Below are 57,671 nucleotides of genomic sequence, written 5' to 3' on the forward strand. Positions count from 1 at the left end.
GCTTGTCGGCGGCGTCGGCGTGATCGCTGAGGGTGATTATGGTTTTGATATCAACGTTCTGGATGTCGATGCTGACATCGAAGAACATATCGCCCTTGCAGCCGGGTCGGGCCTGGCGCCGGCTGTGGACATCGTCGCAGACCGGGTCGCGGTTGACGGAGCGACCCTGCGCTACAGCGACGCCACCGCCGCCACGCTGATGAGCACGCCGGCCGCGGCGCCGGCGTTCGGGACCCTGCCGGTAGGGACCGGCGCCTTCACCGCGGTTCCCGGTTACTACGCCGGACCGGGCGTCATCGCGGGCCAAGCCTACGGGACCGAGGCCTCGGGCATTCGCAAGGCGACGGCCGGGGAGTTCACCAATGTCGACGCCTTCGTCCTGACCGACGGTTCGGGCGGCCCCCGCTACCCGGTTCAGGCCGGCACGGATGCAGGCTCGGTCGGCGCGCCGCTGACCGCCGCCGAGACGCGCGCCGTTCTGGAAGAGGCCTTCACCGTCATGAGCCGGGCGCGAGCCCAGATCCGCCGCCCGCTCGACAGCCGCGCCCAGGTGTCGATCGCGGTGGTCGACAGCCATGGCGTGACCCTGGGGCTTGTCCGGTCCCCCGACGCTCCGCTGTTCGGCATTGACGTGGCCGTGCAGAAGGCCCGGACCGCCAGCCTCCTGTCGAATTCCGCCGCCGCCGCTGACCTGTCCGGCGACCCGTCCGCGGATGTGAACGCCTTTGTGGGCCAGACCCGGACCTTCCTGTCCATGCCGACGGCCCTGACGGGGCAGGCGGCGTTCAGCGTGCGCTCCATAGGCAACCTGTCACGGCCTTATTTCCCCGACGGGGAGGTCGGACCGACCAGTGGTCCGCTGTCGCGACCGATCGCCATGTGGAGCCCCTTCTCGACCGGATTGCAGACCGCTCTGGTCCTGACCAACCTCGGCCAGCACGTCGGCTTCGTCAGTGGGCTGGGCCCTGACACCGCGACGCGTTGCACGTCCCTGCCGGACGCAACGCCGGGCCGGAACCGGCTGCAGAACGGCCTCCAGATCTTCCCGGGCGGGGTGCCGATCTATCGCGGTACGCAACTGATCGGCGCCATCGGCGTGTCGGGCGACGGCATCGACCAGGACGACATGATCTCCTTCCTGGGTCTCCAGAACGCCGGCATCCGCGTCGGCGGCATCGGTCACGCGCCCGCCGCCATCCGGTCGGACCAGATCGTCGTCACACATCCCGGCGGCTCGACGCGGCTGCGCTATGTCAGCTGTCCGTTCGCGCCCTTCCTGGATACCTCGCAACAGAATGTGTGCAGTGCGCCGTGATGAAGGTGGCATGGCCCGCCCTGATCGTTGCGAGCCTGGGGTGCCTTTCGGCATCCGAAGCCGCCGCGCAAGGTCTGCCGCTGGTCATCCAGCCCGCTGTGCCGCAGCCGTCCCGGGAAGCTGCTCCACCGCAGGCGGTTGACCCGGACGCGCCCATCCGCCGCCGTCCCGGGCGGGTCGAGACCTATCCCGAGGCCGTCATCCAGGCCAATCCCGGCGCCGTGCGCGCGCCGCCGCCCGAGGCCTTTCCGACGGATCACCTGCCGCTCCCCGATCGCTGGCGGTTGATCGAGGCCGTCGGCGTCAACGAGCGCTGGTTCGACCCCTATAACCAGAACACCATCAAGGGCGACCGGCCGTTGCCAGGCCATGAGAACCTGTTCGTGGTGGTCGCGGGCGTGTCGGACACGGTGGTCGAGCCGCGATCCCTGCCACTGCCGGTCGGGGTTCAGACGACGCAGGACCCGAACAGTCTGGACGTCTTCGGCCGCTCCAACAGCCTGATCCTGTCGCAGACCTTCGTGGCGTCGGTGTCGCTGATCGAGGGATCGACGGCGTTCAAGCCGCCCGATTTCGAGGCCCGCCTGACGCTGGCCTTCAACTACAGCGATGTCAGCGTGCCGGAGCGCCGCATTCTGTCGGTGCGGCCGTCCAAGGGCCCCGACCGCCAGGATTCCTTCCTCGGCGTGCAGGAAGCCTTCTTCGACTACCATCTGCGCAACGTCTCGGAGCGCTACGATTTCGATTCCGTCCGGGTCGGCATCCAGCCATTCACCTCGGACTTCCGGGGCTTCCTGTTCCAGGACAATCAGCTGGGCGTGCGGCTGTTCGGGAACCGCGACAACAACCGGTACCAGTACAATCTGGGTCTCTTCCTGCGGCTGGAGAAGGACACCAACTCGGGGCTGAACGATATCACCCAGTCCATCCGCGACGACCAGATCTTCGTCGCCAACCTGTATCGTCAGGATCTGCCGGTCCCGGGCATGACCTCGCAATGGACGGTGATCTACAACCGCAACCGCGAGCGGGACGACATCCATATCGACGACAACGGCTTCCCGGCCCGGCCGGCGCTGCTCGGCGACCTGCGGGGCAGGGACTATGACGTGGCCTATCTGGGCTACAACGCCGACGGTCGCATCGGACGGATCAATCTGACCGCCTCGGCCTATGCGGCGCTGGGCGAGGACCGGAACAGCATGTTCACGGGCCAGCCGGCCGACATCCGGGCGTGGTTCCTGGCGGTCGAGCCGTCGATCGACTTCGACTGGATGCGGTTCCGCGCCTCGGGCCTGTACGCCTCTGGCGATCCGGACCCCTATGACGACGTCGAGGAGGGGTTCGACTCCATCTTCGAGAACCCGCAGTTCGCGGGGGCCGACACAAGCTACTGGATTCGCCAGTCGATACCCTTCGCCGGCGGGGGCCGGGCGATTGGCGTCAACGGCCGCAACGCCGTGCTGAACTCGCTGCGCTCTTCCAAGGAGGAGGGGCAGTCCAATTTCAACAACCCCGGCACCATTCTGGTCGGGTTCGGGACCGATCTGGACCTGACGCCACAGCTGCGGGTCAGCGCCAACGCCAACCATCTGTGGTTCGCCGACACGGCGGTGGTTCAGGCCTTGCGTCAGGAAGGCTCGATTCCGAAGGAGCTGGGCTTTGACGTGTCGGTTTCGGCCATCTGGCGACCGCTGATGACGCAGAACGTCGTCCTGCGCGCCTCGGCGGCGGTGTTCGAACCCGGCGATGGCTTCGGCGACCTGTTTCAGGCGACGAATCGGGACGATCGCTTCTATTCCGTTCTATTGAACGCTGTTCTTACTTTCTGAGGGGCGAATGGGGATCCGGGGGCGCAAACGACTGGTGATCGGGGCGCTGTCCGCCCTGATGATCGTTGTCGCCGGATCCCCGGCCGCCGTGGTCGCCGACGACGACGAGGCCCCGGTCGCGCGCGTCTATGTCGCCACCCCGCCCGCGCCGCTCAACCAGACCCCCGAACAGGCCGCCGCCAAGAGCGTCGGCTGCGTCAGTTGCCACAGCCCCGTGGACGCGGCGAGCATGCACGCCTCACCCGCCGTAGTGCTCGGCTGCGTCGACTGCCACGGCGGCGACGCTTCGGCTATGGCTCCGACTGGATCTGGCAGGGAGACACCTGAATACAGCGCTGTACGCGATAGAGCTCACGTTCTGCCTCGGTATCCTGGCAGCTGGCATTTCCCTGGTTCGGCCAATCCGGAGCGGACCTACACCCTGCTGAACCGCGAAGCGCCTGAGTTCATTCGTTTCGTGAATCCCGGCGATTACCGAGTTGCTCGTCAGTCCTGCGGCAACTGTCACATGGAACTGATTGAAAGAGCCGAGCGATCCCTGATGGCGACCGGCGCCATGTTCTTCGGCGGCGCCTCGTACAACAACGGCATTCTGCCCTACAAGAACTACATCATCGGCGAGGCTTACACGCCCGAGGGCGAGGCGGCGCGGCTGCTTTCGCCTGGCAATCCGCCCGGAACGGTGACCCTGGACGAGCAGCGGCGGGGCGCCCTGCCGGTGCTTTATCCGATCCCGACCTGGCAGGTGACGCCGCCCGGCGACATCTTCCGGGTGTTCGAGCGCGGCGGGCGCAATATCGCCACCCAGTTCCCCGAAATCGGCCTGCCCAGCCCGACCGGCCAGATTCAGCGCCTGGAAGAGCCGGGCCGTCCGGACTTCCGCCAGTCGTCGCGCGGGCCGGGCACCGGCCTGCGCATCGCCGTGCCGGTGCTGAACATCCACAAGACGCGCCTGAACGACCCCTATACCTGGTTCATGGGCACCAACGACCAGCCGGGCGACTATCGCTCCTCGGGCTGCACCTCGTGCCACGTCGTCTACGCCAACGACCGTGAGCCGCGGCACAGCCTGGGCTATTCGCAGTTCGGGCGCGACGGCCAGACGGCCACCGCCGATCCGACCATTCCCCGTGAGGAATCGGGTCACCCGATCCGCCACGCCTTCACCCGAGCCATCCCGACGTCCCAGTGCATGAACTGCCACATGCACCAGCCGAACATGTTCCTGAACAGCTACCTCGGCTACACCATGTGGGACTATGAGGCCGACGCGCCGACCATGTGGCCCGAGCGCCAGCGCTATCCGACCGCCGAGGAAATCCGCGAGGTTCTGGACCGCAACCCCGAGGGCGCCGCGCCGCGCGGCAACTGGGCCGATCTCGACTTCCTGCGCGCGGTCAACGACCTGAACCCGACGCTGCGCGACACCCAGTTCGCGGACTACCACGGTCATGGCTGGAATTTCCGCGGCGTGTTCAAGCGCGACCGCGAGGGCAATCTGCTCGACGCCGAGGGCGGCATCGTCTCGCCCGATGATCCCGAGCGCTGGCGCCGCGAAGGGGAGGGGCAGTTCGTCCCGCCGGGGACTAATCCCGGCCGCACTGTTCACATGATGGATATCCACGCCGAGAAGGGCCTGCAGTGCGCCGACTGCCATTTCTCGCAGGACAGCCACGGCTCGGGCCTGATCATGGGCGAGGTGGCGGCGGCGGTGGAGATCGGCTGCAAGGATTGCCACGGTACTTCGCGCACTCTGCCGACGCTGCGCACCTCAGGCCCCGCGGCCCCGCCCGAAGGCACCGACCTGACCCTGCTCCGCAATTCCGACGGCCAGCGCCGCTTCGAATGGATCGAGCGCGACAATCGCCGGGTGCTGATCCAGCGCTCCATCGTCGATCCGACGCTGGAGTGGGAGGTCGATCTGGTGCGCGACGCCGTCGACCGCTCCAGTCCCGAGTTCAATCCGGCGGCGGCGCGGGCCAAGCTTATGTCGGTGTCGCGACCCGGACAGGCCAGCTTCTCGTGGGGCCCCGGAGTCGCGACGACGGACCTGGCCCACGATGACGAGGAGATGGCCTGCTACAGCTGCCACACCTCGTGGACGCCGTCCTGCGGCGGCTGCCACCTGCCGGTCGAGGCCAACTGGCAAGCCGAGAGCCATCGCGCCGAGGGCGGCACAACCCGCAACTACGCCACCTACAATCCGCAGGTCGCGCGCGACGACATGTTCCAGCTGGGCCGCCATCAGACCACGCGCGGCGGGGTGATCGCCCCGGCCCGGTCATCGTCGGCCCTGATCCTGTCCTCGACCAACATCAACCGCGAGCGGATCTATGTGCAGCAGCCGCCGATCTCGGCGGTCGGCTTCTCCAGCCAGGCCTTCGCCCCGCATTTCCCGCACACGGTCCGCACGACCGAGACCAAGACCTGTAGCGACTGTCACGTCTCGGAGGCCGAGGACAACAACGCCATCATGGCCCAGCTGCTGATGCTGGGGACCAACTCCGTCAACTTCGTCGGCATGCATGCCTGGGTCGGGCTGGCGACCGGCATCGAGGCGGTGCGGGTGACCGAATGGGACGAGCCCCAGGCGGTGTTCGGCTCCTATCTGCAGCGCTACGCCTATCCCGACTTCTTCGCCCGGCACGTCGAACGCAACGGGCGCGAACTGATCAACTGGACCCGCGGCGAGGCCTTCGATCTGGAAGCCGGTGGCAGCGGCGACACGCGTTCGGTCGAGGAGATCGCCAACACGCTTCAGCGGACGGGCGGGCAGGCCCGCTGTCTGCAGCTGCGCGGGGAATATATGTTCGTGGCCGAGGGCCGGGGCGGGTTCCGCGTCTATGACGTGGCCGCGATCGGCAACAAGGGCGTCTCGGACCGCATCCTGACCGCGCCGTTCTCGCCGCTGGGTCATGACACCCATGTCGCGTCCAGCAATGCGACCTGCATGGCCCTGCCGACCAATCAGCCCATCGCCCCGACGCGCAACACGGTCGAGATGCGGACCGCCAACCAGGAACAGGCCTTCCACCCGATCTACAGCTACGCCGTCGTCACCGATGCGCGCGAGGGGCTGATCCTGGTCAATGTCGACACCCTGGCCGACGGCGATCCGCGCAACAACAACCTGCGCCGCGCCGCCACCTGGAACCCCGGCGGGGTGCTGGACGGCGCGCGGCATGTAACCCTCGCCGGCCATATCGCCTATATCGCCGCCCGCGCGGGTCTGGTGGTGGTCGATCTGGATGACCCGCTGCGACCCCGCCATGTCACCACGGTCCGGCTGGACGACGTCAGGGCCTCGGCGCTGCAGTTCCGCTATCTATTCGTCACGGACGCCCAGGGAATGCGGGTGCTGGATGTGACGAAGCTGGACGCGCCGCAGGCGATCGAGGGGGCCGTGGTGCCCCTCGGGGACGCCCGCCGCCTCTATGTGGCGCGGACCTATGCCTATGTCGCGGCCAAGGGCGAGGGGATGGTCATCATTGATGTGATGAACCCGCGCCGTCCGCGTCTCCACCAGCGGGTGACGCTGGACGGACAACTGAACGACGCCGAGGACGTGGTCGTGGCCTCCACCAACGCCTCCCTGTTCGCCTATGTCGCCGACGGGCGGAACGGGTTGAAGGTGCTGCAGCTGACCAGTCCCGACAGCCAGCGGAATTTCTACGGCTTCTCGCCGGAGCCGCGCCCCGAGCTGATCGCCTGGGCGCGGACGCCGTCGCCGGCCCTGGCTCTGTCCAAGGGTCTGGATCGCGATCGGGCAGTGGATGAGACGGGATCACAGATCGCGGTGTTCGGCCGTCTGGGCTCGCGGCCGTTCAACAGGCGCGAGATGGAGCGGCTGTTCCTCGACTATCGCGGCGAGGTGTACCGGGTCAGCGACCGGCCATCGCTGGACGGCTGGCTGGCGGCCGCCGGCCCGCAGTAACCGGCCAAATCAGTGATGGTGCGGCCCGGCTGTCCCGGCGCGTTCCTGCGCGAGATGCTTTATGAAGGCCTGCATCTTGTGGGTGTAGCGGGCGAGGATCTTGTATCGGTCGACGGCGGTGAAATGGCTGACCAGGCGGCGGCCGTTCCAGCGATGAATGCCGAACGACGGTGGGGCCTCGACGATCATCGGCCGCTTGTCCGGACGATCCAGATTCATCGGCTTGAGGTCCAGCACCACCTGAGGCGCAGTGGAGGGGCAGACCGTCAGGGTCGTGCCGGCCCATGAGGTGACGATGGTGCGGTGGACGTGGCCGCACAGGGCTCCGACGACCTGACCGTGACGCGACACGACGTCGGTGAGCCGCTGGACCCAGGGCTCGGCCGGGCCGATGGTCATCCACTCGATGCCGGTGTCGATGGGCGGGTGATGCAGGACCAGCAGGGTTGGGCGGTGCGGGGCCTCGGCCAGGCGGGCCTCCAGCCAGGCCGCCCGCTTCTCGCAGAAGCCGCCGCCGTGGCGGCCTTCCTCAAGCGTATCCAGCACCACGATCCGCAACGGATGGTCATCGACCACATACTGGATGAAGCCGTCCTCCTGCGCCGTATCGGGGAAGACCTGACTGAAACCAGCCCGCGAATCGTGGTTGCCCATGCACATCAGGATTGGCAGGGAAAGCTGCTGAATTTCCTGACGAAACCACTCATAGGAGGCGACGTCGCCCTTGTCGGCGATATCGCCAGACACGATCACCAGATCGGGCTTGGGCTCGACCTTCATCACCGCTTCGAGCGTGCGGCGAAAGCGCTTCTTGTTCATCTCGAAGCGGCTTTTCTGATCGAAGCCGATATGGATGTCGGTGATCTGAACGATCAACATGACGCTGTTCCCCCGTTCAAAGTCACGTCATCCCTATTTCTCGAGCGCCTGGCTGATCCCATCCCAGTCGTCCGGCGGCGGCGCTTCGCGATAGTCTGCAATCCGTCTGGAGTAGATGGCCAGCACGCTCTCCAGTCCCGCGATTGTGTCCGGGCCCCGCAAGTGCGCCAGTTCCGCCTCCGCGCCCGCCCAGTCGCGGGAACGATAGGCCGCGAGCATGGCGGCCATCCGTGTCTGCGAAGCAATGAAGGCCGAAGTCGTAGCCATCTCCGGCGGCCCTGCAAGGGAGAAGACCCGCTCCGGCGCGTCTCGGCCGACGACCCGGATGATATCCAGTTCGACGAGGGCGAAGCTGGCGAGCTGAGCGGCGAGGTCCTCCCCCACCAGGATCGAGACACCATAGTATTTGGTCAGGCTCTCCAGCCGGGAGGCCAGGTTCACCGTGTCGCCGATCAGCGAATAGCTGAGGCGCTGACGCGACCCCATGTTTCCGACGCAGCACGGACCGGTATTGAGGCCGATGCCGATGGCCACCTGACCCGGCCAGGCCGGATCGCGGTCACTGTCTGCATTCAGACGTTTGAGCGTCTCGAGCATTTCCAGAGCCGCATATGCGGCGTTCTGTTCGTGGTCGGGATCGTCCAGCGGCGCGTTCCAGAATGCCAGCACGGCATCGCCGATGTATTTGTCGATGGTCGCCTTGCGGGCCAGGAGCACGTCCGTCATCGGCGTCAGTAGATTGATCAGAAACCCGATCAGCTCCTGCGGACCGAAGCGTTCCGAGATGCGCGAGAAGCCCCGTACGTCGCTGAACAGGACCGTCATCTGGCGAACTTCGCCACCGAGCTCCAGCTGGCCGGGATCGCGGGCGATCCGGTCGACCAGTTCGGGGGACAGATAACGGTCGAAAGCGTTGTGGATGTGACTCCGCGCCCGTTCCTCACGGTAGAAGGAGACGGCGGTGATGGCGATATAGACGGAGACAACGCCCAGCGCCGGGAAGATGGGTTCCAGCAGCAGGCCGCTGTTCCTGAAGGCGAACCAGGATCCTGCCAGCACGCCGCCGAGCGCGAGCATGGCGAGCACGCCGCCGCGCAAGGCCCCCAACGCCGGCGCGGAAAGCGCGATCAGCAGGCAGAGCACCACCATCAGTGTGCGCTCTACGCCAACCGCCCAGTCGGGCCGGGTGAGGAAACGTCCAAGGATCATCTGCTCGGCGGCCTGGGCGTGGATGACGACACCCAGCTCGACCGCGTTGATCGGGGTGCTGCGGAGGTCCCGAAGGCCTTGTGCGCCTGTGCCGATGAAGACGATCTGGCCCTGGAACAACCGCTGCATTTCCCCTTCCGACAGGTCGCCCTGAAGGATGCGCCAGGCGGGCACGATGCGTTCGGGGTGCGGCGCGGTGTAGTACATCGACAGTTCGCCGATCCCGGTGGTCGGGATCTGGAGTTCTCCGGTCTTGACCGCGACGACCTCTGGCAGCCCCCGTCTGCCACTTTCGCCGCTGCCGTCCGTGCTGCGGACCAGAATGGCGCCGGCGCCCTGCGCGACCCTGAGCGCTTCTAGCGAGAGCGAAGGAACGATGCGGCCGTCGAGGTTTGCGATCAGCGGCACGGACCGGATGATGTGGTCACGGCCGGCCTCAAGGCTGACAGAGCCGGCTCCGGACGCGCGATCGCCGATCATCGGCAGGCTGACAATAGCCCCATTGTATTCCGTAAAGACGCCCAGTGGCGAACTCCCCGAAACGGCGACGCCGGCGTGCTCCTTCGGGCGTACGTTGTTGGCTTCCCCCGTCAGAAAATAGCCGGTGACGGTAGGCCCACGCTCCATGGCCTGGCCCAGCAGTTCGTCATGGTCGGTCAAGGCGGCGATTTCGGAATAGTCGCCGCGCGCCTCCGGATTCTGCCGCAATATCTCGACGGCGCGGGCCGGTGAAGTCCGGTCCGGCTCCGAGAAAACAATATCAAAGGCGATCGCCGCCGCACCGGCGTTCGTGAGCGCGTCGGTCAGGCGAGCAGCGTCCGTGCGCGGCCACGGCCATTGGCCGAGGCGTCGGATGCTTTCGTCATCGATATCGACGACCCGCACGCCAGCGTCCTCATAGGGGCGTGGATAAGCTCGTTGGTAGGTGTCGAAAACCAGATCGCTGATACCGGCGACGAACGGAGGCTGGAGCAGTTGCAGGATCAGCAGGAGCAGGGCCGTAATCAGACCGGGTCCGGCCTTCGCGACATATCGCGTAAGCGAAAGGCTGGAGCGCGCCAGGCGCGACCCGATTACCCTCAGTCGCTCGGTTTCAGGCTCCGCCCCCATGCGTCCGCCTCACTCGAAAAAAGCACTGGTCGATTAGATCATGCGCTCCCCGCGGAACGATGTTAGCCTGATCGTTCCGCTGTTCGGGGATAGACTATCCCGGACAATCTGCAAGCGGTTGGGGGATTACATGAAGCGTCCAGCGTACCGTTCCGCCTCGATTTTTCGGGCCGGCTTGTTGATTTCCGCTGTTGTGGGGCTGTCCGCCGTCACAGTTGAAGGCGTGGCGGCCCAGGACTTTGACGCCGTACTGGCGGCTCCGGACGACACGGACCTCAATCTCGATTTCGCGCGGCGCGCAGCGGACGCGGGGGACCTGAACGGGGCGGCCGGCGCTCTGGAGCGCGTACTGATCGCCGACCCGAACCGCCACAGCGCCCGGTTGATGTACGCCGTCATCCTGTATCGGCTTGACGACCTTCAGGGCGCGCGCGACCAGCTCGACCTGCTTGAGCCGGCGACGCTGACCCCGTTGCAGCGCGCTGAGGCGACGCGATATCGCGCGCGGATAGAACGCAGCCGGTCGTCCACCCGGTTCAGCGGCAGCCTTTCGGCCGCCCTGACCTATGAGGATGACGCCGCCGGCGCCCTGACGACCCAGTTTGATTCCATTTTCGCCCCGCCGGTCAGTGAAGCGGGCGGGGCTGCCGTGTTCACCGCGCGCTTCAACGTCGCGCAGGACCTCGACGGTGCCTATGCCGCGTTCGCCTCGATCGGTGGCTATGACCGCTCGACCCTTGACGACATTGACGGCGATGTGCGGCGCGGCGACGTGGAAGCCGGCCTGTCGTATGTCAGACGGCTGAATTCTTGGAAAGTCAGCGCGGTGGCGAGGGTACTTGATCTTCTTGATGACCCCTACATGCGGGAAGTCGGGGTGAAGGCCCAGGCCCGCTGGCGGACCAGCAACGCAACGACCCTCTCCGTGTCGGGTGAAGCGGTGAGCCAGACCTTCGACGAGCCCGGCGTGGACGCCCTGGCCCTGATCATCGGTGGCGACCGCGACGGCTGGCGCTATGACTTTAACGTCGGCATGACCCACCGCCTGGATGCGCGCAGCAGCGTGGGGGTCTCGGCTGGCTGGCAGGACAAACAGGCCGACTACGAGCCCTTCGGATATTCGGGGCCGGGTGTTCAGGCGCGCTACGACACGACCACCCGTCGCGGACAGTATCTGGCGATTTCCGGCGGAATACAGTGGCTCGACTATGACGCGCCTGATCCGGTCTTCATCGGGTTCGGCGCGCCGGCGCGCGAGGACGTCCGCAGCTGGGCGCGCGTGGCGGTCGGAGCGCCGATCAGCGCCTTCACGGCGGCCGGCGCGACCGGCGACTGGCGGCAGGACGTGGGTATCGAGGGCGCGCTGACCTACGGCGCCCGGGACTCCCTCGCGCCTCTGGCGGACTACGACAGCTGGGGCGCGGAACTGCGCCTGACGTGGCGTTTCGGCGCGGCCAACTAGGAGAGATGGACATGACCCAGGTTCGAACCCTTGTCGCCGTCGCCGCCATGGTCTGCGCCGTGTCGGCCGCCACTGTCATCCAGGCCCAGGAGGCCGTGGGCGTCAACGCCGCTATCCGCAACAGCGTCCGTACCCAGCCGGCCGGAGAAAGCGCGCTTCGGCCCGCCGCGTTGAGAGGGCAGGTCCGCACGGGCGATGTCTTCGTCAGCGGCGCGCAGAGCCAGTTGCAGATCCTGCTTCGGGATCAGTCAATCTTCACGGTCGGTTCGAATGCGCGGGTGACCATTGATCGCTTCGTGATCGATACCGACCGCAGCGCCGGCGGCGCGTCGGCCTCGGTGGCGCGCGGCGCATTCCGCTTCGTGTCCGGCCGCGGCGGCGCCCGGTCCAGCGCCGTTCGCACGCCCGTGTCCTCGATCGGCGTGCGCGGCACGGTGGTGGAGGCGGTCGTCGGCCCCGACGCCCTGTTTGTGCTGGAAGGTCACCCCGGTCTGCCGCCCTACAGCGGCTCACCCGATGACGCGACCCTGATCGTCCTGCGCGGTCCCGGTCCGCGCAGCGCGGGCTTCGATACGCCCGGCGCGATCGACGTGACCAGCGGCGGCTCCACCTTCACTCTTGAACGCCCCGGCCTGGCGATGTTCGCCTGGGCGGGCGGTACGTTTGGACCGTTCGAACTGTCGGACGAGGCGTCGGCCAGACTGGGCGCACTGCTCAGGGCGTCGCCGACGTCGAATACGGATTCAAGCCCCGGGGACGTCCTGTCGGCGGGGCTCGATTCCGGCGATTCGGCCTTCTTCGGCGAACGGGGTCCCGCGGGACCCGACACGATCGAGCCGACTGTCGGGTGCGAGTCGAGAGGACCGGTGCAAAGCCCCAACAGTCCCGGCGACTCGAGCAGCAGTTGCAGCTCCGGGTCTTCGCACCCCGATTCCTGACCAGATAGAAAGAAGGGGCGATGGCAGTCTCGGATCACGTCGATCTGCCCCGGTTCATCGAGGGGGTCAAAAAGCGCAATCCCGGTCAGGACGAATTCGTTCAGGCGGTTCAGGAGGTCGCTGAGGACATCTTCGACTTCATCAAGGACAAGGAAGAGTACCACCATTATCAAATCCTGCGCCGGATTGCGGAGCCGGACCGGGTGATCAGCTTCCGGGTCTGCTGGGAGGACGACAAGGGCAATATCCGCGTCCAGCGCGGCTGGCGGGTTCAGAACAACAACGCCATCGGACCCTACAAGGGCGGCATCCGTTTCCATCCGAACGTGACCGAGAGCGTGCTGAAGTTCCTCGCGTTCGAGCAGACGTTCAAGAACAGCCTGACCGGTCTGCCGATGGGCGGCGGCAAGGGCGGCTCCAACTTCAATCCCAAGGGCAAGTCGGATCACGAGGTGATGCGGTTCTGCCAGTCGTTCATGACCGAGCTCTACCGCCATGTCGGCGCCGACATCGACGTCCCGGCCGGCGACATCGGCGTCGGCGGGCGTGAGATCGGCTATATGTTCGGCCAGTACAAGCGCATCACCAACCAGTTCACCGGCGTGCTGACCGGCAAGGGCCTGTCCTATGGCGGCAGCCTGATCCGCACCGAGGCGACCGGCTATGGCGCGGTCTATTTCCTCAAGGAAATGCTCGGACACATCGGCCAGGAAGTGGCGGGCAAGACCGCCGTGATTTCGGGCTCGGGCAATGTCGCGACCCATGCCGCCGAAAAGATCGTGCAGCTGGGCGGCAAGGTCCTGACCCTGTCGGACTCGCACGGCTTCATCCACGATCCCGACGGCATCGACCAGGCCAAGATCGACTGGGTCAAGGCGCACAAGACAAAGCGGCGCGGCCGGATCTCGGACTATGTCATGGAGTTCCGCAGCGCGACCTATCACGAGGGTCAACGGCCGTGGGCGGTGCCGTGCAACGTGGTTCTGCCCTGCGCGACCCAGAACGAATTGAATGGGGCGGACGCCCGGACGCTGGTGGCCAATGGCTGTATGGCGGTGTCGGAGGGCGCCAATATGCCGACCGATCTGGAGGGCGTGCACGTCTTCAAGGCCGCCGGCATCCTGTATGCGCCGGGCAAGGCCGCCAATGCGGGCGGCGTGGCCGTGTCCGGCCTGGAGATGAGCCAGAACTCCGGCCGCATCGCCTGGAAGGAAGCCGAGCTGCAGCAGCACCTCGTCGACATCATGCGCGGCATTCACCAGCGCTGTGTCGAATGCGGCGGCGTGGCCGGGACCCCGCGCATCGACTATGTGCGCGGCGCCAATATCGCGGGCTTCAAGAAGGTCGCCGAGGCGATGCTGGCCTACGGCGTGGTCTGAACCGCTGCTGCGAGCCGGGGCCGGGCGCTGAAGTTCGGCCGCGGCGGGCGCGGTGCGGGATGCGACGGCGCGTGGAAGCTGTGGCAGGTCTCGCAGTCCGCCGGCGCCGGCGTCGGCGAGCGGGCCGTGGTCTGGCCGTGGCATTCCACGCACTCACTGACAGACGGCAGCAGCAGATCGGTCGCTGAACCCGACGTCGCCGCGGCGTGGCACTGTACGCAGGATGGCTGGCCGAGTCGGTCGAGGCGGTGCTCGCGGACGCTGTGATCAAACGCCCCACGGCTGAGGAAGTCGCCGGGCAGACGCACCGGCGTGAACCGGATGGTCGGCGTCCGGAAGATGGTGTGGCAGTCGAAACAGGCTCCGCGCGGGCCGAAGGCGCCGCTGACGGTGGTCACCGCGCTGGCGCCTGCCGGCGAGCCGCCCATGCCGGGTCCGCCTTCCCCGGCCTCGCCCGGTCGACGTCGCCAGGTTCCGCCGCCGGCCACTGGCCTGCGACCCTGCCAAGCCAGCAGGGCCGCGACCACCTGACCGGGTTCGCCGTGCGGCAGTCGGCGCACCCCGCTCGGTGTCGCGAAGGCCAGGGAGTGGCAGCTGGCGCAGTCGCGCTCCATCTGGACGGGTCCAAAGCCCTTTTGGTCCACGTCGGGGCGGTGGCAGCTGGCGCAGGTAAGGGCCGCGCCATAGCCGCGCCCGCCCAGGGTCTGGGCCATCCGCGCGGGTCCGCCCCCGGGCGACAGGTGCAGATCGTGCGGGAAGGTCAGGCCGGACGCCTCGCGCGGGCGGTTGTTCAGCGACACCCGCGTCAGACCGTCCGGGCCGGGCAGGGTGGGTCGGAAATTCGGATGGCTGGCCCAGGACGGCGCGTCGGCCAGGTCTGTGTCCTTCAGCCGGTGCGTCAGGCCCGTGTGGCACTGGATGCAGGTCTGGGTCGGGGTCAGGGTAGGGATCGGTTCGGGCGGACGGCCGGCGACCGGATTGGCGATATGTTCGACGTGGCAGCTGGCGCAGCGCTGTTCGGGGAGATTGAAGGCGCGCCGGAACCAGGCCGTGGCCTGTCCGGTGAACCCGGCCGGCGGCGGCGTTCCCCAGAGGATCCGGCCGCGCGGGGCGTGGTCCCTGACGAAGGAGAGGGTATCCGGCGAGCCTGCGCGCCGGGCGGACGTCGCTGCGGCGGCCATGACGGCGGGAGTCTGTTCGGCGTCGTGGCAGGCCTTGCAGGACGCGTCGGTCACCGCGACGAACGCCTCCTGGTGACAGGCCTGGCAGTCGTCCTCGAGGAAGGCGTGAGCGGAGGACAATGGGCCGGTTGACCACTGCTGGTCCGGGTCGATCCTGGCTTTGAGGTGGCCGTGAAACGCGGCCAGCGGCCACAGCAGACAGAGGGCGACGATGCCCAGGCCCAGCGTCCAGGCGATGCGCCGACGGCCGAAGATGCGGGCCTTGGGGATGACGCCGCCGGCGGGAACCCCCGATGACGATTCTCCCTCGGCCGGTTCCGCGGCGGCGAGATTGATCAGGATGCGGTCGCCGTCGCCGTGCGACAGCGTCAGGATGTGATCGCCGAACGTCAGGCGGGGCGCGCGGCCGACGTCGATGTCCGCCTGGGTGACGAACCGGCCGTCGACACCGAACGGCTCGCGCCCGGCCGAGATGACGCTCACCCGTCCGGGACCGGTCGCCGTCAGAGTGGCGTGATGCAGGCTGACTGCCAGATCGGCCAGGCGGATTTCGCAGTCCGCGCCGCGTCCGATGCGCGCGGTATCGGTCGGCAGGATCTTTTCCCGAACGATCTCGGCCCCGCTGACGCGGCGTGTGACCTGGCGAAGAACAAGGGTCATCGGGCCATCACCAGTAGATGAAGACGCTGAAGACATGGGCGGTGATCGCGGCGATGAGCGCGATGGTGGCCGGGACGTGCACGGCCAGCCAGACGCTCAGCCAGGCGCGGATCTGCAGGTGACGGCGCACCTGGGCCAGGGCGGCGGCCTTGCGCTGGAGCAGCTCCTCCATCCGGTCCAGCATCAGCAGCTCGACGTCTGTCGCCTGACGACGCAGGCCGCGCAGGCGCGACAGGGCCCGCCGATTGCCGCATCCGCCGCGCCCGCCCGTAATCCGCCGCCACAACCCGCCGCCGACCTGGCTGCCATCCAGCGACATCTGCACCACCCGGGCCTGGACTTCGGACAACGGCTGGGCGGCCTCGTTGATCTGGCGGTCCAGCGCCTTGAGAGTCTCCAGCATCTGCTTCTGGGTCGTCTCCCCGCGATTTCGGCTGAGGTAGCGCGGGAGCAGGGCGTATACGGTGATGCCGAACAGGCCCGACACGACGACCAGAACCATCAGGGAATAGGCCAGGGTGTGGATGTTCCAGCCGAACTGGAATCCCGAATGCAGGGTAGCGACGACCAGCACGGCCAGCCCAAGATAGACATGGGCCGAGACCCACGCCTTCAGCGACCAATTGCCCGAGGTGATCGCGCGTTTTCGCAGGCCCAGCAGGGTCAGCCACAGCACCAGCAGCGCCGCGATCGTGCCGGCCACATAGCCGTAGACGCTGCCGCCGTTCGGCCGGGGCTCGGCGTCCATCAGCAGATAGCCGATGATCGCAACGACGCAGAGAGCGCCGGCCCGCCAGACCCAGCGGAAATTCCCGTGCCGGAGGAAGCCCTCGTGCTGGCCTGCGTTTGAGCGTTCGCCAGTTTTCGCGACCTTCGCCATTGGATCAGTTGCCCCCGCCCATCCGTTTGACGGTCAGGAATTCCTCCGGCGAGACCCGCAGGGCGGCGCCGGTCGGACAGGCGCGCACACAGGCCGGTCCTCCGGACTTGCCGATGCACATGTCGCATTTGATGGCGACCTTGGGCGGTTCGGCGCCCTTGGGCTTGTGTTTGGCCCGCCAGGCCTTGTCCGGCTCGCCCGGCCCCGGTCCGGCTCCGAACAGCATCCAGGAGATCAGGTCCGGCTTTTTCGGCGGCCGGGAGTCCATGCGGATCACGTCATAGGGACAGTTCCGCTGGCAGTTGCCGCAACCGATGCAGGTCTCGTCGATGAAGACCTCGCCGTCCGGCCCGCGATGGATCGCATTGGGCGGGCAGTCGGTCATGCAGTACGGATGTTCGCAATGCCGGCACGAGGTGGGGACGTGCAGGTGGGCGTAGGTCCGGCCCGCTTCGCGGTCGAGCCGCGAAAGGCCGTCATGGACGTCGGCGCAGGCCTTTTCACAGTTGTCGCAGCCGATGCAGAGGGTTTCGTCGATCAGCAGAACGTCCGTGGCCTCGCCGATGCCCTGGTCGACCAGGAAGTCGGCCACGGCGCTGTACATGTCGACGACGTCGCCGAACTTGCCCTTCTGTTCCTCGATATAGCCGGTGACCCGACGGCGGTCGGCCATGTCGGCCCGGAGTTTCTCCTCCAGCTCGGGTTTGCGTTTAAGCAGGGCGCGGAAGCGGTCGCCGTCCAGCTTGACCACCTCCGACCGGATAGCGGCCTGGACCGTGGCGCTGCGCCGCCCGCCGTCGACCAGCGCCATCTCCCCGACGTAGGAGCCGGCCGGCAGATAGGACAGGAAGACCGACTTTCCGCCGATCTGCTTCTCGACCACCATACTGCCCGAACGCACGACGAAGATGTCGTAGCCGTCCTCGCCCTCGTTGATGATGGCCTCGCCGGTCTTCACCTGACGGATTTCAGCGGTTTCCAGCACTTCGGTCAGGTCAGCCGGCGTCAGGCCCGAGCCGAACATCTGCAGCAGCTGGCGTTCGGTGGTGATGCGGTTGACGGTGTCGCGCGCCTCCTTGACCGAGGCCATCAGGCGCAGGGCGGCCATGCGCGGAATTTCCAGAAGGATGCTGGGCTCCGCCGCCCGCACCGTGGCGCCGCGCGGGCGCCCGGAGATCAGGCCGACCTCGCCGACAATCGACCCCGTCGGGATGGGCACGGTCATCCGCTTCTTGCCCCCCACCTCGACCTCGACAGATCCGGAAGCGATGCCGAATAGCGACGAGCCGATCGAGTTGCGCTTGAAGACGATGTCGCCCGACTGATAGGCGCGGACGTCGGAGTCCAGCAGGAATTCGCGCATCTGCAGGGGCGACAGACCGCGCAGGATCTCGATCTCCTGACGCAGAAACTCGAGCCACTGGGCGACGGAACGGTTGCCGGGAAGGCCCTTCAGCCGGGCCTCCAGAATGGGCTCGTCGGCGGGTTTCAGATCAACGGCGCCGCCGATGTATTCGACGACGTCATAGCCCTGGTTGATGCAGTGTTTGATCAGCGGATAACCGGCGAGGGCCCCGATGACATAGACGCCGGGCACGGTGCTTTCGAACGTCGGCGACAGCTTCGGGAAGGCCTCGCGGGCGGCGCTGGTGAACTCCAGCCCGATCGATTCGACGAATTTGCGCGGCGGGGCCGAACCCAGCCGGGCGATGACCCGGTCGCACTGGAACCGCGTGGCGCCTTCCGGAGTGTCGACCGTGATCCAACCGGGCTCGATCAGCGTCGTCTCGGCGGTGGTCAGCAGGGTGATATGGCCCGCTTCCTGCGCCGCGAGCAGAGCCTTGGCGTTGGCTTCCTTGGCCCGGGCGAAATCGGCGCCGCGGTTGACCAGGGTCACCGTATTGCCCTGGGCCCGGTCGGCGATCAGGCCGAGTGCGTTCTCGATCCCGGCATCGCCGCCGCCGACGACGCAGATGTGCTCGTCGACATATTCGGCCGGGTCGTCGAGCTGGTACTGGATATGGGACAGCCCGCCGCCCTCGCAGGACATCAGGTTGGGATTGCCCTGGGTGCCGATGGCCAGGACGATGGTTTCGGCGCGCACTACCGAGCCGTCCGACAGGCCGATACTGAAATTGCCTTTCGAGCCGGTGATGGATTTCACCTCGGCGTGGTGGCGAACGTTGATCTTGTGTTTCGCCGCCTCGCTGGACCAGGTGTCGAGGATGGTCTCGCGCTTGCCGGGCTCGAAACTGACGTCGGCGCGCACGACCAATTGGCTGGGCGTGGCCATGATGTGCTTGCCGCGCTGGTAGCAGAAGATGGTGTCCGAGAGGTGGTCCGACTTCTCGAGCAGGACGTGGCTCACGCCGCGGGCAGCCGCGTGCGCGGCCGCACTCAGGCCAGCGGGCCCAGAGCCCAAGATGGCGATCCGATGGACCCCCTCCACCACGTCCCCCGTATCGCGCCTGGGTCGCAAACTGCAACTGATGCCGTTTCGACCCGTCCCCCGCGCTGCTTTACCATAGGAGCGCTGCTCGCTACAGTACAGGTCGGGTGGCGGAGCATATTGAATGAGCGCGGAAATCGGCCAACTGGCTCTGATCCTCGCCTTCATGCTCGGACTGGTTCAGGGAGTGGCCCCATTGCTGGGCGCCCACCGCGGCGATTCCGTCCTGATGTCCCTCGGCCGCGCCTCCGCCCTGCTGCAGATGGCATTCGTCGTCATGGCCTTCGGAGCCCTGGCCACGGCCTATCTGACGATGGATTTCTCCGTCGAGCTGGTGGCCAAACACAGTCACAGCACCCAGCCGCTGCCCTACCGGTTCGCCGCCACCTGGGGAAGCCATGAAGGCTCCATGCTGCTGTGGGTGCTGATTCTCGCCCTGCATGGCGGGGCGATCGCCTTCTTCGGCCGGACGCTCCGCGAGACGCTTCAGGCCCGGGTGCTGGCGGTGCAGGGGATGCTCAGCGCCGCCTTCATCGGCTTTTGCCTGTTCACCTCCAATCCGTTCTCGCGTCTGAGCCCGATCCCGCTCGACGGGACCGAGCTGAACCCGCTGTTGCAGGATCCCGGCCTGGTGATGCACCCGCCGCTGCTCTACCTCGGCTATGTCGGCTTTTCGGTCGCCTTCTCCTTCGCCGTCGCGGCGCTGATCGAAGGCCGGGTGGATGCGGCTTGGGCGCGTTGGGTCCGGCCCTGGGTGCTGTCAGCCTGGATATCCCTGACCGTCGGCATCGCCCTGGGCAGCTGGTGGGCCTACTATGAACTCGGCTGGGGCGGCTGGTGGTTCTGGGACCCGGTCGAGAACGCCTCGCTGATGCCGTGGCTCATGGGCACGGCCCTGCTCCATTCGGCGCTGGTGCTGGAGAAGCGGGGAGCCCTGATCAGCTGGACCATCCTGCTGGCCATCCTGACCTTCTCCCTCAGCATGATCGGCACCTTCCTGGTGCGCTCCGGCGTTCTGACCAGCGTGCACGCCTTCGCGGTCGATCCCGAGCGCGGGGCCTACATCCTCGTCTTCATCCTGATCGCCACGGGCTCGGCGCTGGGTCTCTATGCCTGGCGAGCGCCGGCGATGCGGACCGGGGCTATGTTCTCGCCCCTGTCGCGTGAGGCCGGCATCACCCTGAACAACCTGTTCCTGCTGGCGGCCACGGCGACGGTCTTCCTCGGCACCTTCTATCCGGTCTTCATCGACGTTCTGAGCGGCGACAAGATCTCGGTCGGGCCGCCCTATTACGCCCTGACCTTCGTCCCGCTCTTCATTCCGTTGCTGGTTCTGGTCGCCTTCGGGCCGGTGCTGAACTGGAAGCGTGACACCGCCCGGGCCGTGCTGTCGCGGCTGCGCTGGCCGATCGCCGTCGCGGCGGTCGCGGCCGGCGTTGGCGTCGTGGTGTTCGGCATCGCCCAGGTCGGCGCCGCCCTGGGGATCGCCCTCGGCGTCTGGCTGATCGCGGCTGCCTTTATGCTGCTTGCGCGGCGATGGGGCCTGGGCCGCAAGGGGCCCGAAACCGGGCGGCTGATCCGCACCACGCCGCTGGCCTTCTGGGCGGTCGCGGTGGCGCATGCGGGCCTCGGCGTCACCACCATCGGCGTCACGGCCATGACCGCATGGACGGCCAGCGAGGTCGTGACCATGGTCCCGGGCCAGACCATCGAATTCGCCGGTCGCCGCATCACGCTGGATGCGCTCGGCCCGGCGACGGGGCCGAACTATCAGGCGGATCAGGCCCGCTTCCGCGTCGAGGGCGAGGGGCAGCCGTTCCTGATGCTGTCGGAGAAGCGCTTCTATCCGTCCAGCCAGACCCGGACGACCGAGGCGGGCATCCGCGGCGATGCGATGGGCAACCTCTACATTTCCGTGGGTGAGAGCGCGACGCTTGGCGCAGCCACGGTCCGGCTCTGGTGGCATCCGCTGGTCGGCTGGATCTGGGGCGGGGCGATGATCATGGCCTTGGGCGGCGTGCTGTCGCTGTCGGACCGGCGGACGCGGCTGGCCATGCCCGCCCGCATGGCGGCTCCGGCCAGGGCTGCGGAGGCGGCGGCATGAGGCGGCTGGCCTTCATCGTTCCGATCGTGCTGTTCTTGATGGTCGCCGCGGCCCTCGGTCTGGGCCTGCGTCGTGATCCCAGCATTCTGCCGTCGATGCTGATCGACCGGCCGATCCCGACCTTTGACCTGCCGGGGCTGACGCCCGAGGACACCGTGGGGCTGGCCTCATCAGACTTCACCGTGAAGCCGGCGCTGCTCAATGTCTTCGCCTCCTGGTGCGTGGCCTGCGTCATCGAGCATCCGATGCTGCTGCGGCTCCAGTCCCAGGGCGTGACCATCCACGGTCTCGACTGGAAGGACGAGCCCGCCGCCGGGGCCGAGTGGCTGGCCCAGCGCGGCAATCCCTACACCCTGATCGGGTCGGACCCGCGCGGCCGCACCGGCATCGACTTCGGCGTCACCGGCGCGCCCGAGACCTTCGTCATCGACGGTCACGGCAGGGTTCGCTACCGCCACGTCGGTCCGATTACGCCGGAGGTCTGGACGGAAATTCTGCAGCCCATGATGGACAGGCTGGAGACCGAGACATGAGACGCGTCATCCTTGGATTGTTCTGCGCCCTGCTGTTCGCCGGACCGGTGGCGGCGGTCCTGCCGGAAGAGCAGCTGGCCGATCCGGCGCTTGAGGCCCGGGCGCGGGTGATCAGCCAGGAACTGCGTTGCGTCGTCTGCCAGAACCAGTCGATCGACGATTCCGACGCGCCGCTCGCCGCCGACCTGCGGGCTATCGTGCGAGAGCGGTTGTCGGCCGGCGACACCAATGAGGAGGTGATGGCCTACATCGTCGCCCGCTACGGCAATTTCGTCCTGCTCAAGCCGCCTCTGGATTTGCAGACCATCCTGCTGTGGAGCGCGCCCCTGCTGGTTTTGATTCCCGGAGGCCTTGGTCTGGCCCTCTATCTGCGACGGCGCAGCCGGGCCGGCGCGGCCGATCCCACACCCCTGTCGGCCGAGGAGCGACGTGCGCTCGCCGCCATACTGAAAACCGGTGACGCGCCATGATCCTCTGGATTGTCCTGACCCTGATGATCGCCGTGGCCGTGGTCGGGCTGGCCATACCGCTGATCCGGCCCGGCGGGGTTCTGGATCGGCGCACGACCTCCGCCGAGGTGCTGAAAGCGCAACTGGCCGATCTGGATCGCCAGGCGGCGGCCGGAGCGGCGCCGGCGGAGGACATCGCGGCCCTGCGTCTGGAGGTCGAACGCCGGGCGCTGGCCGAGGGGATCGAGTCCGCGCCGAAGGGCCGGCCGCTGGGCGAAAAGGCCCTGATCCGGCTGGCGCTAGGCCTCGCGGCGGTCGTCGCGCTGGGCGGCGCCGGGTTATACGCCCTGTTGGGGCGACCCGATCTTCCGGGCGCCGGAGCGCGCAGCACGGCCATGGCCGCAGCCCCGGCTGACGCGGCTCACGACGGCGCCGACGTCCAGGCCATGATCGTCCAGCTGGAGGCCCAGCTTCGCCAGACCCCCGAAGACGTCAACGGCTGGCGCATGCTGGGCTGGTCTTATTTCCAGACCGGCCGGTTCGCCGAGGCGGCCGAGGCCTACGGCCGCGCCGCGACGCTGGAGCCAACCAACGCCGAGCATTTCTCGGCCCAGGGCGAGGCGCTTGTCCAGGCCGGGGGAGGGCAGGTGACCCCGCCCGCCCTGACGGCCTTCCGGGGCGCCTTGCGCGCTGACCCGCAGGACCCGCGCGCCCGCTACTTCATCGCTGTCGAGATGGACCAGCGCGGCGAGCGCGAGGCGGCGATGACGGCCTGGATCGACCTGATCAACTCGGCTCCGCCCGGCGCGCCCTGGGCGGGCGAGGTCCGGGCCTTCGTCGAGGATCTGGCGCGCGAACGGGGACAGGACATTTCGGGCCGGCTGCGGCCCGCGCCTGCGGGAACGCCTGCTGCCGCGCCCGCGCCCGCGCCCGTCATGCCCGGACCGTCGGCGGCGCAGGTGGCGGAGGCAGAGGCCATGTCTCCGGCCGACCGGCAAGCCATGATTCAGGGCATGGTCGGCGGGCTGGAAGAGCGGCTCAGGATCTCGCCGCGCGACCGCGACGGCTGGGTGCGACTGATGCGGGCGCGGATGGTGCTGGGCGATAGCGCCGCGGCGACGGCGGCGTATCGCAACGGGATGCGGGCCTTTGCCGACTCGCCCACCGAGCAGGCCGCCCTGACCGAGGCGGCGCGCGGCCTTCGCGTGCCCGGCGCCTGATCCGCCGCCTTATCGCGACACGCGACCTCGCGTGACAAGGAACAACGTTCCGGTTCAAGGTGCCGCGCGAGCGGGGGCCGGGCGTGATGATCGAAGCATCGATACAGGACACGATCCTGTCTGCGGTGAGCCAACCGCTGGTCGCCGGCGCGCTTGCGGCCGGGGCGGCCGCGCTCGTGCTGTTCGCCGTGCTGGGCCGCCCTCGGCGCTCGTCCGCCCCAAGCCGACCCGTCGCCGCTTCTGAACCCGCCGATCCAGTACGGCTTTCCCCCTCAGCCCCGACCGCGCCTGCGACGGTCGCCGCTCCCGTATTGGAAAAGACGATGACCAAGGCCTCGGATCTGTTTGTCGCCTGTCTCGAAGAGGAAGGCTGTGAATATGTGTTCGGCGTCCCGGGCGAGGAGAACCTCGACTTCCTCGACAGCCTGTCGCGCAGCAGGAAGATCAAGCTGATCCTGACCCGGCACGAGCAGGGCGCCGGTTTCATGGCCGCGACCTATGGTCGGCACACCGGCAAGGCCGGCGTCTGTCTGGCGACACTGGGGCCTGGGGCGACCAATCTGGTGACCGCCGCCGCCTATGCCCAGCTGGGCGGGATGCCGATGCTGATGATCACCGGCCAGAAGCCGATCAAGTCATCCAAACAGGGCCGGTTCCAGATCCTCGACGTGGTCGACATGATGCGGCCGATCTCCAAATTCACGCATCAGCTGGCCTCGGCCGACAACATTCCCGCCCGCGTCCGCGAGGCCATGCGTCTGGCCCAGGAAGAGAAGCCCGGCGCCACCCATCTGGAGTTCCCGGAGGACGTCGCCCATGAGCAGACGACCTCGCCGGTCATCGTCGCCAGCCAGGTCCGGCGTCCCGTGGCCGACGACAAGTCGATCCGCATCGCCGTCGACCGCATCGCCCGGGCCAAATCGCCCCTCCTGATCATCGGCGCCGGAGCCAATCGCAAGCTGACCAGCCGGATGCTGACCGAACTGGTTGAAAAGACCGGCATTCCCTACATCACTACCCAGCTGGGCAAGGGGGTGATCGACGAGCGCAATCCGAAATACCTGGGCTGCGCGGCCCTGTCGTCGGGCGACTTCGTGCACCGGGTGATCGAGGCCGCCGACGTCATCATCAACGTCGGCCATGACGTGATCGAGAAGCCGCCCTTCTTCATGAAGCCGGGCGGTTGCGACGTCATCCACATCGGCTTCCGGACGGCTGAGGTCGATCCAGTCTATTTCCCGCAGATCGAGGTGGTCGGCGATATCGCCAACGCCATCTGGCAGATCAAGGAGGGCCTTTCGGCCCAGCCGCACTGGACCTTCGATCCCATGGTCCGGGCGCACAAGGCGGAGCTGGATCACACCGCCGCGTCTGTCGGCGACATGCGTTGCCCGGTCTATCCGCAGCATCTGGTCGATCAGGTCCGCAAGGTCATGCCTTCCGACGGGATCGTGTGTCTCGACAACGGCGTCTACAAGATCTGGTTCACGCGCAGCTATCCGGCGCACATGCCCAACACCTTTCTGGTCGACAATGCGCTGGCGACCATGGGCGCGGGCCTGCCGTCAGCGATGGCCTCGAGCATGATCTTCCCGGACCGCAAGGTCATGGCCGTCTGCGGCGACGGCGGCTTCATGATGAACAGCCAGGAGCTGGAGACCGCGGTCCGGCTGAAGCTGAACCTCGTGGTGCTGATCCTGAACGACAACAGCTACGGCATGATCCGCTGGAAGCAGGCCAATATGGGCTTCCAGGACTGGGGCCTGACCTACGGCAATCCGGACTTCGTCAAATACGCCGAAAGCTACGGCGCCCACGGCCACCGGGTGACTTCGGCCGAAGGAATGCCGGCGCTGCTGAAACAGTGTCTTGATACGCCGGGGGTCCATGTGGTCGAGGTTCCGATCGACTACGCCGACAACGACCGCATCCTGAACAAGGATGTCCGCGAACTCAGCGCGGCCTTGCCGGTTTAACCTCCAGACCCCCCGCCGGAGCGCCGATCCATGCCGTCCCTGAAAGCCTCCTATCCGCTGTACCTGGCCAATGAGGCGGCGGCGCCGAACCAGGACCTGGAGGTGACCGACAAATATTCGGGCAAGGTGGCGACGCGCGTGGCCATGGCCGACGCGGCGCTGATCGACCGGGCTATCGGTGAGGCGGTCAAGGCGACCGAACCGATGGCGCGCATGGCGGCCTATGAGCGGCAGGCGGTGCTGGCCCATTGCGTCAAACGCTTCCAGGAGCGGGCCGACGAACTGGCCTATGCCCTGTGCATCGAGGCCGGGAAGCCGATCCGGGATTCGCGTGGCGAGGTGACCCGGCTGATCGACACCTTCCGGATCGCCGCCGAGGAATCGGTGCGTATGACCGGCGAGGTCCAGCCGCTGGACATCTCGGCCCGCGCCAAGGGCTATCAGGGGATGTGGAAGCGGGTGCCGATCGGGCCGTGCTCCTTCATCTCGCCGTTTAACTTCCCGCTCAATCTCGCGGCCCACAAGATCGCTCCGGCGCTGGCCGTCGGGTGTCCGTTCGTGATGAAGCCGGCCTCGCGCACGCCGCTGGGGGCGTTGATCATCGGCGAGGTGCTGGCCGAGACGGACCTGCCCAAGGGCGCCTTCTCCATCCTGCCGGCGACGCGCGACGGTTCGGACCTGTTCACCACCGACGACCGGCTCAAGCTGCTGTCGTTCACGGGATCGCCTGACGTGGGTTGGGCGCTGAAGGCGAAGTCCGGCAAGAAGAAGGTGGTGCTGGAGCTGGGCGGAAACGCCGCGGTCATCGTCGACCGCGACAGCGATCTGGAAGACGCCGCCGAGCGGATCATCTTCGGGGCCTTCTACCAGTCGGGCCAGTCCTGCATCGGAGTGCAGCGCATCCTGATCCACGACGACATCTACGGCCCGATGCGCGATCTGCTGGTGAAGAAGGCGCGGGCCCTGATCTGTGGCGATCCGCGCGAGGAGGCGACCTTCATCGGTCCCATGATCGACGAGAAGGAGGCGATCCGGCTGGAAGACTGGATCAATGAGGCCCGCGCCGCTGGCGCGACCGTGCTGTGCGGCGGCAATCGCACCGGCGCCATGCTGGACGCGACCCTGCTGGAGGGCGTCGGGCGAGGCTTGAAGATCCGCGAGGAGGAGGCCTTCGGGCCGGTCGCCATCCTCTCGCCTTTCTCGGATTTCGAGGCCGCCCTGGCCGAGGTCAACGATTCAAAATTCGGGCTTCAGGCGGGCATCTTCACGCGTGACATCCACAAGGCCATGCGGGCCTGGGACGTTCTGGAGGTCGGCGGCATCCTGATTGGCGACGTGCCCAGCTATCGCGTCGACAACATGCCCTACGGGGGCGTCAAGGATTCCGGCCTCGGTCGCGAGGGCGTGAAATTCGCCATGGAGGACATGACCGAGATCCGCAATCTGGTCATCCGTCAGCGGCCGGTGGAGGGCGTCCGGGCGCCCGCGCCCCGCGCGGCGGCTCCGGAGCCGGCACATCCATCACCGCCGCCCCTGTCCGGCCGCACAGGCTGGTTCGGACGGAAGACCTGACCGGCACCCGCCTCAGTCGTGCGCGGTGGTCTGGAGCATGAACTCTTTGTCACGCGGCGGCAGGTTGTGACGCTCCTCCGGCTGGGCCATGGTTCGCGAAATCGGGTTGGGCCCTTCAAGGAGAGATGCATGCGTATCCGTATGATTTTGGCCGGCGTGGCCGCGGCGGGCCTGATGGCGTTTCCGGCGATAGCCCAGGACGGCGAGTATGCGCCGCAACTGACCCGGATGATTGCTGAAGCCGCCGAAGGAACCTGCCTCGCCGCCTATATGGCGCCCTCCCTTCTGGACGCCTGCAACGGCCAGATCGAGGAGATGTCCCCGGCGCTCCGCGCCATGGGAGCGATCGAGACGACGACTTTTGTGAGCGCCCAGGACACCCCCGAGGGGAAGGTCGAGACCTGGAGCGTCAAGTTCGCGGGCGGTCAGACGATGAACTGGTTCATCGGCCAGGAGCGCGACGGCAAGTTCACCGTCGTCGGCTCCGGGGGCTAGGGCCTTGGTCGCAGGCGCGGCCGCGGGATTTTTGCTGGCCGGACTGATCGGAATCGCGGCGGGTCCGCAGACTCCGCCCATCTTCAATCCCGGCGCGCCGGGTGCTCCGTCGCGCGTGATCAGCGCACGGGAGGCGGCCGAGCTCGGCCGCAGCAGCTTCACGGGCGACGACGTCGCCTTCATGCAGCATATGATCGTCCACCACGCCCAGGCGGTGGAGATGGTCGAACTGCTGCAGACGCGCGGCGCCCATCCGACCGTGCGGCTGCTGGGCCAGCGGATCTCGCTCAGTCAGGAGGCCGAGATGGCCCTGATGCGCGACTGGCTGAACGATCGCGGCCAGCCGCTGGAGATGCCGGGCATGGGCGGCGGTCACGCCGGCATCGATCACTCAGCCCATGCCGGCCACGCCATGCCGCCCTCCGATACGCCGATCATGGCCGGCATGCTGTCGCCGGCGCAGATGCAGGCGCTGGCCGCCGCGAGCGGGCCCGCCTTTGATCGCCTGTTTCTCGAGGGCATGATCCGCCACCACCAGGGCGCGCTCGACATGGTCGACGCCCTGATGGTCCAGCCGGGCGCGGCTGAAGATACGATGCTGTCCGACTTCGCCACTTCCGTCGTGGGCGACCAGTCGGCGGAGATTCTACGTATGCAATCCCTTTTGTCTGACCTCTGAACCCCTTCCGAAGGAGCGGCCATGAACGTTCGCAGCACCCTGCTTTCCACCGTCGCCGTTCTCGGCGTTTTGCTGGGGGCCAGCGCCGCCGCGGCGCAGTCCACGGGACCGGGCGCCGCCCAGGTGATCCGGGCTGACGGCCGCAGCACCCTGTCGCCGGGCCTGGCCGACGCCGGCCAGCTGGCGTCGGGCATGGCGCTGGAGCACTCCGTCGGCATGGCACCGGGGTTCGCGGATCCCGACATCGGCTTCTCGCCTCCGACCAGCCAGGCAGAGGGCGAGGCGATGACGGCCCGGGCGCGCGGCAATCCGAACTTCAGTCCGCTGGGCAGGGCCAACTCCGACATGGCCGTGTCGAACGGCAAGCTGTTCGTCGGCAATTTCAACGGCTTCAACGCCTATGACATTTCCGGCGACGGCGCTCCACGGCTGGTCATGTCGGTGGTCTGCCCCGGAGGCCAGGGCGACGTCTCGGTCCACGGCGACCTGCTGTTCATGTCGGTCGAGGAGAACCGCGGCCGGTTGAACTGCGGCTCCGCGACCACGGAGGACGACGTAACCAGCCAGCGCTTCCGCGGCGTCCGCGTCTTCGACATCAGCGACCTGAACGCACCCCGCCAGATCGCCGCCGTCCAGACCTGCCGCGGCTCGCATACCCATACGCTGGTCCCGCATCCGACGGACGCCAATGTCCTTTATATCTACAACTCCGGCACCTCGGACGTGCGCGGGGCGGCGGAGCTGGCTATCTGCACCGACGGCCAGCCAGACCAGAACCCCGAGACCGCCCTGTTCTCGATCGATGTGATCAAGGTGGAGCTGGACCGGCCGCAGGACGCGGCAATCGTCAACCGGCCCCGGATCTTCGCCGATAGTCAAACCGGTCGTGTGGCGGGTCTGTGGCGCGGCGGTCGGGCCGGCATCGCGACCCAGAACACCGCCCAGACCAACCAATGCCACGACATCACCGTCTTCCCCGAAGTCGGACTGGCGGCCGGTGCGTGCAGCGGAAACGGCATCCTGCTGGACATCTCCGATCCGGAGAACCCGCGCCGCACATCCGATATCTTCGATCCGGACATGGCCTACTGGCACTCGGCCACCTTCAACAACGCCGGCGACAAGGTCGTCTTCACCGATGAATGGGGCGGCGGCATCGGCGCCCGTTGCCAGGCAACAAACCCATCGACCTGGGGCGCCAACATGGTCGCCACCATCGAAAACCGGACTCTCGCGGGAAAGAGCTTCCACAAGCTGCCAAGCGCGCAGGGCGCCACTGAAAACTGCGTCGCTCACAACGGGATGATCATTCCGGTCCCGGGCCGCGACCTGATGGTTCAGGCCTGGTACCAGGGCGGGGTCTCGATCATGGACTTCACCGATCCGGCCAACCCGGTCGAGATCGCCTTCTTTGACCGCGGCCCGATCGACGCCAGCCGCCTTTACGTCGGTGGGTCGTGGTCGGCCTACTGGTTCAACGGCCGGATCTATTCGAGCGAGATTGTTCGCGGTCTCGATGTGCTGCGGCTGGTTCCGAGCGAACATCTGTCGGCGGCCGAGATCGCCGCCGCCGAGGCGGTGACGTCGGCGATGATCAACCCCCAGACCCAGACCCGCATCGCCTGGGCCGATACCCCCGATGTGGCCGCCGCCTATCTCGACCAGCTCACCCGGGCCGGCGGGGTAGAGGCGGAGCTCGCCGGACAGGTTCAGGCCCGGATCGATGTCTGGCGCCGGGGACGCGCGGACAAGCGGGCGTCGGCAGAGCTTTCCGGCGTTCTGAACGAGGCCGCGGGCAAGGCCACGGGAGTGAACGCGCGGCGGCTGAAGTCACTGGCCGATCTGTTCGAGCGGCGAGGTCGTTAGGATTCGGGTCAAACGGGGACAGCGCACTCGGCCCCGTGTTTCAGGCGGCCGCCGCAGTCCCGGAATTTTCGTCGGCCTCCGCCAACAGGTTACTGATTGCGTTGACCAGGTCGACGGGCCGAATCGGCTTTGGCAGATGTCGGTCCGAGCCGGCATCCAGACTGCGTTTGACATCGTCCGGCATTGCGTTCGCTGTAAGCGAAATGATTGGCGTCCGGGCGAGCCCGCGGTCGCCCTCCATCTTCCGGATTTGCCGGGTTGCGGTCAGTCCGTCCATCACCGGCATCTGGACGTCCATGAGGATGAGATCAAATGCGGTGTCCGCAGCGGCATCGACAGCCTCCTGTCCGTTTTCCACAACGGTCAGATCAACACCGAGCGGCTCAAGGATCATGGTGACGACCGTTCGATTCACCTCATGATCGTCAGCGTACAGAACTCTGATATTCGATGCCTCGGCCTGATCGGTGGCGGCACTCGATTTGCCCGGATCGGGCTCAACCTCGAGGTCTTGCGCTCGAACCAGAGGCAGGACGACTCCAAACAAGGTCCCCTTTCCCGGCGCCGACCGGACCCAGATCCGGCCCCCCATCATCTCCGCAAATGACTTGCAGATCGACAGGCCCAGACCCGTCCCGCCATGGCGACGACTGGTTGAAACATCGGCCTGTTCGAAGCGGTCAAACAGCCTGCGTCCGGTGGCCTGATCAAAACCCGGACCCGTATCACTCACGAGAATCCGCAACCCGCCCCGTCCCTGGCGTACCGAAACCTTGACCGCACCCTGAACCGTAAATTTGACCGCATTGCTCAGCAGGTTCGAAACAATCTGGCTGACCCGGGTCTTGTCGCCGAGGTAGACGCCAGAGACTGCGGGATCAATGAAGCATTCAAGCTCAACGCCTTTGGCGGTGGCTGCCGCCGCGTGCAGGTTGGAAATGCCAACCAGAGCCGTCTCGAGGTCAAATGGCTGCGACTCGAGTTTCATCTGTCCGGCTTCAATCTTCGCCACATCCAGAATGTCATTGATGACTCGCTCCAGCATCCGTCCGGACTGGACGATGGTGTCGGCCATCTGACGGGATCGGTCATCTTGCTGCACGGCCAGCAGCATGTCCGCCATGGCGATGACGCCATTCAGCGGTGTGCGTAATTCGTGGCTCATGTTGGAAAGAAACTGGGACTTGGCTGAGCTTGCTTTCTGGGCGGCCTCAACGGCCACTTCCAGGGCGGCCCGCGCTTCCACCTGCTCGGTTACGTCCTGACCTGCTGTCACGATGTAGGTGGGGCCGTGCTCATCAAAGACAGCGATTTTTTTCGTCGAATAGTGTTTCTGTTCGCCGCTGCGTGTTGTGATCGTCGCGTCAACGTCAGTCACCATTGATCGTGTTTCTATCACGAGTCTGTCTTCGGCTTCGGATGCGGCGCCTTCTTCTCCCGGAAAAATGTCAGAAACAGTTTTTCCGATGCAGGTTACAGGATCAAGGCCAAGAGCATCCGTGGCCGCAGAGTTAACGAGGACTAAAGCGCCGTCACGGGCGCGCTTGACGATCAGGAAGGCCGGCATGAGTTCGACAATATTCTGATAGAAAGTTTCTCTGTCGGCGTTTTCGGTTCGCTCGGCTTGCAGGGATTTGAGGGCATCCCTGGCCTGCGCAGCAGACCTTCCGGCCTCCAGCGTGCGCTCTTCCAGCTTTTTCTCAATCCTGCGCCGTTCACTCATCACGGAACTGACCGGAAGAACTGAAATGACGACTGACAGCAGGAACAGGTTGTAGAGGCTGAGCTGCCGCAATATCGGCGAGAGATGCTCCAGCCCGATACTGTTCATGGTCGGGAGTATGTGCACCGGCCCGAACCCGGCCCCGGTTGCCACCCCGCTGATCGCGACCATGAGGATCAGGCCCAGGCCGACGACCCTTGGCGGCTGGCGAAGTGACAGAAACAACAGGGGCGGCAGCACCAGGAACAACAGTGGTGTCGTCGTCTGCAGGAACACCAGGGCCGTCGCGGCGACGATCAGGACCAACTGGCCGATTGTCACCCATCTGCGAACAGCAGCCTTCGGCTCTGACTGGTGGCGCTGCGCCAGCATCAAGAGAACCGGCGTGACCAGCAGCAGGCTCAGCATGTGGGCGATAAATTGGTATGACAGGTCAAAGAATGCCGCGGCGGTTCCCAGACCCCTCACCGCGTCCAGGATGCCAAAATGAAGGGCCGCGCTGACGGTCGATGCGGGGATTGCAGCCCACAGGAAAAATCTCATCAAGCGGCGAGGGCGGCGAAGGTCCAACGCAGCACCGCACGCCCGACGGGCCAGGACGACGGCCAGCATCGCGCTGCCCAGGTCGAGAGCGGCAGTCAGCAACGAAAAAATACCCGAGTGGCGCGTTATGATGCTGCCGATCAGGCCGATGATAAAGCCGGCAATCAGTACGACCGTTGCGGGCCGTCTGTGCAGTTGCAGGACTGCTGCTGCCAGGACGCCGCCAGACAACCAATACGCGCCCGGACCATAGGTAATCGAGCTTTGCTGGTCGATCCATTGCGCCAGTGTGAACAGCGCCACATAGGCCCAGGCGGGCAGGCTACCGACACTGGCCGCTTCATGCCTGAACAATCGCCAACGGGCACCCGGCTGCCGCCAGCCGGCCCCCTGTTCGGGTGGGCCCTGAACTGTCACGCGGTCTTCGCCATGACAACGACTACTCATGCTGCCTCCCCCCGGAGATAGCTGCCTCACCCCATTGGGGCGATTGATTATTACTGAGTAGACGGACAATACGTAAGAGATACTTAATACAGCGGCGTGGCCGATGCCATCCTACTTTAGGTATACAACTATTTATACAGCCCCCATTTCAGAATGTAAGTGCTCAGTTCTTTGACTTGTATCAATCCTATGATTGGGTTTTGGAGCCAGTGTTAACTTACCGTAGAGCCCGGTCCATGTCTGGACCGGGCTTTCGCTGGCTTCTGTGATTGGAATCAAGCTTGCGTATATCTGTCATCGCGCCCGAAACGTTTGGTCGCCCGTCTGTGTCCCTGGTTATTGAGGAAAAGCCGATCTGCGCTGGTGCGATCGCCCATTGTCTCAGAAGCGCCTGCGGCGTGGACGAAGTACGGCTCGAAAGGTCAATAGCCGGCGGAAAGATCAGGGCGTCCGAGGGACCCTATGTGGTCGTGCTGGTCGACCTCGCCACCATCAACTATGATTTCAATGCCCTTGAGGCGCTTGTCGCACGCCTGGATCCCAGCCCCGTCATCGCAGTCGATGATCGCCCAAATCCGGCGTTTGCCAGCATCGCAGCGACGATCAAATGTCGAGGCTACGTCGCCAGGACAGTTGAGGAAGAACAGTTCAAACAGCAGGTGCGATCCGTCATTTCAGGCCAGTCGTGTTTTCCCAGCGGGTTTCGGCAAGAGGACGTCCCGCCAGATTGGCACGGAACAAAAAAGATGAATGTTCTGACGGAACGTCAGAGCGCCGTGCTGGCTTGCGTCGCGCGCGGCCTTTCGAACAATGAGATCGCGCTGGAACTCGGAATTTCCGTCGGGACCGTGAAAACTCATGTCCATACGGTTTTGAGGCGGATCGGTGCTCGAAACAGAACTGAAGCGGCGATCGTAGCGCCCAGATTCCATGCGCTCGGCAAACGACTTGATATGACCGAGTCTGCCGGAGAGTGCTGACGCCCGAACGGAGGCGGCCGCGTCCTTGCCTTGCACTGTTGCGGCCATCCCGGTGCGGTCAGGCAAACCCCAAAAGGTCTCCGGAAAATCGGCGTAAGTTGCTGGCGGGGATGGATTATTGCGAAGTCGGTTTCGCTTAAGCGCCACCGGTTTCCGGCGGACGTGATCCGTCGCGGGCGGCGGCCGTTGCCTGATCTCGGGCAGGGTAGGGTGGCTTTCGACTTGGCGGAGCTAATCTGTCAGCCCCGGAACGAGATGTCTCATCGCGTTCCCACTTGACCTGTCAACCGATCGAACGGATGAGGTCATTTATGCACATGCGAACCAACCTCATTACAGCCCTTGCCTTTGCAACACTGCTCGCCGCCTGTGGCCAGGGTGGCTCAGCTCCCGCCGCGGGGGCCGCCGCGAGCGTGGTCAATCTCTATACCGCGCGCCACTATGATACCGACACGGCGCTCTACGAGCGGTTCACCGAGCAGACCGGTATCCGGGTCAACGTCATCGAGGGCAACGCCGATCAGTTGATCGCCCGCATGACCAGCGAGGGCGACGCCAGCCCTGCCGATCTGTTCGTCACCGCCGACGCCGGTGCACTGTGGCGCGCGCAGAACGCCGGCCTGCTACAGTCCACGACGTCGCAGGCGCTGAATGCCGCCATCCCGGCCAATCTGCGCGACCCCGAGGGCCGGTGGTTCGGCCTGAACCGTCGCGCCCGCATCATCGCTTACGACACGACCAGGGTTCAGCCCGCCGAGATCGACACCTACGAGGAGATCGCCTCGCCGCGCTTCCGCGGCAGGCTCTGTGTCCGCTCGGCCGACAGCGTCTACAATCTGTCGCTGGTCGGGGCGCTGATCGAGGCCTGGGGCCCGGAGAAGACCGCCGAATGGACGCGCGGCGTCGTCGCCAACATGGCCCGCCCGCCCGAAGGCGGCGACCGCGACCAGATCCGCGCCGTCAATGCAGGGGTCTGCGAGATCGCCCTGACCAACAGCTACTACTACATCCGCATGGCCAATGGCGAAGACGCGGCCGACCGCGCGGTGACCCAGAAGGTCAAGCTGGCCTTCCCGTCACTGGACGGCCAGGGCGCGCATGTGAACATCTCCGGCGGGGGCGTCGCGGCCAATGCTCCGAACCGGGAGAACGCTGTCCGCCTGCTGGAATTCCTGGCCTCGCCGGAGGCCCAGACGATGGTCTCGGCAGGCAATAATGAATACCCGGCCAGCCCTGACGTCCCGGCTCCCGCCCCGACGGACGCCTATGCCGACTTCACGCCCCATCCGATGTCGGTGGCGACCTATGGCCCTCGTCAGACCGAGGCCCAAAACCTCATGAGCGCCGCGGGCTGGCGATAGTCCCCGATACCCTCTCGACGACTCCGGCCCACCGCGCGTTTCGCGTCGGTGGGCCCTCGGTGTTGCGACTGCTGGCCTGGCTGGCCGCCGCCGTCGCCATCGCCCCGCTGATCGGGGTCGTCGCCGCGGCGTTCGGCGAAGGCCGCGCCGACATCGCGGCTTCCGACTTGATCCGCTATGCCGTGACCTCGGTCGCCTTGGCCGTCATGGTCGCGCTCACCACCGCCCTTCTGGGGTCGGTCTCGGCCTGGCTGGTCGTCATGCACAGGTTTCCGGGTCGATCCGTTTTCGCTTGGGCGCTGGCCTTGCCGCTGGCCGCGCCCGCCTTCTCCGTGGCCTATGCCTATGCCGACCTGTTCGACGTCGCGGGAGACCTCCGTACCTGGATGCGCGCCGTCCTGGGCATCGACTGGGGGCCCCGAATGCGCAGCCTGCCCGGCGCCGCCTTCGTCCTGTCCCTGGCCTTTTACCCCTATGTCTATCTGACCGTCCGCGCGGCCCTGGTGAACCAGTCGAGCCAGGCGATCGAGGCCGCCCGCAGCCTGGGCTGTTCCCCGACTCAGGCGCTCTTCCGGGTCGGCCTGCCGCTGCTGCGGCCCGCGCTCGCCGCCGGCGTCGCCCTGGCCGTGATGGAGACCCTGGCCGATTTCGGCGCGGTCCAGTTTCTCAGCGTTCAGACCCTGACCACCGGCGTCGTGCGGTCCTGGTTCGTCTACGGATCCCTCGAAGCAGCCGCCCGTCTGGCTCTCCCGCTGCTGGCCGCTGCGGCTGTCCTGTTGTGGATCGAGCGGGTCAGCCGCCGGGGCCGTACCGACGAGACGGCGCGAGCCCGCTGGCGTCCGATCCAGCCCACACCGTTGAAGGCCGGACGGGGCATCCTCGCTTTCGCCTTCTGCTTCACCCTGTTGACCCTCGGCCTTTTCCTCCCGGTCGGCTGGCTGTTCATCAACGCCCTCGACATCCATCCGGACTGGAGTCGCCTGACGCGTGCCGCCGCCCACAGCCTGGGCCTCGGACTGGGTGGAGCCCTGGCTACAGTCCTGCTGGCGACTTGCCTGGCTCTGTCAGCGGAGCGCATGCCCATCACGGCCCGCATCAGCAGTCTGGGCTACGCCACTCCGGGAGCCGTCATGGCCATCGGCCTTCTGGCGCCGGCCTCGATCCTCTGGCAGACCGTCCCCGGAGCGGTCTCGGGCCTCGGCGCCGGCCTGTTGCTGCTGATCTATGCCTATGCCGCCCGGTTGATGGCCGCGGCGCTGGAGCCGGTCGAGGCCGGCCTGACTCGCGTCAGCCCATCCATGGTCGCGGCCGCACGGACCCTGGGCCGCGGCGAGGCCGGGACGGCTCTGTCGGTCCGCCTCCCGATCGCATCCGGTGCAATCCTCACCGCCATCCTGGTCGTCTTCATCGACGTCGTGAAGGAACTGCCCGCAACTCTGATTCTGCGGCCCTTCAACGTCGACACCCTCGCGGTCATCGCCGACAACTATGCCCGCGACGAACGGCTGCCCCACGCCGGCTGGCCCAGTCTGATGATCATTGCCCTGACCCTTCCGGCCGTAATCTGGCTGACGCGCAAGATTACAGCCTCTCGACCCGGAGACCCGCATGGCCCAGGCTGACGCCATCGTTTCGGTCGTGGGCGTCAGCCGCGTCTACGGGCGAACGGCCGCGATCGATCGTGCCGATTTGACCCTGATGCGCGGTCGCATCGTCGGGCTTCTGGGGGCCTCCGGCTCGGGCAAGAGCACCCTCTTGCGGGTGATCGCAGGCCTGGAGTCGATTGATGCCGGCGCCATCGCCATCGCTGGTCAGGTCGTCTCGACGCCCGGTCGTTCTGTGCCGCCTGAGCACCGCCGTGTCGGGATGGTCTTTCAGGACTTCGCCCTGTTTCCGCACCTGACGGTGGCCCAGAACGTCGGCTTCGGGCTGAAGGGCCGGGCTGACCGCGAAGCGGTTGTTGGAGGACTGCTGGAGCGGCTGCGGATTGCCGACCTCAGTCAGGCCTTCCCTCACACCCTGTCCGGGGGCGAGCAGCAGCGCGTCGCTCTTGCCCGGGCGCTGGCGCGCGATCCCGCCGTGATCCTGCTGGACGAGCCGTTTTCCAGCCTCGACGGGTCCTTGCGAGCCGAGGTCCGGGAGGATCTGGTGCGGACCCTGCGCGACAGCGCGACCTCCGCCATTGTCGTTACGCATGACGCTGAGGACGCCATGATGATGGCGGATGATCTGGTTCTGATGGACGCGGGTCGCATCATCCAGGCTGGGACGCCATACGATCTTTACATCCGGCCAACCTCGGTCGCCGCCGCCCGGTTGCTCGGACCGCTCAATCTCGTCGAGGCGCAGGTCCGGGAGAACCTCGCAACGTCCATCCTCGGCCAAAAAGCTGTCGCCGCGCCGGACGGTCCGGCACGGATGGGAATCCGCCCGACGGATCTCAAACTGACCGGAGCCGGGAATGGCCTGGAGGCGCGCGTCGTATCGGTCAGCTTTGCGGGAGGATACCGCCTGGTCAGGGTAAAAGCCGGCTCCGAGGCGCTCTCGCTCCACTTCACGGGCCAGGCCCCTGCAGCGGGGGCGGTGGTCGGTGTGGCGGTCGACGCCGACCGGCTCATGGTGCTGCCCGGCTGATACGCGAGCAAAGGTCGTCGACCGGGGCCATTACGGCGAGGCTGATCTCCATCGCCATCATCGCTGCAATGACGAGGCGCCGGCCTCAGGGTTCGGGTCTTGGCGGCTTGGCCGCTGCCGTTGACGGATGTCTCGCCGCGGACGCTGCGACTGGCCCTGGGCCGCGCCGGCGCCCGTGTCGGGGTGCTGTCAGGCAAACGCCAACTTGTCTCCACTTAGGGCGGCCTAAACCGCTGACGGGGATGATGTTTCGTGAAGCCGATTTCGTTCAAGCGCCACCGGTTTCCGGCGGACGTGATCCGCCACGCCGTGTGGCTGTACTTCCGGTTCAGCCTCAGTTTTCGGGACGTCGAGGAGCTGCTGGCGCAGCGGGGGATCGAGGTCAGCTACGAGACGATCCGGTGCTGGACCATCAAGTTTGGTCCGCTCATTGCGAGGCGTTTGAAGCGCCGCCCGGCCGGCGCCGACCCCGCGCTGGCACCTGGATGAGATGGTCTGCTGGATCGGCGGCAAGCGGATGTACCTGTGGCGCGCCGTCGACGACGAAGGCGAGGTTCTGGACCTCGTGGTCCAGCGCCGGCGGGACACAGAGGCGGCGTTGAGGCTTCTCCGACGCCTGCTAATCAACCAGCCGGTCGAGCCGGAGACAATCTCCACAGGCGGCCTGCTGTCCTATGGTGCGGCGCTCGACCAGTTGGATCTGCGTCACCTTCATTGACCCGGCCGGCTTCGGGAGAACAACCGGGTTGAAAACTCCCACCTGCCGATCCGACGACGAGAACGCCAACAGCAGCGGTTCAAATCCCAAGCCTCAGCCCAGAGATTTCTCACCACCCACGCTGCGATCTACTACACCTTCAACATCCAACGGCATCTGATCAGCAGGCCCACCCTTCGCCGCTTTCGTGCCGACGCGGCGTCTGTTTGGGCGGCTGCGGTTGCCTGATTTCAGGCAGGGTAGGGCGGCCTTCAACTTGCCGCGGTTAACCTGTCAGCTCCTCAGGCCAGCCAGTCTGGCTGGCGTGGCGCCGCGCGTCCGGTCAGGGCTGCCGTGATGCAATCCGACAGGCTGCCGAGCCGCACCGCCCGACCGCTGAGCCCGGGTCCATAATGGGCGTATTTACCTGAATTGGTCAGCACCGCCTGCGTCTTCGGCGGAAATACCGGCTCCCGGATCGAACACCAGCAGATGTCTGGGATGACCTGCACCCCGCTGGCCCTGAGCCGGGCCAGTAGCCCATCAGCCCCGGCCTCGCGGATCACCTCGCGCCCGGCCGTCACGATCACCTGGGTCCCAGGATGGCGACGTCGGCCCGCAAGCCCGTCGGCCAGAGCCCGGCATTCCTGAACCGAGGCGTGCGGGCTTCCGATCGCCACCAACTCCACCGCCGCAGGTCCGCCATTCAGATGCGCCCACGCGGCGCGCAGATCATCGCGGGTGATGGCAAGACGGTCGGCGTCCGGTGTCGCCGCCACGTCCGCTTCGGGTGTCACGCCCTCGATATGCAGCATGGGAGACGCCGACGTCGTGCCAAACGCCGCGCAAAGGGCTTTCAGATCATCGCGCGACGCCTTGCCGGGGGCGAGGCCGCGTAGCAGCGGAATCCGGTCGGGAGCCCGCTGCCCGGCCAGATAGCCGACCAGTGGCCAGAAACCGTCGTCGATCCCTTCGGGCAGGTGGACGTCAATGATACGTTGCGCCTTGCGGGCGGCGTCGAGATAGACCCCTGAAAGCGGCGCTCGTCCGGTCAGCGCGATACATAGATCGAGAAAGTCGGGGTGTTTCGCCGTGCGGGCGCCCAGCACTGAGTTGGCATAAATCACCGCATTCGATTCGGACCATGCGATCACCTCAGCCGCCACGGGCGCGGTGTCCAGGAGATACGGCGCGCAGGTAAAGCTGGCGCGGCAGCCCATCTGCACATAGGCATCCGCCAACTGTTGCGCGGGCAGGCCGAATTCGGGCGCCACGCCCTGTGCGCGCCAGTTTTGCCGATCCACGGAAATGGCATTCATCGTCGTGGGTATGCGGACCTGGCCTCCCAGTTCGGCCATCTTCCTTGCAAAGGTCAGGTTGGCCGGGCTGGCGTAAATACAGCCGTCGATATGGCCCTGCGACACATCGATCAGACGATCTGCCCCCTGACTGGCGGCCATCGCGCAGATGATCTGCATCGACTGTCGGACAGCCGCGCCTTCTTCACCCCCCAGCATCGCACGATCCGCCGATGACAGGTCCAGAGCGGACGTCAGCGGTGACCCGATGGCTATCCGCAGATCACCCGCTTCAAGCGTACTGTCGAAGATGCGCGCCTCGGCGACCCGTGTCAGCGCGTCAAAGATCGCGGGCGAAACTCGCAGCACCGGGAGGACGCTTTCGAACATTTCGGCAGCGACCAGGGCCCCCAGGGTCAGCACATCCTCTGCGTCGCAGAAGATCAGCGCCGAAGGCCCCCTTCCGCTCAACACCAGGTCCAGCAGCACACCGCTTCCGGTGCAGGACCCACGGCTTGAGGGCATGACCAGCACCTTGCCAGTCACGGATTGGCCATGCAGCGGGTGATGAACGTCGATGATCAGCCCGGTCGCTGGATCGACACCCCCCCAGAAGCTCAGGGGCTCGTCCGTCGCGAGGATCGATCCGGACGCTTTGCCCGCGAGGATGAACCGTGCCTGCTCGGGACCTTGCATCATCTCACCTTTCAGCGCCGCCAAAGCCGCCTTCGCCTTGAAGGCCGGCGTGTGGTTCCGTCTCGTCCGCTTCGTCATGGTCTCTCCTGAGCCGCGGCACTCTCGCCGCCTTCAGGCAGAAACTCCACTTAACCTGCTGTCCAGATGGTACTGACAGGCTAAGTCGAAGCCGCTGTTTCTTGGTTCGAACCGCCAATTCTCGCGCTGAGAAAATCGAGTAAAAACAGTGAGTTCGTGACTCCGTTCGTCCGCCGAAACCGCGCAAAATTCGCTCACAAGGCGACTCGAGGCGTTAACTTGTCAGCACCGTCAGCGGCAATCAGTTTGGGCTGACTGAGCCGACGCTGGCCTTCACGCCGGAAATGGCGCTTCTGTTCACTGACCAGAGCCGTCGCTACAACCGGGACCACCATGCCTCGTGCCGTATTATTGATCCTCGATTCGCTGGGCGTTGGCGCCCTGCCGGACTCTGCACTGTTTGGTGACGCGGGCGCCGACACCCTCGGTCATATCGCGCTGCGATGTGTGCAAGGGGCTGCTGACGTTGATCGCTGCGGGCCGCTGCAGGTACCTAACCTGCAGCGACTCGGCCTGGGCTTGGCCGCGCGACTGGCCAGCGGCGAACTACCGGCGGGATTCGCGCCGGAGATCAGTGCGATCGGCGCCTGGGGCGTTGGCCGTGAACTGTCAACGGGCAAGGACACCACCTCGGGCCATTGGGAGATGATGGGTGTGCCGATGCTGGACGAATGGGGCTATTTCCGCGACCGCGAAGACAGCATCCCCGCCCTGCTGCTCAAAACCCTGGCGGCTCGCGCCGGCGTTCCCGGTTGGCTCGGCAACCGCCATGCTTCAGGAACCACGATCCTTGCCGAACTCGGCGAAGAGCATATCCGCAGTGGCAAGCCGATCGTCTACACGTCCGCCGATTCTGTGCTGCAAATCGCCGCGCATGAGACCTCGTTCGGTCTGGAGCGGCTGTACGGGCTCTGCGAGATTGCGCGGGTGCTGGTGGATGATTACCGCATCGGTCGGGTAATCGCCCGGCCATTCGTCGGCGATGATGCGGGCAGTTTTCGACGCAGTCACAATCGTCATGACTATTCGATGCCGCCGCCGGCGCCGACCTTTCTGGATCGACTCTGTCAGGCCGGCGGCACCGTGCACGGCATCGGAAAAATTCCGGACATCTTTGCCCACAACGGTATCTCGCACGAGGTCAGGGCGCATGGCATCGATGGTCTGTTCGACGCGACCCTGAACACCCTGACCGGGTGCGCTGACAACGGCATGGTGTTCACCAATTTTGTCGATTTCGACTCGGAATACGGGCATCGCCGCGACGTCGCCGGTTATGCGGCTGCGTTGGAGTATTTCGACCGGCGCCTGCCCGAGCTCCTGGCGGCCCTGACACCGGATGATCTGCTGATCCTGAGCGCTGACCATGGGAACGACCCGACCTGGCCTGGAAGCGACCATACGCGCGAACATGTCCCCATCCTTGCTATAGGCGGCGGCATCACGCCCGGCAGCATCGGAATTCGTGACAGCTTCGCCGACATCGGCCAGAGTCTTGCCGCGCACTTCGGCATTGCACCCTTGCCGTATGGCCGGTCCTTTCTGGAGCCCCGATGAGCACACCCCACATCGACGCCGCTGAGGGCGCCTTTGCGACCACCGTGCTGCTTCCCGGCGATCCATTGCGCTCACAGCACATCGCCCGGAAATTCTTCAGCGATGCGGTTCAGGTGACCTCGACACGCAACATGTTCGGTTACACCGGCTTCTATCGTGGTCAGCGAATCTCGGTCATGGGCACCGGGATGGGCATTCCCTCCAGCTCGATTTATGCGACCGAGTTGATCCGTCATTATGGCGTGAAGCGCATTGTGCGCGTCGGCACATGCGGGGCTGTGCAGGACGACCTGGCACTCGGCGATCTGGTGCTGGCGCTGTCGGCCAGCACCGACTCCGCCGTCAACCGGCAACGCTTTGCCGGAATGGATTTTGCCGCAGGCGCCAGCTATTCCCTGCTGAGCTCGGTGGCCGATCAGGCCCGGCGCGTCGGCGTGCCCGTTCGGGTCGGCAATGTGTTTTCCGCCGACCTGTTCTACTCGCCCAACCCGAACTTCGCCGACACCCTTGCGGCGATGGGAATTCTCGCCGTCGAGATGGAAGCCGCAGGCCTGTACGGCCTCGCCGCCGAGTTTGGCGCAGAAGCGCTGGCTGTGCTGACAGTATCGGACCACCTGCGGCACGACGCACGCATGGACGTTAACCAGAGGCAAACCGGCGTCGATGCCATGACCCAATTGACCCTCGACGCGCTTTGCCAATAGTCATCGGGTCGAAGGATCAATCTGTTGGAACAACGTCCGCCTCGATCTGCTGACTTCGATCTGAGTTTGCATGCGTTGGCTTGCAGGGCCGGCTTTCCATCCGAAGTCCGGGACTCAATGAGCAGGGCCAACGATTGGTCGGCGACTCCCGGATCGCTGCTCTCGATCACGGAGCACGGCCCACTATGACCAGTTCTTCGCCACCATCAGTACGTCGCAACGAAGGCTGCGCCCTTGACCTGGACTGGCTCAGCAGTCTGCGCGTCAACCGCAATGCCGCTGACCGCCGCGCGGCCAGTCTTGTGGCGCGGCGGTCAGTGAAGAATGAGTATCAGGCGGCGTGGCTGGTTCAGGCGATCCGCTGCATCGACCTGACCACGCTCGGAGGCGACGATACGCCGGGCCGGGTCGAGCGGCTGTGCGGAAAGGCGCAGCGGCCCCTGCGTGCGGATATTGCGACCGCTCTGGACATCGGCCCGGTGCAGGTCGGTGCAGTATGTGTCTACCATGAAATGATTGCGCCAGCCTTGCGCTCCCTGGGCGACAGCGGGATTCCGGTCGCCGCAGTGTCCACCGGATTTCCCGCTGGTCTCGCGAGTCTGGAAACCAAGCTCCGCGAGGTGCAACTCTCCGTCGCCGCCGGCGCCCACGAGATTGATATCGTGATCACGCGCCAGCACGTCCTCACCGGAAACTGGCAGGCCCTGTACGATGAAATGCAGGCCTATCGGCAGGCGAGCGGCGCGGCGCATGTGAAGGCTATCCTGGCGACCGGCGACCTGCAGACCTTGGAAAATGTCGCTCGGGCCTCCTGGACCTGCATGATGGCCGGTGCGGATTTCATCAAGACCTCGACCGGCAAGGAAGCTGTCAATGCGACCCTTCCGGTGGCGCTGACAATGACGCGGGCAATTCGTGAATACGCCGGGAGAACGGGGTATCACGTCGGTTTCAAACCGGCCGGCGGGGTCAGTTCGGCCAAGGCAGCGATTCAGTACCTGACCTTGATGAAGGAAGAACTGGGCGTCGAATGGATGCAGCCGCATCTGTTCAGGATTGGAGCCTCCAGCCTGTTGACTGACATCGAACGCCAGCTCGAGCATTTCGTCACCGGGCAGTATTCGGCGGCCCACCGTCACGCCATGCCGTGAGGACTATTGCCATGCGCCCCATCAACGAGATTCTCGCCACCATGGAATATGGACCGTCGCCGGAAAGCACCAGCGAAGCCGAGGCCTGGCTTGATCGCCACCAGCGCCGCTTCGGCCTGTTCATCGACAACCAATGGAGCGAGCCCACGGCCCTGTTCGCCTCGCGCAATCCGGCCGACGACGAGCCTTTCGCCGAACTGACACAGGCGAGCGCGATCGATGTTGATCGCGCGGTGGCCGCGGCCCGGATCGCACAGCCCGGCTGGGCCGCGATCGGCGGACACGGCCGCGCACGCTTGCTGTATGCGCTGGCACGGCTCATCCAGAAGCACGCCCGGTTGTTTGCGGTGCTGGAGACACTGGACAACGGCAAGCCGGTCCGCGAGACCCGCGACATCGACATCCCCCTGGCCGCGCGGCATTTCTATTACCACGCAGGTTGGGCGCAACTGCTGTCGCAGGAGTTCGCCGACTATCGCCCGGTGGGCGTGGTCGGGCAGATTGTGCCGTGGAATTTCCCGTTGTTGATGCTGTCGTGGAAAATCGCGCCGGCGCTGGCCTGCGGCAATACGGTGGTGTTCAAGCCGGCTGAATTCACCTCATTGAGCGCCCTGCTGTTCGCCGAACTCTGCCAGCAGGCGGGACTGCCCGCCGGCGTGGTCAACATCATTACCGGCGACGGTGATGTCGGCGAAGCCATTGTCGCCCATCCCGGCATCGACAAGCTGGCCTTCACCGGTTCGACCGAGGTCGGCCGGTTGATCCGCCGGGCCACGGCAGGAAGCGGCAAGAAACTGTCGCTGGAACTTGGCGGCAAGTCGCCCTTCATCGTGTTCGAGGATGCCGACCTCGACGCCGCCGTCGAAGGGTTGGTGGACAGCATCTGGTTCAATCAGGGGCAGGTCTGTTGCGCGGGTTCGCGACTTCTGGTGCAGGAGTCGGTGGAACAACGATTCCTCGCCAAATTGCGCACCCGCATGGGCAAGCTGATCGTGGGCTCGCCCTTGGACAAGTCCTCGGACATCGGGGCCCTGGTCGATCCGGTTCAGAAGCAGCGGATCTCCGATCTGGTGCAGACCGCTCGAGACGAAGGCTGCACGGTCTGGCAGCCGACGGGCGCGATGCCTGACCGCGGCTGCTTCTATCCGCCCACACTGATCACGGGCGCATCGACCTCGGCCACTGTGGCGCAGACCGAGATCTTCGGGCCGGTTTTGGTGGCGATGAGTTTCCGCACGCCGGCGGAGGCGGTGCAACTGGCCAACAACACCGTCTATGGCTTGGCGTCGTGCGTATGGACCGAGTCCATTAGCCTCGCGCTGGATATCGCGCCACAGATCAAGGCCGGGGTGGTCTGGATCAACACCGCCAACCAGTTCGATGCGTCCTGCGGTTTCGGCGGCTATCGCGAATCCGGATTTGGTCGCGAGGGCGGCCGCGAGGGCCTGCTCGAATACCTCGTGGCCCGCGCCGAGGATGCTCGCCCGACCGCGCCCCCTGTAGTCGTCGGCGGGTCAGGCCCCCCGGATGGGGGCCCTGCCGCCGGCATTGACCGCACGGCCAAACACTACATCGGCGGCAAGCAGGCGCGTCCGGACGGCGGCTACAGTCGGCCTGTCCATGGCGTCGGCGGCGCGTTGCTGGGCGAAGTGGCAGCCGGCAACCGCAAGGACATTCGCAACGCCGTCGAAGCGGCGCACAAACAGTCCGGCTGGGCCAGCGCCAGTGGCCACAACCGGGCTCAGGTGCTGTACTATATCGCAGAAAACCTGGCCGCCCGACATGCCGAGTTCGCGGCGCGGATCAGGGCGATGACCGGAGATGCCGATGCTGTCCGCGAGGTCGATGTCAGCATTGAGCGGCTGTTTACCTACGCCGCCTGGGCCGACAAATATGACGGCGCGGTGCATCAACCGCCGATGCACGGCATCACCGCTGCCCTCAATGAGCCGATCGGCGTGATCGGCATGATCTGCCCCGGTGAATCACCGCTGCTCGGCCTGATTTCATTGGCGGCGCCCGCCTTGGCGCTCGGCAACCGGGTGGTCGCCGTGCCCTCGTCCGCGCATCCGTTGTCGGCCACCGACTTCTATCAGGTGCTCGACACCTCCGACCTGCCCGGCGGCGCGCTCAACATCGTAACCGGAGACGCCGACGAACTGGCGCGGGTGCTGGCCGGACACGCCGACATCGATGCGGTGTGGCGCCATGACGGCTCCGTCGCAGGCTGCGCCGAGGTCGAACGGCTGTCGGCGGACACGCTGAAGCGCACTTGGGTCGGCGGCGGCAGGGGGCGTGACTGGTTCGACGACCAGCAGTCCGCCGGGCCTACGTTTCTGGCCCACGCCAGCCAGGTGAAGAACATCTGGATTCCCTACGGGGTCTGAGTGGGGCCGATGCTGCTACCGCAGGAGATCATTCGCAGGAAGCGCGACGGCGCGGTGCTGAGCCGCGCGGAAATCGACGTCTTTGTGCGCGGCATCAGCGATGGCAGCATTGGCGACGGCCAGATCGCCGCGCTGGCGATGGCGGTGTATTTCAACGACATGGGCCTCGACGAGCGCGTGGCCCTCACCGAGGCGATGCGCGATTCCGGACAAGTGCTGGACTGGACATCGCTGGATCTGCCCGGACCGGTGCTCGACAAGCATTCCACCGGGGGCGTCGGCGATCTGGTGTCACTGCTGCTGGGACCGATGGTGGCGGCCTGCGGCGGCTTTGTGCCGATGATTTCCGGGCGGGGGCTTGGACACACCGGCGGAACCGTGGACAAGCTGGAGTCGATCCCCGGCTACCAGGTCGCCCCCGACCTGACCCTGTTTCGCAGCGTCGTACGCGATGCCGGCGTGGCCATCATCGGCCAGACCGCGCAATTGGCGCCGGCGGACAAGCGCCTCTACGGCATTCGCGATGTCACGGCGACGGTCGAATCGATCGCCATGATCACCGCCTCGATCCTGTCGAAGAAACTTGCGGCCGGACTCGACGGGCTGGTCATGGACATCAAGACCGGTTGCGGCGCCTTCATGCCGAACCGGGACCAATCGATGGCGCTGGCCCAGAGCATCGTCGCCGTCGGCAATGGCGCCGGCATGAAGACGGCCGCCCTGCTGACCGACATGAACGAGCCGTTGGCGCCCTGCGCGGGCAATGCCATCGAGATACGCTGCGCCGTCGACTATCTGGCGGGCGGATCGCGTCCCCCACGGCTGCACGAAGTCACCCTGGCGCTGGGCGCGCAAATGCTGGTGCTCGGCGGCCTGGCCACGGACGCCGCCGAGGCTCGCGCAAAACTGCTGGAGGGGCTGGAGTCGGGACGCGCCGCCGAACGCTTCGCCCGCATGGTCGCGGCCCTGGGCGGGCCCATCGATCTGCTGGAACAGTCTGAGCGACTCCTGGCCCGCGCAGACACGGTCGTGGCCGTGCCCGCGCCACGGTCGGGATTCGTGCAGGCCTGTGACTGCCGCGCACTGGGTCTTGTCGTGGTCGGCCTCGGCGGTGGTCGCAGGGATCCCGCGGACCGTATCGACAGCGCTGTCGGTTTGAGCGGGTTCGCCCGGATCGGCGACGCCGTGGTCGTCGGCCAGGTCCTGGCCTTCGTGCATGCGCGAGGGCCCGACGACGCCCGGCAGGCCAGTGAAGCAGTGAGGGCCGCCTTCGTGATCGGAGAAGACGCGCCCGCCGCGAGGGCGCTGATTCCTGGCTACCTGCCCCAGTCCGTCGAACATCCGCAGGCCTAGGGGCACCCGATGAACCACTCGCAACTGATCGAGGAAGCCGTCATCGCCCGCGCCGCCGCCTATGCACCGTATTCGCGGTTCGAGGTGGGCGCCGCCGTCCTCTGCAGCGATGGCCGGGTATTTCGTGGCTGCAACGTCGAGAATGCGTCCTACGGCCTGTGCAGTTGCGCCGAACGCACCGCCCTGTTCAGCGCCATTGCCGCCGGCTACCGGCCAGGCGAGTTCAGCGCCCTGGCTGTGGTGGGTCCAACGGAGGGTCCGGTTTCACCCTGCGGAGCCTGTCGACAGGTCATCCTGGAGCTGGGCGGGGCGACGATGTCCGTGATCTGCGCCAACCTGACCGGACAGGTCTGCGTTGACCTGGCCGGAGACCTGCTCCCGGGCGCGTTCGATGGGGCCTGCCTGACAGTTGCCCGCCGTCCATAAAATATCTGAGTAAGATCAAAGGGGTGTTGTCAGGCTAACGCTGACTTGTCTCCACTTAGAGCGGCGTAAGCCGCTGACGGGGATGGTGTTTCGTGAAGTCGATCTCGTTTAAGCGCCACCGGTTTCCGGCGGACGTAATCCGCCGCGCCGTGTGGCTGTACTTCCGGTTCAGCCTCACTTTCCGCGACGTTGAGGAGTTCCTGGCGCAACGGGGGATCGACGTCAGCTATGAGACGATCCGGTGCTGGACCATCAAGTTCGGTCCGCTGATCGCCAGGCGGCTCGCCGTTTCCGGGCCGAAGCTGACGCGGCTTGGGCGAGGTCCGTTGCCTGATTTGAGGCTAAGTAGGGCGGCTTTCAACTTGGCGCGGTTAATCTGTCAGCACCGCGAGCCGGCCTAGCGGGCGGTGTAGCCGCCATCGATGACCAATTCGGCTCCGGTGACGAATTTGGCCTCGTCGGAGGCGAGGTAGACCGCGCCCCAGGCGATGTCGTCCGCCTCGCCCATGTGACCGAGCGGGTGCAGGGCGGCGGTTGCCTTGCGGCCCTCTTCCAGATCCCCCGCTCCCGACAGATGCCCCTCGACCATCGGCGTCCAGATGAAGCCCGGATGGATGGAGTTCACCCGGATGCGGTCGGGGGCGTAGATCAGGGCGTCGGTCTTGGTCATCAGCCGCACCGCGCCCTTCGAGGCGTGGTAGGGCGGAATGTCCGGCCCCCCGACCAGACCGTAGATCGACGACAGGTTGATGATGGAACCGCCGCCGGCCTGTTTCAGGTGGGGAATGGCGTGTTTGGTGCAGAAGAAGACGCCCTTGACGTTGATGGCCTGGACCCAGTCCCACTCGGCCTCGGTGATCTCGTGCGTGGGCTTGTTGACCCCGGCCACGCCGGCGTTGTTGACCAGCACGTCGATGCGGCCGAAATGCTCGACGATCTCCGCCATCACCGCCTGCACCTCACGCTCACTGGACACGTCGCAGTGCCAGTACGCGACCGGCAGGCTCCGCTCGCGCAGGCTCTCGATCAGCTCCAGGCCGTCGGCGTCGAGGACGTCAAGAAGCGCGACGGAGGCGCCTTCCTCGGCCATGCGGATGGCGGTCGCGCGGCCGAGGCCCACGGCGGCGCCGGTGATGACGGCGACCTTGTCGGTGAGGCGGTTCATGGCGTCAGTTCTCCAGCAGTTTATGCGGTCCTCGGTCGGCGCCTTGACCGTTCGCGCGTTGAAGTCGCGCGCGTCGTCTTTTGGCCTGACGCCGACCTGCATCTGCCTTGGTCCACTGTCACCTCGTCGAAAGCGATGGCGACCGCCTTGACCAAGATCAATCCGTTCGCATCAGGCGCTCGATCTCGGTGAACAGCAGCTCGGGTCGGCGCGCACCACCATCACCGGGCAGGGCGCGTCGCGCACGACGGCCTTCAGCGTGTGGGCCCGCTCGTCGCTCCAGGCCCCCTTCCAGGCGACAACGATGAGGTCGACGGACTGGTCGGCGGCGACCCTGAGGATCTCCCGACCAGGGTCGCCGCCCAGAACCTGCAGCCGGGCCTTGAGCGGCCCGTCCGGGCAGAGCCGGGCCAGTCGGGCGAGGACCTCGTCCGTCCAGCTGGACCACTCATGCTGCGCCTGGTCCACATAGCGCGGCACCGGAAACGAACCGGGTTCAAGGGGCGATCCCGCGCCGGGGGCACCCACCTCCACGATCAACAGTTCAGCGTCTGTCGCCCGTGCGATTTCGGCGGCGGGTCCGACCGCGATGTCCGCCGCCGTCCCGCCATCGTGCGGAAGCAGTATCCGGCGCGGCCGCCAGCCCTTCAGGTCCTGCACCGGCGACACCAGCACGACGGGGCAGGGCGCGCGCCGCAGCACGTCAAGCGCCGTATGGCCGAGCATCGCCGTCGGTCGGGCCGAGGCCGTGTGGGTGCACATGACGATCAAACGGGCCTTAGCCGCGCAGGCCGTCTCAAGGATGCTCTCGGAGGGGTCGCCCGCTCGCGCCTCGAGGCTCCAGGCGTGATGCGCGGCGCCTTCCAGCCCCAGGCTTTGGGCCAGGGTTCCCAGGGACGGCGGCGCGCCGCTGGTCACCTGGAGGATCCGCAACGACGCGCCCAGCGCCTCGCCGAGGGCGTCGGCGACGGGCAGGGCCGCCAGGGCGTGGGTCGAGCCGTCGAGGGGGACGAGGATCAGGGGCTCAGTCATGGGCGGTCTCCGGCGCGCCGGCCGCGGGAATATGGATCGCATGCCTCTGGCCGCGCCAGGTGATCTCCATCGACAGCGCGGACCATCCTGGCGGAAGGTTCGGCCGGGTTCGGGGCCCGTCTTCCGCGAGGTCAAGACCGCCGAAGCCGAACACGATCGCTTGCCATAGTCCGCCCAGCGCGGCGGCGTGAACGCCGCCGGCCGCGTTGCCCATGTTGTCGGCCAGGTCGATCGTTGCGGCCTGCCGGAAATACCGCGACGCCAGCTCCATCTCCCCCAGCCGCGCCGCGACCAGCGCGTGGATGGCGGGGCTGAGCGAGCTGCCGTGCGCGCAGCGAGGCTCGTAATAGCGGAAGTTGGCGGCGTGCACTTCGGGCGGCCAGGCGTCCGGGAACAGGTGCAGCAACATCACCACGTCGGCCTGTTTGATCAGCTGCGACCGCTGCACGCGCTCGCGCCCCAACACCACGTCTATGGGTGCGGACCGGGGCTCGAGCGCCGCGAGATCGATATCCTCGAGGTCGAAATAGCCCCGGAACTGCTCGATCAGGCCGGTGGCGTCGTCGAAGCCGGTGTAGAGGCTGTCGGCGATCGCGGTCCAGGTCGCGGGCTCGTCGGCGGCCAGGCCGATGTCCGCGGACAGGGCGCGCCACCGGTCGGGCCAGCGTTCGGCCACCAGCGCAGCCACCTCCTGGCCGGTGGTCAGGTTCCAGCGCGCCATGGCGTTGGTGTAGGCGTTGTCGTCCACCGTCTCATGATACTCGTCGGGGCCGATGACGCCGCGGATGTGGTGCAGGCCGTCATCGCCGCGCTCGACCCGGCTGGCCCAGAACCGGGCTGTCTCGAGGATGATTTCCGCGCCGGCCTCCAGCAGGAAGGCTTCGTCCCGGGAGGCGGTCCAGTAGCTCCAGACGGCGTAGGCGATATCGGCGCTGATGTGCTGCTCCTGCTCGCCGGTGAGCACCCGCTCGACCTCGCCGCCCGGCTGGACGACCATCGATGGCGTCACGTCCTCGCCGGTGTCGGCGGACTCCCACGCGTAGAACGCCCCGCGCCAGCCCCCGGCGGCGGCCCGGGCGCGCGCGGCGGGAAGTGTGTGGCTGCGGTACATCAACAGCGACCGGGCCGCCGCCGGCCAGGTCAGGATGAAGAACGGCAGCATGAAGATTTCCGTGTCCCAGAACACGTGTCCCCGATAGGCGCTCCCAGTCAGGGCGCGGGCGCCGATCGACGTACGCTCGTCCTCGGGGCTGGCGGCGCTGATCAGGTGATAGATCGCGAACCGGGCCGCCTGCTGGGCGGCGGGATCGCCCTCGATGCGGATATCGGAACGGGCCCAGCGCTCGAGCCACGCCTGCCGATGGTCCTCGACATGATCGGCGATGTCCCGCCCGGACGCCTGCTCCAGGTGAACGCGGGCCAGGGCCTCCGGGTCGCCCGGGCTGCGTGAGGTGTGGATCGCGACGATACGGTCGAGCGCATAGACCTCGCCGATCGCCACGGTTATGGCCGGGGGGTCCGCGCCGTCGGCCGCCGTCGCGACTTCGCCACCGCCCCCCAGGCGCGTCGTTGAGGCCATGGCGATCGTCGTCCCGGTGCTGGTTCGGTGGATCAGCGAGCCCCGGACGGCCGTGTCGAGCGTGACTTCACCGCTGTAGTTCTCCGGCTCGAACCGGGTCGATTGGATCAGCAGATGGCGATCGGCGGCCGAGGCGAGCCTCAGCCCCACGATGCGCGTGACGCGGCCCGCCGGATCTTCCTGCCGCCATTCGCGCCAGAGGATGGCCTGCCGGAGGTCGAGGATCCGCCGATGCTCCAGCCGCCGCCCGACGTCCAGCCGAACCGGCCGTCCCTCCACCGTCAGGGCCATGTGCGTCCAGTCCGGGGCGGTAACCAGGGCCGGAGTCGTGTCGCCAGCGGCCTCGAATACGCCGGCCACGAAGGTCGCGGGTGCTGACAGCCCATCGCCCTCTGACAGGGAGCCTCGCGTCCCCACGAAGCCGTTGGCCACCGAGAAGAGGGACTCCATTTCGTGCTCCCGGGCCGGCGTGAAGGGACCCTCCTCGATGATCCAGTCCGGGTCGGTCGTGCGCGTCGCCGGCAATGTCTGAAGTAGGGACGGCCGCCGGCCGGGGGTCTTCCGTGGGCTCAATTCGATCTGGTCCAGATCGGTCGTCACCAGGTCGACGCCGCGGCGGGACAGCCCGTCGCCGTTTCCGTTCCGGTCGACTCCGACCACGAGCCCGTATCCCGCGGCCCGGAGTGCTTCGACGCCGGAAAGCGCGTCTTCGAACCCGATCATGCGGCGGGGCTCGACGTCGAGCAGACCGGCGGCGTGAAGATAGGTGTCGGGCGCGGGTTTGCCCTTCAGCCCCTGTTGCTTCGCCGTCAGCCCGTTGACCTGAACGTTGAACAGGGTTCCCAAGCCCGCCGCCTGCAGGACCGCATTGGTGTTTTCGCTGGCGGAAACGACCGCTAGCTTCAGGCCCGCGGCTTGAAGCGAATTCACCAGCCGGATGGCGTCGTCGAACACTTCGACCCCGTCCCGGGCGATAGCCTGCAGGAACAGTTCGTTCTTGCGCCTGGCGAGACCGTGCATCGTTGCGCGTCCGGGCGGATTCTCGGGGTCGCCCTCCGGCACGTCGACGCTCCGCGAGGCGAGGAAGTCCCGGACGCCGGCGAGCCGTGGCTTGCCATCGACGTAGAGACCATAGTCCCGGCGACTGTCGAACGGCGTGAACGGGACGCCGGCTCCGGATGCGCGACGGTCGAGAAACTCGTCGAACAGCTGTTTCCAGGCGGTCGCGTGGATCGTCGCCGTCCGGGTGATCACGCCGTCGAGGTCAAACGCCGCCGCGTCGAAACGGGAGAGTTCGATCAGCGACCGGTTCGCGCTCCGGAGGCTTCCGGGTCCCGCCTTCGCACAACTCCCGGTCTTCACAGCTGAAGGGCCATCGTGCGGTCAGGCGCGCTCGGGAACTCATCAGAGCCTCGCTTGCGAATGCGGGTGACGGCCCGGTGAACCGGATCCTCGGCGAACGGCCGCCGCGCCAGCAGATCGCCGTAGACGTCGAGATAGCGCCTTGCCATGGCGGTCGAGGAGAAGCGCAGATCGAAACGGGCGCGGATGGCGTCGCGGTCCAGCAGGTGGGCGCGCCCGGCGGCGGCTATCGCCTGCTCAAGGGTGTCGACCAGGAAGCCGGTCTCGCCGTCCTCAATCACCTCGGAGGTCGAACCGCAGCGGAAGGCTACCACGGGCGTGCCGCAGGCCATGGCTTCGATCATCACCAGGCCGAACGGCTCTGGCCAGTCGATCGGAAACAGCAACGCCTCGGCCCGGCCCAGGAAGACGGACTTTTGGTGGTCGCCGATCTCGCCGATGAACTCGACCAGCGGATTGGCTTCGACCATCGGCCGGATGACGGTCTCCCAATAGACCTTGTCGGCGGCGTCGACCTTGGCCGCCATCTTGAGCGGCTTGTTCAGCTTCGTGGCGATCTCGATGGCCCGGTCCGGGCGCTTCTCCGGCGATATGCGACCGAGGAAGGCGAGATAGCCGTCCGACCGCGGGCCGAAGTCGTAGAGGTCTGCGGGCATGCCATGATGCACCGTCGCCTTCCAGCCGGCGAAGGGCATGGGACGGCGCTGGTCATCGGAAATCGACACCAACCCGAACTGGGGCCAGCGCTCGTAAACACCCGGCAGGTCCTTCATGTCCAGCCGCCCGTGCAGGGTGGTGATGGTCTTGTCCGCCAACCGCTCGAAGAAGGGGAAGTGGATCATGTCTGTGTGGAAATGCAGGACGTCGAAGTCGTCAGCGCGCTTCAATACATCCGACAACATGGCCATGTGGGCGGCGAGTTCCGATTTCAGCGGAGCGGGGTCCAGCCGGATCGCCTGATCCCGCACCGGGATCAGGCGGGCCCGCGTCTCGGCCTCTGCGGAGGCGAACAGGGTGACGTCATGGCCGAGATCGACGAGGGCGTCTGTCAGATGCGCGACGACCCGCTCCGTCCCGCCATACAGCCGAGGGGGAACGGCCTCATACAGAGGGGTGATCTGCGCGATCTTCATCGCGGAAGCGCGGCGTTGGCGACCCCGTGGCGCCCGTCCCCGAACCCTCGCCCGAGGCCGCGTTTCTGCAAGTGAAGATCCTGCCGCGGCGGCCCATGCCCAAGCCGGCGGCGCGACCCCCGCGAGAGAAGGGGGCCGGGCTCATGGTTCGTGGTCCCTGGAAGACTGTTCACGGCCCTTCTTCAATCCTGTTGTCCAACCACAGGATGTCATGTCGGACCCAGTCCGCCTTGATCCGCATCAAACGGACCTCGGCAGGAGGGTGCTGTCAGGCAAACGCTAGCACCCTTGGCGCTAGTGGCCGCCAGCATTCCTGCAGGTACTGACAAGTTAAGTCGAAGCCGCTGTTTCTTGGTTCGAACCGCCAATTCTCGCGCTGGGAAAATCGAGTAAAAACAGTGAGGGCGTGACTCCGTTCGTCCGCCGAAACCGCGCAAAATTCGCTCACAAGGCGACTCGAGGCGTTAACTTGTCAGCCCCAGCCGACCCTAAGCGGCGGCTTTGACGGACAACGCAGCCTCGTCTGCCCAAGCGACGACCTCGCCCAGAAGCTGGCCCAGCGCAGAGTCAAATGCGCCAACCACCGGCACTACCCGGTTGGCCACAGCCTGAGTTCTGACGTCAAACATTCGCTCGCTGATCAACGTCCCGTCCTGGCGCCGGACAATGGAGGCCGCAACCCGCAACCTGACCACAGGGGCGGCCGAAGCGCCGGCTTGGTAGAACGCCACGAACTCGCGCACTTCAAGACGTAGAACGTGCCTTGCCCGCGCAGCGCCGTCGTAGCCGACAAGGCTGGTTTCGACCGCTCCGGTATCGAAAGCACGGCTGAGTGCTTCGTCAAAAAGGACCGGCGCCGGGCTCGCCCACCTCGCTCCGGCCAGATACGCGACCTGGCCGTCGGTCACGGTCATAATCCGGTCTGTGGCGGCGGCGGCGCTGAACCGGGTCGGGGTCCTGAGGAGGTATAGACGTGGCGCGGCAACCGGGCTCTGCGCCGGTCGGACCTCGGCCTCAAGCCGATACAGTGTCACCGGATCCGTCTCCGGAAGAACGGTCACACATGCCGCCAGCCCGACCAGTGCAAGGGCCATACAGGCGTGTCGAAACAGCGTCATGGTTCCAGCTCCATTTCCTTCGCCGGCGGCTTGACCAACAAGCTTCGGGGGTCGCTTTCCACAGACGTGACCAGCCGATCCAGAGACGTTGCCGTGCTCTGCAGCGTACTGATCGCCTCTCTCAGCTGGGGCAGCCCCGTCGTCGCGAACTCCGTCGTTGGCTCGTCAAGTCGCGTCACCAGTGATCGAGTCTGAGCCGCTGCAGCCTGAAGCTCCACCGCTGCCCCCGCCATATCGTTCAGCGCCTGTCGACCATCGGAATCCAGCAGGCCGTCCATCGTCCGGGACAGGTTTGCGATTTCGCGGGCGGCCGTGTCGATACTCTGCACGGCCTGTTGGGTGTCGGCCAAAAGCGCGCGACGATCGCGCGCCTCAGCCGTCACCGCCTGAACGTCGGACAGAGCAACCCCGAACGTCTGCAGGTTCTCGTCAGAGAGGAGCCGGTTCACCCGAATGAGCGCTTCTCTCGTCTGGTCAAGTGCGGACTCGCCGCCCATGAGCAGCTCGGACATCGAACGGGCTCGGCCCGCGATCACCGGCGTGCGCCCGGCGGGGGTGGCACGCAACAGAAGGGGGCGGCCCGACGTGCCCGGGGAGATGTCGATCGAATAGACATTGGTGATGCCATCGGCTTCCAGGAGTGCCGACGCGTCCGAACGAATGGGAATCACACCGTTGATTTCAGCCTTCGCTACGATCTGGTTCGGATCGCCATTGACGAATTCGACGGAGGTGACGCGCCCCACGCGGATGCCGTTCACATTCACCGGCAGTCCGGCCACCAAGCCTCTGACCCGGCCCGTGAAGCGGATCTCGTAGCGATCAGACGGGGGGTTGATGTCGATCCTCGACAGCCACAGGCCAAAGCCCGCAAAGGCCGCCAGAAGCAGCATGAAGGCCGCACCGACCGCTGCAAAATGTCCGTCTCTTTCCATCGCTCGCGCTACCTCAGTGCGATCTTGGTTGGTTGGCGACGCCGCGGGATTCATGGAAATAGCCGCGTACGGACTCCATGGGAGACTGGGTCAACTCGTCGATCGTGCCCATGGCCACCACCGTCTGAGCGTCGATAAAGGCGATCCGGTCGGTGATCGCCGACAGACTGGCGAGGTCGTGGGTGATCATGAAAACCGTCAGGTCGAGCTGTTTTCTCAGATCTCGGATCAATGCGTCGAAGTCGGCCGCTCCAGCGGGATCGAGACCGGCGGTCGGCTCATCGAGAAAGAGCAGCTCGGGATCGAGAGCCAGAGCCCGCGCCAACGCCGCCCGTTTCCTCATGCCGCCCGACAACTGAGCCGGCTTCAGCGCTCCCGCCCGAAGAGGGAGGCCCATCATCGTGATCTTGATGCCGACGAGGTCGTCGACAACGTCCTGCGGAAGGTCGGTATGTTCGATCAGTGGAGCGGCGATATTCTGCCGGACGGTCAGGCTGGAGAACAGCGCTCCGTTCTGGAACAGGACGCCGCATCTGTGCTTCATCTCGGAGCGCGCCAGCGGCATGGCGCCATTGATATCGTAGCCCAGAACCTTGATCGTTCCACGGCGCGCGCGTCGAAGTCCGAGAATGGTGTCCAGCAGAACCGACTTGCCGGCGCCCGATCGTCCCACGACGCCCAACACTTCACCGCGCCGGACCTCCATATTTAGATCATCGTGGATGACCCGCCCCCCGAGACGTGAATGCAGGCCTGTCACCTCGACGACGATGGACCCAGACGCCGAATGTGGCTCCTGAGACGGCGTCACAGGTCAAGCTCCATGAACAGCAGAGCCGCCGCCGCATCGATCATGATGATCGCGAAGATGGCATGAACCACCGCAGTGGTGACGCGACGGCCTAAGGCCTCAATGCCGATCCCGACGCTCAGCCCCTGCCGGCATCCGATAGCCGCGATGATCATCGCCATGATCGGCGCCTTTGAAAGACCCACCCAGTAGTGCCTCGCATCGACGTTGTTCAGGACACGGTCAAAGAAGAAAGACGGCGAATATCCGAGTGAAAGCCAGGTGGACAGGAGTCCGCCTGCGAGACCGGCCACTGTCGCAATAAACGTAAGGATCGTGATGGTGAGCAGAAGAGACAGAAATCGGGGCAGAACCAGCGCGTCGTAGGGGTCGACGCCCA

At 66.3% G+C, this 57,671-nt stretch carries 40 protein-coding genes and 2 pseudogenes (2 of these 42 only partly in view); 27 read left to right on the plus strand and 15 right to left on the minus strand.

What is annotated here, in order from left to right; translation table 11 throughout:
• The 3 genes in view from ACTIEW_RS09645 to ACTIEW_RS09655 are tightly spaced (at most 7 nt apart) and all read left to right on the plus strand, a layout consistent with a single transcriptional unit that may run on beyond the window.
• Nucleotides 1-1,315: the 3' portion of a heme-binding protein gene (locus ACTIEW_RS09645; protein ID WP_439477698.1), read on the plus strand. The gene continues 662 nt to the left of window position 1, outside the view; only the last 1,315 of its 1,977 coding nucleotides appear in the window; its start codon lies beyond the left edge, outside the window; its stop codon occupies nucleotides 1,313-1,315.
• The gene (locus ACTIEW_RS09650; RefSeq protein ID WP_439477699.1) at nucleotides 1,312-3,147 is read left to right on the plus strand and encodes a hypothetical protein; all 1,836 of its coding nucleotides are present in this window, start codon (nucleotides 1,312-1,314) and stop codon (nucleotides 3,145-3,147) included. Before ACTIEW_RS09645 ends, ACTIEW_RS09650 begins: the two co-directional genes overlap by 4 nt.
• Before the next feature lie 7 nt (nucleotides 3,148-3,154).
• Nucleotides 3,155-7,081: a hypothetical protein gene (locus ACTIEW_RS09655; protein WP_439477700.1), complete on the plus strand. Its 3,927-nt coding sequence runs from the start codon at nucleotides 3,155-3,157 to the stop codon at nucleotides 7,079-7,081.
• Between the two features lie 9 nt (nucleotides 7,082-7,090).
• Here ACTIEW_RS09655 and ACTIEW_RS09660 read toward each other — a convergent pair whose 3' ends face one another.
• Complete coding sequence (locus tag ACTIEW_RS09660; protein ID WP_439477701.1) at nucleotides 7,091-7,960, minus strand: phosphodiesterase; 870 nt, start codon at nucleotides 7,958-7,960, stop codon at nucleotides 7,091-7,093.
• A 33-nt stretch (nucleotides 7,961-7,993) separates the two neighbouring features.
• Nucleotides 7,994-10,279: a CHASE2 domain-containing protein gene (locus ACTIEW_RS09665; RefSeq protein ID WP_439477702.1), complete on the minus strand. Its 2,286-nt coding sequence runs from the start codon at nucleotides 10,277-10,279 to the stop codon at nucleotides 7,994-7,996.
• A gap of 178 nt (nucleotides 10,280-10,457) precedes the next feature.
• Between ACTIEW_RS09665 and ACTIEW_RS09670 the strand changes: the two genes are divergently transcribed.
• Genes ACTIEW_RS09670 through gdhA form a run of 3 tightly spaced genes read left to right on the plus strand, consistent with a single transcriptional unit; the run spans nucleotide 10,458 to nucleotide 14,058 of the window.
• A complete protein-coding gene (locus ACTIEW_RS09670; protein ID WP_439477703.1) occupies nucleotides 10,458-11,741 on the plus strand; it encodes a tetratricopeptide repeat protein in 1,284 nt (427 codons plus the stop codon).
• An 11-nt stretch (nucleotides 11,742-11,752) separates the two neighbouring features.
• The gene (locus tag ACTIEW_RS09675) at nucleotides 11,753-12,679 is read left to right on the plus strand and encodes a FecR family protein (protein WP_439477704.1); all 927 of its coding nucleotides are present in this window, start codon (nucleotides 11,753-11,755) and stop codon (nucleotides 12,677-12,679) included.
• A gap of 20 nt (nucleotides 12,680-12,699) precedes the next feature.
• Nucleotides 12,700-14,058 (plus strand): NADP-specific glutamate dehydrogenase, encoded by a 1,359-nt coding sequence (gene gdhA / locus ACTIEW_RS09680; protein WP_439477705.1) that lies wholly within the window; start codon nucleotides 12,700-12,702, stop codon nucleotides 14,056-14,058.
• Here gdhA and ACTIEW_RS09685 read toward each other — a convergent pair.
• The 3 genes from ACTIEW_RS09685 to ACTIEW_RS09695 are packed head-to-tail and all read right to left on the minus strand — an operon-like array spanning nucleotide 14,043 to nucleotide 19,396.
• Entirely contained in the window at nucleotides 14,043-15,899 is a 1,857-nt protein-coding gene (locus ACTIEW_RS09685; RefSeq protein ID WP_439477706.1) for an FHA domain-containing protein, read from the minus strand. The genes gdhA and ACTIEW_RS09685 overlap by 16 nt on opposite strands.
• Nucleotides 15,900-15,906: 7 nt before the next feature.
• Nucleotides 15,907-16,779, minus strand: coding sequence for a hypothetical protein (locus ACTIEW_RS09690; protein ID WP_439477707.1), 873 nt, complete (start codon nucleotides 16,777-16,779; stop codon nucleotides 15,907-15,909).
• Nucleotides 16,780-16,783: 4 nt separating this feature from the next.
• Nucleotides 16,784-19,396 carry a cyclic nucleotide-binding domain-containing protein gene (locus ACTIEW_RS09695; RefSeq protein ID WP_439477708.1) on the minus strand — a complete coding sequence of 871 codons (2,613 nt, stop codon included), beginning with the start codon at nucleotides 19,394-19,396 and terminating at the stop codon, nucleotides 16,784-16,786.
• Here ACTIEW_RS09695 and ACTIEW_RS09700 point away from each other — a divergent pair.
• From ACTIEW_RS09700 to ACTIEW_RS09740, 9 genes are all read left to right on the plus strand, one after another.
• On the plus strand, nucleotides 19,353-21,332 hold the full coding sequence (locus tag ACTIEW_RS09700) for a heme lyase CcmF/NrfE family subunit (RefSeq protein ID WP_439477709.1): 1,980 nt from the start codon (nucleotides 19,353-19,355) through the stop codon (nucleotides 21,330-21,332). The genes ACTIEW_RS09695 and ACTIEW_RS09700 overlap by 44 nt on opposite strands.
• Nucleotides 21,329-21,865 (plus strand): DsbE family thiol:disulfide interchange protein, encoded by a 537-nt coding sequence (locus ACTIEW_RS09705; RefSeq protein WP_439477710.1) that lies wholly within the window; start codon nucleotides 21,329-21,331, stop codon nucleotides 21,863-21,865. Before ACTIEW_RS09700 ends, ACTIEW_RS09705 begins: the two co-directional genes overlap by 4 nt.
• Entirely contained in the window at nucleotides 21,862-22,335 is a 474-nt protein-coding gene (locus ACTIEW_RS09710) for a cytochrome c-type biogenesis protein (protein WP_439477711.1), read from the plus strand. The genes ACTIEW_RS09705 and ACTIEW_RS09710 overlap by 4 nt, the downstream gene beginning before the upstream one ends.
• Nucleotides 22,332-23,534 (plus strand): c-type cytochrome biogenesis protein CcmI, encoded by a 1,203-nt coding sequence (gene ccmI / locus ACTIEW_RS09715; RefSeq protein WP_439477712.1) that lies wholly within the window; start codon nucleotides 22,332-22,334, stop codon nucleotides 23,532-23,534. The genes ACTIEW_RS09710 and ccmI overlap by 4 nt, the downstream gene beginning before the upstream one ends.
• A 323-nt stretch (nucleotides 23,535-23,857) precedes the next feature.
• A complete protein-coding gene (locus tag ACTIEW_RS09720; protein ID WP_439477713.1) occupies nucleotides 23,858-25,510 on the plus strand; it encodes an acetolactate synthase large subunit in 1,653 nt (550 codons plus the stop codon).
• 30 nt (nucleotides 25,511-25,540) lie between these two features.
• On the plus strand, nucleotides 25,541-27,082 hold the full coding sequence (locus ACTIEW_RS09725) for an aldehyde dehydrogenase family protein (protein ID WP_439477714.1): 1,542 nt from the start codon (nucleotides 25,541-25,543) through the stop codon (nucleotides 27,080-27,082).
• A gap of 129 nt (nucleotides 27,083-27,211) precedes the next feature.
• Nucleotides 27,212-27,577 carry a hypothetical protein gene (locus tag ACTIEW_RS09730; RefSeq protein ID WP_439477715.1) on the plus strand — a complete coding sequence of 122 codons (366 nt, stop codon included), beginning with the start codon at nucleotides 27,212-27,214 and terminating at the stop codon, nucleotides 27,575-27,577.
• Between the two features lie 4 nt (nucleotides 27,578-27,581).
• Entirely contained in the window at nucleotides 27,582-28,256 is a 675-nt protein-coding gene (locus ACTIEW_RS09735) for a DUF305 domain-containing protein (protein WP_439477716.1), read from the plus strand.
• A 21-nt stretch (nucleotides 28,257-28,277) separates the two neighbouring features.
• Nucleotides 28,278-30,122: an LVIVD repeat-containing protein gene (locus ACTIEW_RS09740; RefSeq protein WP_439477717.1), complete on the plus strand. Its 1,845-nt coding sequence runs from the start codon at nucleotides 28,278-28,280 to the stop codon at nucleotides 30,120-30,122.
• 40 nt (nucleotides 30,123-30,162) lie between these two features.
• Here the strand turns inward: ACTIEW_RS09740 and ACTIEW_RS09745 are convergent, their stop codons facing one another.
• Nucleotides 30,163-32,805 carry an ATP-binding protein gene (locus tag ACTIEW_RS09745; protein WP_439477718.1) on the minus strand — a complete coding sequence of 881 codons (2,643 nt, stop codon included), beginning with the start codon at nucleotides 32,803-32,805 and terminating at the stop codon, nucleotides 30,163-30,165.
• 311 nt (nucleotides 32,806-33,116) lie between these two features.
• Between ACTIEW_RS09745 and ACTIEW_RS09750 the strand changes: the two genes are divergently transcribed.
• The 5 genes and pseudogenes from ACTIEW_RS09750 to ACTIEW_RS09770 all read left to right on the plus strand — a co-directional run bounded on the left by ACTIEW_RS09750 (nucleotide 33,117) and on the right by ACTIEW_RS09770 (nucleotide 38,756).
• Complete coding sequence (locus ACTIEW_RS09750; protein WP_439477719.1) at nucleotides 33,117-33,815, plus strand: LuxR C-terminal-related transcriptional regulator; 699 nt, start codon at nucleotides 33,117-33,119, stop codon at nucleotides 33,813-33,815.
• Nucleotides 33,816-34,126: 311 nt separating this feature from the next.
• Nucleotides 34,127-35,176, plus strand: a complete 1,050-nt coding sequence (locus tag ACTIEW_RS09755; protein ID WP_439477720.1) for an extracellular solute-binding protein — start codon at nucleotides 34,127-34,129, stop codon at nucleotides 35,174-35,176.
• Between the two features lie 62 nt (nucleotides 35,177-35,238).
• Nucleotides 35,239-36,798: an ABC transporter permease gene (locus ACTIEW_RS09760; RefSeq protein WP_439477721.1), complete on the plus strand. Its 1,560-nt coding sequence runs from the start codon at nucleotides 35,239-35,241 to the stop codon at nucleotides 36,796-36,798.
• Nucleotides 36,785-37,810 (plus strand): ABC transporter ATP-binding protein, encoded by a 1,026-nt coding sequence (locus ACTIEW_RS09765; RefSeq protein ID WP_439477722.1) that lies wholly within the window; start codon nucleotides 36,785-36,787, stop codon nucleotides 37,808-37,810. Before ACTIEW_RS09760 ends, ACTIEW_RS09765 begins: the two co-directional genes overlap by 14 nt.
• A 252-nt stretch (nucleotides 37,811-38,062) precedes the next feature.
• Nucleotides 38,063-38,756 (plus strand): annotated as a pseudogene (locus ACTIEW_RS09770) (IS6 family transposase).
• Between the two features lie 53 nt (nucleotides 38,757-38,809).
• Here the strand turns inward: ACTIEW_RS09770 and lhpI are convergent.
• On the minus strand, nucleotides 38,810-40,504 hold the full coding sequence (gene lhpI, locus ACTIEW_RS09775; protein ID WP_439477776.1) for a cis-3-hydroxy-L-proline dehydratase: 1,695 nt from the start codon (nucleotides 40,502-40,504) through the stop codon (nucleotides 38,810-38,812).
• 408 nt (nucleotides 40,505-40,912) lie between these two features.
• On the opposite strand from lhpI, the gene ACTIEW_RS09780 reads away from it, so the two are divergent.
• The 7 genes and pseudogenes from ACTIEW_RS09780 to ACTIEW_RS09810 form a co-directional block, all read left to right on the plus strand.
• Nucleotides 40,913-42,136 carry a phosphopentomutase gene (locus ACTIEW_RS09780; RefSeq protein WP_439477723.1) on the plus strand — a complete coding sequence of 408 codons (1,224 nt, stop codon included), beginning with the start codon at nucleotides 40,913-40,915 and terminating at the stop codon, nucleotides 42,134-42,136.
• Nucleotides 42,133-42,840 (plus strand): purine-nucleoside phosphorylase, encoded by a 708-nt coding sequence (deoD, locus tag ACTIEW_RS09785; RefSeq protein ID WP_439477724.1) that lies wholly within the window; start codon nucleotides 42,133-42,135, stop codon nucleotides 42,838-42,840. The genes ACTIEW_RS09780 and deoD overlap by 4 nt, the downstream gene beginning before the upstream one ends.
• Nucleotides 42,841-43,025: 185 nt before the next feature.
• Complete coding sequence (gene deoC, locus ACTIEW_RS09790; protein ID WP_439477725.1) at nucleotides 43,026-43,991, plus strand: deoxyribose-phosphate aldolase; 966 nt, start codon at nucleotides 43,026-43,028, stop codon at nucleotides 43,989-43,991.
• A gap of 11 nt (nucleotides 43,992-44,002) precedes the next feature.
• Nucleotides 44,003-46,378 (plus strand): aldehyde dehydrogenase family protein, encoded by a 2,376-nt coding sequence (locus ACTIEW_RS09795; RefSeq protein WP_439477726.1) that lies wholly within the window; start codon nucleotides 44,003-44,005, stop codon nucleotides 46,376-46,378.
• Nucleotides 46,379-46,387: 9 nt separating this feature from the next.
• Nucleotides 46,388-47,731 carry a thymidine phosphorylase gene (deoA, locus tag ACTIEW_RS09800; RefSeq protein ID WP_439477727.1) on the plus strand — a complete coding sequence of 448 codons (1,344 nt, stop codon included), beginning with the start codon at nucleotides 46,388-46,390 and terminating at the stop codon, nucleotides 47,729-47,731.
• A 9-nt stretch (nucleotides 47,732-47,740) separates the two neighbouring features.
• Nucleotides 47,741-48,157: a cytidine deaminase gene (locus ACTIEW_RS09805; RefSeq protein ID WP_439477728.1), complete on the plus strand. Its 417-nt coding sequence runs from the start codon at nucleotides 47,741-47,743 to the stop codon at nucleotides 48,155-48,157.
• Nucleotides 48,158-48,249: 92 nt separating this feature from the next.
• Nucleotides 48,250-48,459: pseudogene (locus ACTIEW_RS09810) on the plus strand (IS6 family transposase); the annotation flags it as partial.
• Nucleotides 48,460-48,554: 95 nt separating this feature from the next.
• Here the strand turns inward: ACTIEW_RS09810 and ACTIEW_RS09815 are convergent.
• The 8 genes from ACTIEW_RS09815 to ACTIEW_RS09850 form a co-directional block, all read right to left on the minus strand.
• Complete coding sequence (locus ACTIEW_RS09815; protein ID WP_439477729.1) at nucleotides 48,555-49,322, minus strand: SDR family NAD(P)-dependent oxidoreductase; 768 nt, start codon at nucleotides 49,320-49,322, stop codon at nucleotides 48,555-48,557.
• Between the two features lie 171 nt (nucleotides 49,323-49,493).
• On the minus strand, nucleotides 49,494-50,354 hold the full coding sequence (locus tag ACTIEW_RS09820; protein WP_439477730.1) for a universal stress protein: 861 nt from the start codon (nucleotides 50,352-50,354) through the stop codon (nucleotides 49,494-49,496).
• Complete coding sequence (locus tag ACTIEW_RS09825; protein WP_439477731.1) at nucleotides 50,347-53,295, minus strand: HAD-IA family hydrolase; 2,949 nt, start codon at nucleotides 53,293-53,295, stop codon at nucleotides 50,347-50,349. Before ACTIEW_RS09825 ends, ACTIEW_RS09820 begins: the two co-directional genes overlap by 8 nt.
• Complete coding sequence (locus tag ACTIEW_RS09830; RefSeq protein WP_439477732.1) at nucleotides 53,292-54,428, minus strand: glycosyltransferase family 4 protein; 1,137 nt, start codon at nucleotides 54,426-54,428, stop codon at nucleotides 53,292-53,294. Before ACTIEW_RS09830 ends, ACTIEW_RS09825 begins: the two co-directional genes overlap by 4 nt.
• Before the next feature lie 488 nt (nucleotides 54,429-54,916).
• A complete protein-coding gene (locus tag ACTIEW_RS09835) occupies nucleotides 54,917-55,546 on the minus strand; it encodes an ABC-type transport auxiliary lipoprotein family protein (protein ID WP_439477733.1) in 630 nt (209 codons plus the stop codon).
• Entirely contained in the window at nucleotides 55,543-56,439 is an 897-nt protein-coding gene (locus ACTIEW_RS09840; RefSeq protein WP_439477734.1) for an MlaD family protein, read from the minus strand. The genes ACTIEW_RS09835 and ACTIEW_RS09840 overlap by 4 nt, the downstream gene beginning before the upstream one ends.
• Nucleotides 56,440-56,494: 55 nt before the next feature.
• Nucleotides 56,495-57,187 carry an ABC transporter ATP-binding protein gene (locus tag ACTIEW_RS09845; RefSeq protein ID WP_439477735.1) on the minus strand — a complete coding sequence of 231 codons (693 nt, stop codon included), beginning with the start codon at nucleotides 57,185-57,187 and terminating at the stop codon, nucleotides 56,495-56,497.
• Between the two features lie 101 nt (nucleotides 57,188-57,288).
• Nucleotides 57,289-57,671 carry the end of an MlaE family ABC transporter permease gene (locus ACTIEW_RS09850; RefSeq protein WP_439477736.1) on the minus strand. Its footprint extends 469 nt past the window's final position, so the window shows 383 of its 852 coding nt (coding positions 470-852); its start codon lies off the right edge, out of view; its stop codon occupies nucleotides 57,289-57,291.

This window comes from Brevundimonas sp., from assembly GCF_051860745.1.
Lineage (GTDB): Bacteria > Pseudomonadota > Alphaproteobacteria > Caulobacterales > Caulobacteraceae > Brevundimonas.

Excerpts from the sequence above, each read along its gene's own strand:
- ACTIEW_RS09765 (WP_439477722.1), top strand. The coding sequence starts at position 36,785 with ATGGCCCAGGCTGACGCCATCGTTTCGGTCGTGGGCGTCAGCCGCGTC.
- ACTIEW_RS09725 (WP_439477714.1), top strand. The coding sequence starts at position 25,541 with ATGCCGTCCCTGAAAGCCTCCTATCCGCTGTACCTGGCCAATGAGGCG.
- ACTIEW_RS09675 (WP_439477704.1), top strand. The coding sequence starts at position 11,753 with ATGACCCAGGTTCGAACCCTTGTCGCCGTCGCCGCCATGGTCTGCGCC.
- deoC (WP_439477725.1), top strand. The coding sequence starts at position 43,026 with ATGACCAGTTCTTCGCCACCATCAGTACGTCGCAACGAAGGCTGCGCC.
- lhpI (WP_439477776.1), bottom strand. The coding sequence starts at position 40,504 with ATGATGCAAGGTCCCGAGCAGGCACGGTTCATCCTCGCGGGCAAAGCG.
- ACTIEW_RS09685 (WP_439477706.1), bottom strand. The coding sequence starts at position 15,899 with ATGACCCTTGTTCTTCGCCAGGTCACACGCCGCGTCAGCGGGGCCGAG.
- ACTIEW_RS09740 (WP_439477717.1), top strand. The coding sequence starts at position 28,278 with ATGAACGTTCGCAGCACCCTGCTTTCCACCGTCGCCGTTCTCGGCGTT.
- ACTIEW_RS09655 (WP_439477700.1), top strand. The coding sequence starts at position 3,155 with ATGGGGATCCGGGGGCGCAAACGACTGGTGATCGGGGCGCTGTCCGCC.
- ACTIEW_RS09795 (WP_439477726.1), top strand. The coding sequence starts at position 44,003 with ATGCGCCCCATCAACGAGATTCTCGCCACCATGGAATATGGACCGTCG.
- ACTIEW_RS09835 (WP_439477733.1), bottom strand. The coding sequence starts at position 55,546 with ATGACGCTGTTTCGACACGCCTGTATGGCCCTTGCACTGGTCGGGCTG.
- ACTIEW_RS09660 (WP_439477701.1), bottom strand. The coding sequence starts at position 7,960 with ATGTTGATCGTTCAGATCACCGACATCCATATCGGCTTCGATCAGAAA.
- ACTIEW_RS09665 (WP_439477702.1), bottom strand. The coding sequence starts at position 10,279 with ATGGGGGCGGAGCCTGAAACCGAGCGACTGAGGGTAATCGGGTCGCGC.
- ACTIEW_RS09845 (WP_439477735.1), bottom strand. The coding sequence starts at position 57,187 with ATGGAGGTCCGGCGCGGTGAAGTGTTGGGCGTCGTGGGACGATCGGGC.
- deoA (WP_439477727.1), top strand. The coding sequence starts at position 46,388 with ATGCTGCTACCGCAGGAGATCATTCGCAGGAAGCGCGACGGCGCGGTG.
- ACTIEW_RS09695 (WP_439477708.1), bottom strand. The coding sequence starts at position 19,396 with ATGAAGGCGAGGATCAGAGCCAGTTGGCCGATTTCCGCGCTCATTCAA.
- ACTIEW_RS09705 (WP_439477710.1), top strand. The coding sequence starts at position 21,329 with ATGAGGCGGCTGGCCTTCATCGTTCCGATCGTGCTGTTCTTGATGGTC.
- ACTIEW_RS09710 (WP_439477711.1), top strand. The coding sequence starts at position 21,862 with ATGAGACGCGTCATCCTTGGATTGTTCTGCGCCCTGCTGTTCGCCGGA.
- ACTIEW_RS09730 (WP_439477715.1), top strand. The coding sequence starts at position 27,212 with ATGCGTATCCGTATGATTTTGGCCGGCGTGGCCGCGGCGGGCCTGATG.
- ACTIEW_RS09820 (WP_439477730.1), bottom strand. The coding sequence starts at position 50,354 with ATGACTGAGCCCCTGATCCTCGTCCCCCTCGACGGCTCGACCCACGCC.
- gdhA (WP_439477705.1), top strand. The coding sequence starts at position 12,700 with ATGGCAGTCTCGGATCACGTCGATCTGCCCCGGTTCATCGAGGGGGTC.
- ACTIEW_RS09755 (WP_439477720.1), top strand. The coding sequence starts at position 34,127 with ATGCACATGCGAACCAACCTCATTACAGCCCTTGCCTTTGCAACACTG.
- ccmI (WP_439477712.1), top strand. The coding sequence starts at position 22,332 with ATGATCCTCTGGATTGTCCTGACCCTGATGATCGCCGTGGCCGTGGTC.
- ACTIEW_RS09700 (WP_439477709.1), top strand. The coding sequence starts at position 19,353 with ATGAGCGCGGAAATCGGCCAACTGGCTCTGATCCTCGCCTTCATGCTC.
- ACTIEW_RS09780 (WP_439477723.1), top strand. The coding sequence starts at position 40,913 with ATGCCTCGTGCCGTATTATTGATCCTCGATTCGCTGGGCGTTGGCGCC.
- ACTIEW_RS09840 (WP_439477734.1), bottom strand. The coding sequence starts at position 56,439 with ATGCTGCTTCTGGCGGCCTTTGCGGGCTTTGGCCTGTGGCTGTCGAGG.
- ACTIEW_RS09815 (WP_439477729.1), bottom strand. The coding sequence starts at position 49,322 with ATGAACCGCCTCACCGACAAGGTCGCCGTCATCACCGGCGCCGCCGTG.
- ACTIEW_RS09830 (WP_439477732.1), bottom strand. The coding sequence starts at position 54,428 with ATGAAGATCGCGCAGATCACCCCTCTGTATGAGGCCGTTCCCCCTCGG.
- deoD (WP_439477724.1), top strand. The coding sequence starts at position 42,133 with ATGAGCACACCCCACATCGACGCCGCTGAGGGCGCCTTTGCGACCACC.
- ACTIEW_RS09720 (WP_439477713.1), top strand. The coding sequence starts at position 23,858 with ATGACCAAGGCCTCGGATCTGTTTGTCGCCTGTCTCGAAGAGGAAGGC.
- ACTIEW_RS09690 (WP_439477707.1), bottom strand. The coding sequence starts at position 16,779 with ATGGCGAAGGTCGCGAAAACTGGCGAACGCTCAAACGCAGGCCAGCAC.
- ACTIEW_RS09805 (WP_439477728.1), top strand. The coding sequence starts at position 47,741 with ATGAACCACTCGCAACTGATCGAGGAAGCCGTCATCGCCCGCGCCGCC.